Source organism: Sphingomonas sp. 3-13AW (assembly GCF_049311085.1).
Taxonomy (GTDB): Bacteria; Pseudomonadota; Alphaproteobacteria; order Sphingomonadales; family Sphingomonadaceae; genus Sphingomonas.
Window position 1 is genome coordinate 1 of record NZ_JASNVZ010000006.1, and the last position, 57,671, is coordinate 57,671.

The following is a 57,671-nucleotide window of genomic DNA, read 5'->3' on the forward strand; positions in this document are numbered from 1 at the left end:
CCTTCTGCCGCCTCAAGGACTTCCGCCGCGTCGCTACCCGCTACGACAAGCTCGCGGCCAACTTCCTCTCAGGCGTCGCGCTCGCAACAGCTATCGCGTTCTGGCTCTGAATGAGTCTCAACCCTAGGGGCCTTTACGTATTCAGGCTACCGCCGGCTGAGAGGAAATTTGTCCAATCAGCCGCAATACTCTTCCATCCATCAACGACGCCATCGGAGTATTTCCGTGCCGTGCCTCGAAGAGAAAACTTTCACTCTTGGGGCCGCGTCTTTGCGGGTCCAGCAACCTTCCGCCTACCTGTTTGCACATAGGGTCGCGAAAGCAGTCCTGATCGAGGTTAAGAACCGAGGTCCGCAGCCAGCGCCCGTCGCGGGCCACCCTCAGCAGGTCCGGCCAGTTCCGTGCTGAACTTCGCATTCGCCACCGGCATCGAGAACAGCGCCCCGCGTATAGCCGGGGGCAAGCGCGTCGACGAGCTGGAGAGCTGCGGCTTCTATCGCCACTGGAGAACCGACTTCGCGATCGTGAAGGAACTGGGAATCCAGTTCCTGCGATACGGACCGCCCTTGCATCGAACCTGGCTGGGGGACGGCCGGTACGACTGGGAATTCGCCGACATGACGATGGCGGAGCTGCACCGGCTCAGGATCTTCCCGATCGTCGACCTGTGCCACTTCGGCATCCCCGACTGGCTGGGTGATTTCCAGAACCCGGACTTCCCGGAATTGTTCGGCCGCTACGCGCAGGACTTCGCCCTCCGCTATCCCTGGGTGCAACTCTACACGCCTGTGAACGAGATCTTCGTCTGCGCGCGATTTTCAGCGGCGCTCGGCTGGTGGAACGAGCAGCTGAAAGCCGAGCGGCCGTTCTTCATCGCCCTCAAGCACCTCACCAAAGCCAATGTTCTGGCGATCCACAAGATCCTGGAAGTCACGCCCGACGCCATCTTTATCCAGAGCGAGTCCACCGAGCAGTTTCATCCCGACTGCCCGGAAGCCGAGCCCTTCGCTGAGGCCTATAACTCTGCCCGGTTTCTGTCGCTCGATCTCAGCTACGGCCGCCAGGTGAACACCGTCAGCTATGTGCGGCTGCGCGAGAACGGCATGTCGGCCGAGGAATATGACTGGTTCATGCAGCATGGCGTGCGCCGTCGCTGCGTGATGGGAAATGATTACTATCACACCAATGAGCATTGGGTGGATCGGCACGGTGTTCCCACGTCCGCGGGCGAGATCGTCGGCTATGCCGAGATCACGCGCCAGTATTTCGGCCGGTACCGGCTGCCGATCATGCACACGGAAACCAACCTCGACGAAGGCCCCACCGGGTATGAGGCGGAGGAATGGCTGAGCAAGCAGTGGGCGAACGTCATGCAACTGCGCCGGGCCGGCCTGCCTGTGATCGGCTTCACCTGGTATTCCCTCACCGACCAGGTCGACTGGGATTGCTCGTTGCGCTTCGATCGCGGGACCGTGAATCCGCGCGGCCTGTACGACCTGGACCGCAATCCCCGGGCGGTCGGCCGCGCGTTCAAGCGGTTGGTGGAAAGCTGGAGCGACACCCTCGCCGCACGCAGCATTGCACTGACGCTGCCGCTGCGGCCCTTTTCAGATGACGCGTAGCAATGGTGGAGAACGGGACCCGATGGAACGCAGCCATTCCGCCTATCATCGCCTGATCGAGGCAGCCCGGTCGGATCAGGACCCGCCCCCCACCGCGGTGGTCCATCCCTGCAGTCCCGGCGCGGTCGAGGCCGTTGCGGAGGCCGCAAGAGAGGGGCTGATGAACCCGATCCTGATCGGCCCCCCGGCGCGCATCGAAGCGGCTGCGGCCGAAGCCGGCATCGACCTCAGCAGCTTTAGGGTCGTCGCGGCGGCGCATAGCCATGCGGCAGCTGCGCAAGCCGTGGCGATGGTGAACAGCGGCGAGGCCAAGCTGCTGATGAAGGGCTCGCTGCATACCGACGAACTGATGAGCGCGGTGCTGGTCCGCGACCGCGGCCTGCGAACCGAGCGCAGGATCAGCCATTGCTACCTCATGGACGTGGAGGGTTACCCCGCCCCGCTCATCATCACCGACGCGGCGATCAACATTGCCCCGACGCTGCTGGAAAAGGCGGATATCATCCGCAACGCGATCGACCTGGCACATGTGCTGCGCATCGAGGAGCCGCGCGTGGCGATCCTGTCGGCTGTGGAGACGGTCAATCCGGCGCTGCAATCCACCCTCGACGCGGCAGCGCTGTGCAAGATGGCCGATCGCGGGCAGATCACGGGCGGTTTGCTCGACGGCCCCCTCGCCTTCGACAATGCCGTCAGCATTGCCGCCGCACGGGACAAGGGCATCGTCTCGCCAGTCGCTGGCCAGGCGCAGATCCTGGTCGTCCCGAATATCGAGGCCGGCAACATGCTCGCCAAGCAGTTGACCTTCCTGGGCGGTGCGGACGCCGCAGGCATCGTGCTGGGAGCGCGAGTTCCGATCGTGCTGACCAGCCGCGCGGATGCGGTCCGCACCCGCCTCGCCTCCTGCGCGGTCGGCGTGTTGCTGGCGCGCGCGATCACGAAGGCGGCGCCGGGCTTCCCATCGGACGCCGAAGCATGAGCGGCGCCATCCTGAGCCTCAACTCGGGTTCCTCGAGCATCAAGTTCGGCTTGTTCACCATCGAGCCGGAGGGCGTTCGCCGCTTCACCCACGGCAAGGTGGAAGGCATCGGGATCGATCCGCACCTTGTGGTGCTCGACAGCGCGGACTCGGTGGTGATCGACCGTGGGTGGGAGAACGGCGAGCGCCTGGACCACAATGCCCTGCTCGGCCAGCTCATCGACTATGTGATCAAGCTGTTGCCGCACCACGCGCTATCGGCCGTTGGGCACCGGGTGGTTCATGGCGGCCCCGAACTGCGCCGGCCGCAGCTGGTCGATGACTCGCTCCTGGAAATCCTGGAGGGACTGATCCGGATGGCGCCGCTGCATCAGCCGCATAACGTCGCCGCAATTCGCGCCATTCGCGCGCTGAAGCCGGACGTGCCGCAAGTCGCCTGCTTCGACACCGAATTCCACGCCGACCGCCCACCAGTTGCCAAGCGCTACGCCGTTCCCAGGGAATGGGAGGAGCGCGGCATCATGAGCTACGGCTTTCACGGCATTTCCTACGAGCATGTGGCGCTGACACTCGGCGCAACGGAGCCGGAACTGGCGCGCGGCAGGGTGTTGGCTGCACATCTGGGCAACGGCGCAAGCCTGTGCGCGATGGTCGAGGGTCGCAGCATCGACACCACCATGGGGTTCAGCGTGCTCGACGGGCTGGTCATGGGGACGCGGCCCGGGTCTCTCGACCCCGCCATCATCCTCCATATGCTGCGGGAGGAAGGACTGAGCCTTCAGGAGGTACAGTCGGCCCTCTATCGAAAGTCGGGCCTTCTGGGCGTGTCCGGCATATCCAGCGACATGCGCGTGCTTCAGGCCAGCAGCGCCCCGCGAGCAGCGGACGCGATCGAGTTGTTCGTCTGGCGCATCGTGCGTGAGATCGGCGCGCTGATCGCCACCATGGGCGGGATCGACGCGCTCGTGTTCACGGGCGGCATCGGCGAGAACGATCGCCTGATCCGCAGCACCGTCTGCCAGAGGTTTCAGTGGGCAGGCGTCCGTATCGACGAGGAAGCGAACGCAGAGAACGAGCGGATCATTGATGCCGCCGGAAGCGCCATCGCCGTCCGCATCATCCCAGCGGACGAGGAGCGGATGATCGCGCTCCACTGCCAGGCGCTGCTGTCGTTGTAGCGACATGATGCGGCGGCCGTCCGGTCGTTGATCGCCGGCGCCGTTTCCTGCGCTTCATCCACAAAGGATTTGGGGAGGAGACCATCCGGCTCCTCCCCTTCCTCCGTTTCGTGCTGCGCCGGGTTTATTGTTTCGGCAGCTGGATCGAGGGCCCGAGGTTTGCCACCACCTGACGGGCATCGAACGAGGCCTTGTCGTTGGGATTGGTACCGCGGCTCATCTGGATCTCTGCGGTCGCCTCATATTTGCTGACCGTGCTGACGTCGATGTTGTCAGCCCAGAACGGGCCACCATACCATGGATCCCAGGTGCGCCAGCCGAAGCCGCCGAAGTAGCTCCACGACGGGCGCCACCAACCATAGGGGCCAGCGAAGGCCGGATCGCGGCTGATGCGGGTCTCCACATCGCGATCCGTGGCACGATTCACGATCGTGAAGCTGTCGTAACCCTGCTGAAGGGTCAGTTCGGCCGCCCGATAGAGCAGATAGGTCTCCACCGTCTTGCGCGACGTCAGCGTGTTCCCGACGAAGCTCACGCGCCAGATATTGTCGGTGATCTTCTGGTCGGAATATCCGCCTTTCGCCCTGCTGTCATGGGCACCAAGCGGCTGGTAGGGCGTCGGCGTGGCACAGCCGGAAACGATTGCCGTAGTGGCGGCCAAGGCGACCGCGATCTTTGCATTTTGTAACCTCTTCATGGGGCACCTATCCTTGAGAGTTGCAGGGACGCCTGACTGGCTTGACCGCCGAAACTCAGGGCGGCTGGTCACACCGGATCGCGAAGCCGGGCATCGCGACGCGCGCGCTTGCGCGGCTCATGGAGCCATCGGCTGGGAAGGCGGCAGGCTGCACAGCGCGCCCCTTCAATGCGACAGGAACAGGGTGCACGGACTGTTCCTCGAAAAGTCCTTGGTCACGCCGCCAAAGACCCTTTCGTGCAGCCGGGAGTGCCCATAGCTGCCCATCACGATGTACGAAGCTCCGATTTCCAGCGCGGCCCTGCGCAGTGCATCGGATGTCGAATCCTCCGCCTTCGGGTGCTCGCGGACTTCGGCCTTGATGTCGTGGTAGCCAAGATATTGGGCGGCTTCCAACGCCGGAAACCCGCTGTGATCCTCGGTAACCTCCACGATCGTCACCCGCGACGCGAGGGCAAGCATGGGCACGGCGTTGCACAGCGCACGCGAGGCCTCTGGCGATCCGTTCCAAGCAACCACCGCGTTTCCACCAACATCCAGGCGGGGACCCTCGGAGGAGATCCCCAGGATAGGCGTGTTGGTCCGGATAGCGAGGCGGGCAGCAGCCGGGGCGCGGGCGGACTCATCGGCCTCACCCCCAATGCTCACGATGGCAATGTCGACCAGGTTCATCCGGTCGAGTGCAGCACCCTCCGGATCACTGGTTTCGTTGATCCATGTCCAGGACGCGCCGGCCCGACGAAGGCGTCCCTCGACCTCGGCCTGGTTCTTGGCTTCCTCGGCCCGCAGTTGCTCCAGGATCCGCGACATCGCATAGACGCCGCCGAACGGGTCCATGACAACATAGTTGTTAAACGGCGTGACCTGTAAACAATGGATATGGCTGTTGAAGGCCCCCGCAATCGTGAGCGCTGCCTCTACCCGGTCTATCGTGCCGGAGTCGTGGTTCGCGTAGAGCAGAATCGATCTCATCTTGCGCGGGCCTTCAATTGACTGCACCGCAGAAGAATGACGCCTATCCGCCTACAACATATACGTAAGGTCCCTATTGAGGGGTCGGAACGGGGTCGGAATGGTAGCGCCGGATCAATAGATCAGACGTTTGTGCCTCTCGCACCGTCCGATTCCGCATCGTAGACAATCCGCAGCAGTTCCGAGAGGCTGTGGACGTCCAGTTTTGCCATAAGATGTGCCCGGTGAATTTCTACGGTGCGTGAGCTGATCCCAAGGTCATATCCGATCGTCTTGTTCGGGAGACCCTTGGCCAGTCCGGACAGCACATCACGCTCGCGCGGGGTGAGACACTGCAGCCTGCGTTCCGCTTGTTCTGCGACGTCATGCCGGCGGGCGTTCCGCTTCAACATGACCGAACTCTGCTGGATCGCAGAAGCGAGGGCATCCGTTTGCAGCGGCTTGATGAGAACGTCGAGCGCACCGAGCTTCATCGCGCGCACCACTGCTCCAATGTCGCTCAGGCCGGTGATGATGACCACTGGGAGCGGGCAATGTCGATCATACAGGGCTTCCAGTACATCATTGCCGCTCGCATCCGGCATGCACAGATCAAGCAGGATGCAGCCGGGCTCAAGATATTCTTCTTCGATGAGACTTAAGCCGGACGAGAAATACTTCACGCTATATCCCAAGCGTTGAACCGTCATCCCGATGGCTCTTCTGCTGACACTGTCATCATCTACGACATACACAAGCATGCGTATCACCCCCGATGCACACAGGGTCGCCACAGGCGCAGCTGGACCCGTCACTACCAAAGTCGGCATTTTCCTCGGGCATTGGGGACGCGCTATCTCTCGGGACAGCCCCCGTTACAGAGTCGCTTCGCTCCTTGAAGGAACTTGACCCGCCGACAATGTCGCGAGCCTACTCCAAGTTCCACTGATGTGCATTAAATTACGCAAAAAAAATGGCGTTAGACCATATACTTCGTACGCATCTGCGAGATTGTAGGCCACTTCAGTAGGGGAAATTGCCGACGCAAGATGAGCGCGCGAGGGCGAGCGAATTACCGCGTCGATCCCTGTCCATGTGTTGCTTCGCAGCGAAAAGCGATCCGACGTCGGATGCTGTCGCTGTACGCCGTTGACAGAGGGGCGCCGCGCAGGCCCGAAAGGCGCGCAGATCTTGCGCCGCTGAGGAGTACGAGCAGGCGGAGGCCGAAGCCTAGTGCTTTAGCGGCAGGCGGCTCAGCGCGAGATACCGGCGGGCGAGTTCCAGATGGATGAAGCGTGCCTCAGTGCACCGTGCTCTCGCCGCCATCCGGGCTTCCACACGTGCACGCTCTTGGGCATATTCCACGTCCATCGTCACTCAGCCCTTGTTGGAGGGAAGGTGAGACTAAGCCCGGGCCGCCCTAAGGGATTTACGTAGAATCGCTTAATCTCGGCGTAGGTTCCGCCCGGTGCCGTCCGGAGCCCGACCACCCGCGAACGACCAGCTTTGCGGCTTCCGTTGCGATCAGCGTGATCCCCGCGCCACCCAGGCAGACGAGGCAGCTCGCGAGATCGGGAAAGCCGATGCCGAGCAAATCCTGCAGCGGAGGCCAAGCCATCGCACCGAGTTGCAGGCCCAGGGCGGATGCGACCCCCACCAGAAGCCACCGGTTGTTCCACAGCGGCTCGCGCCACGCGGGCCTGTGATCGTTCACGATCGCCAGGACGAACATGTTTTCGAACAGCACCAACGCCAGAAGCACGCTGTTCCTGGCCTCCACCAGGTCGTTGCCGCGCGCGAGTTCCCAGCTGAGCAGCGCAACCGCGAACAAGGCCATGGCGACAGTCGGGATCAGCATCAGGATCAGTGCCGATCCGTCGATCAGCCGTCCGTCCGGCGCCCGCGGCGGCGTGTGAAGCTCATCGCCCGTCCCCCGACCCAGCGCCAGCGTCACCGCTTGCGGCGTCTCGGTAATCAGGTTGCCCCACAGCAACTGAACCGCGGTCAAGGGCGGCGGCAGCCCGACCGCCGTCGCCGCCAGGAACATGCCGATCTCCGCCATGCCGGTAGCGACCAGGAAGATGGCAATCTTGCGCAAATTCCCGAAGGTGATCCGCCCTTCCTCCACCCCCGCCACGATCGAGGCGAAGTTGTCGTCGACCAGGATGAGGTCGGCCGCACCGCGAGCGACGTCGGTGCCGCCGGCGCCCATCGCCACGCCGATGTTGGCGGCATGCAATGCGGGCCCATCGTTCACGCCATCCCCGGTTACGGCCACGATGTGCCCCATCTTACGCAGCGTCTCTACGATCAGCAGCTTTTGTGCGGGATCGGTTCGCGCAAAGACCGTGGCCCGCCCGATCGCCCGCGCCCGCTCCTCGGCACGACCCGCAAGTTTCGCCAGTTCGGAACCGGTCAGCACATCCTCCCGGTGCTGCGCCAGGCCGAGTTGCCGACCGATGGTGAGCGCGGTTGCCGCATGGTCGCCCGTGATCATGCGCACCTGGATCCCCGCCCCGCGGCAGGCATCAACCGCTCCCCGGGTTTCCGGGCGCAGCGGGTCCAGCAGACCGACGCATCCGAGACATTCGAGCCCGGTCGGGTGCGCAAGCTCCCCCCCGTCGAGATCGGCCACCCGCTTGTGCGCAAACGCCAGGACCCGATATCCATCGGCAGCCAGCGCCTCGGCAGCGCGCGCGAGCGCCGGGTCGGGCTGCGGGCACATCGCAAGGATGGTTTCCACTGCACCTTTCGCGACAACCTCGACGCCGCCAGGAGAAGGGCCAGGAGAAGGGATTGCGACACTCGAGAAGCGGTTGACGGGCTCATAGGCAAACAGGCCCAGCCGGGTGGGTTCATCGATGCCGCCGATGTCGTCGGCGAACCGGAGGAGCGCCACGTCGACGCTATCTCCGACCGGCTCCCCGGCCGGCGTCCAGTTTGCTTCGTTGCACGCGGTGGCGGCTTCTGCGAGCTTGCGCACGGTCCCTTGAGCGCTCTGCCAAGCTGATGCATCCAGACGTTCGCCACAGGGCGTAAGCACCGCGCCGACCGAAAGACGATTGACGGTGAGCGTGCCCGTCTTGTCGGTTGCGATGATCGTACAGGCCCCCAGCCCCTCGACGGCGGGAAGGCTGCGCACGATCACGTTGCGCGCCGCCATTCGCTTTGTAGCGACAGCAAGCCCCACGGTCACCGCGACCGGCAATCCTTCCGGGATCGCGGAGACTGCCAGCGCCACTGCCACCAGCAGGATCTGATCCGGCGCAGTGCCGCGAAACAGCAACACGATGGCAAGTGCCAGGATGAGGACCGCCATGGCGATCGCGATCTGCTGCGACAGGCGCTTGAGATAGAGGATCAGGGGCGGCGGTGCCGGAGGCGTCTGGCGCAGGGAGGCGCCGATCTTTCCCAGTTCGGTGCGTTCCCCGGTTGCGACCACGACCCCGCGAGCACGGCCGGAAAGCAGCGTCGTCCCGGCATGGGCGATGGTGACACGATCGCCGAGTGGCGCCTCCGCCGGGAGCGCGGCGTCGGCCTCCTTGGCGACCGGCAGCGCTTCGCCCGTCAGTAGGGACTCGTCGGCCTGGACGTCGGACGCGAAGATCAGGCGAATGTCTGCCGGAACCCCTGCCCCTGGTTCCAGCAGCACGAGGTCGCCGGGCACCAGTTCGGCCGCATCGAGTTCCCGGACCTGGCCGTCGCGTTCGACGCGGGCCATCCGCTTTACCATGTCCTGCAGTGCCTCTGCGCTCGCGCCTGCCCGGCCCTCCTGCACGGCGCCGATGAGTGCATTGAGAAGCAGGACGATCACGATGAACAGCGCGTCCGTCCGTTCGCCCATCCACAGCGACACGCCGGCCGCGCCGACCAACAGGTAAATCAGCGGGCTTTGAAACTGCCGCAGGATGATTTCGGCCCAAGAGGCGCGCTTGTGCCGAGGTAGTTGATTGCTTCCCCATTGCGCGCGCAGCCCGGTAACCTTTTCCTCCGTAAGCCCACGCTCGGAGGCGCCAAGTCGGGCCACGCACTCGGCAGCGGAAAGGGCAAACCACGGCACCGTATCCGCCGCCTGCGGGGCGGGCACAGAGGTCATGGGGCGCATTCTTCGATGGTCGTCAGGAGTCGGTTCTGCTGACCACCAGCGCCGTGCCGTTGGGATCGATGGTTACCAGATGATAATTGCCATTCTCGCACTGCGCCCGCCATTCGGGCTTGGCTGCGTCCGGGTCGATCAATGTTGCACTGGTGACGCCCTGGCACGGAAGTCCGGCGTCCCGAATAGCCCGGAGAAGCGCCACCATCCGCAAATTCTCCGGCAGATCGAGCATCTCCTGCGCATAGTCCGTACGGTCGACCACCGTGACGTTGTTGGTACCGCTGGGTTTATCGCAGCCTGCCACCAGCATCAGCGCAACAAGGGGTAGGTATTTCATCCGCGTGCTCCCGCAATGACGTAGATGCCGTCCGCCACCACGCTAATTATGAGCCGCCACGTCCGTTATCCGTGATGATACGGATAGACGGCAACGGACCTGCTGCGGGTCTTGAAGATTGTACGCGCCGGCCATGACGACTTGGCGCGACGACGGTCACGACAGTGCCGGGGCTCCATAGCCTCCTGCCGCCCGCCCTCTTCGGCAGCAGGACTTTGCGGACAAAGCCAACGCTCCGGGGGAGTGGCCGGCATTCGACCACCCCCTCCTCTGCAGACTTTCCCGTTCAGGGCTTCAGGACGATGCGGCCTTCGACGCGACCCTGGCGCAAGCGGTCAAGAACATCGTTCACTGCCGAGAGCGGTTCTACCGCGACGGTTGTCCGCACCTTGCCCTCGGCCGCGAACTGCAGGGCCTCTGCCAGATCCTTCCGGGTCCCGACGATCGAGCCCCGTACCGTGATCCGCTTGAGCACCACGTCGAAGATAGGCGTCGGAAACTCGCCCGGCGGCAAGCCCACGAGCGACACGGTCCCGCGGCGGCGAACGCACCCGATCGCCTGTGAAAATGCCGCCGGTGAGACCGCCGTCACCAGCACGCCATGGGCGCCGCCCCCGGTTTCGGCGATCACCTTCTCAACCACGCCGTTCTCGGAGCAGTCGACGGCAAGATCCGCACCCAGCGCCAGCGCGAGCTCGAGCTTTTCCGGGGCGACGTCGAGCGCGACCACGTGGAGTCCCATGGCCTTGGCGTATTGGACGGCTAGGTGGCCGAGGCCGCCGATGCCCGAAATCGCGACCCATTCGCCGGGTCTCGCTTCGGTCTCCTTGAGACCCTTGTAGGTGGTGACACCGGCGCAGAGGATCGGCGCAAGCGCGGCGAAGTCCGGATTTTGCGGGAGATGGCCGACATAGGGCGCGCTCGCGATCGCGTATTCCGCGTAGGTGCCGTTCACGCTGTACCCGCTATTGTGCTGCAACTCGCACAGGGTTTCCCAGCCGGTCTGGCAATATTCACAGCGCCCGCAGGCATCGTGAAGCCAGGGGATCCCCACCACGTCCCCTTCCTTCAAGTCCGGCACCCCCGCACCGACTGCGGCAACATAGCCCACGCCTTCGTGGCCGGGGATCAGCGGCATCATCGGCTTGACCGGCCAGTCGCCATCCACCGCGTGAAGGTCCGTGTGGCAGACACCCGTGGCTTCGATCTTGACCAGCACTTCGCCCGGGCCGGGCGTGGGCACGGGCAGTTCTTCGATCTGCAGCGGAGCACCAAAGCTCCGTGCAACTGCTGCCTTCATCGTCGCCATACGCCTTCTCCTCGATCCGTGTCTTGTGCCCGAGCGCCGCGGCGGAAGATTCGGTTCGCGGCGCAGGTATAGTAGCTCCGTCGCATTCGGGCCCCAGCGTCCAGAGCCCGACGGTTTCGGTCTTAGGATGAAACGGCGCGCTTTGACGTTGCTGCACCGCAAGCTCAGTCTGCACTGGCACCGTCAACAATGACGCCGGCGTGTGAAAGGCCGCTGGATTGATCTCGCGCACCGAATAGAGACCTCGACGCCCAAGCGAAGTCCAAGCATCAGCTAGTCCAACCTTGTTTGAAGATATCATCAATTAAATAGAATGAGTATGTCTACTTATACGATTGAATCGGAAACGTGCGCCATTATCGCGCCGAAGACGCGATTATACCCATGCACAGACCGGATATCCTCAGATGCTGCTGCGAATCTTCATTTCTGCAGCTTTTGCTTACGCCGCCGTAGCAGAGTGCCAGGCGCAGGAGGCGTCTGTCCGCACCGAACAGGATGACCTTGCCAGCCTGAAAGCACAGGTTCGCGAGTTGAAACAGGCGGTCTCGGATCTGCGGGAACAACTGCGGATCATGAACACCACTCCGTCGGTACCAGCCTCGAACAGCGCACAAGCACCCACGGTGGCGACGCAGACATCCCCGCCGCCGGGTTCCGCTCCAACCACTGGGTCCCAGATCGCGCAAGCGGGCCGACCGCCGCCCGGGAACACGAACGCGGAGCGCGAGACGATCGGCGATGAACAGACTGGCGTCGCACGGGCAGATACGGAGCCCCCGCCCAATGACCCGAACCTGCGCGGCTTCATCACCATCCCGGGTACCGAGACACGGGTGAAGATCGGCGGCTTCGCGAAGGTCAACGCGATCTATGACACCGGCCCCGCGGGGAACCGCGACAAGTTCGTCACCGCCTCGATTCCAGTAGGATCGCGCGCCGGAAAGAATGCCACCATCGATGCCTCTGCGACGCGCCTGAGCATTGACGTCCGCCGGCCCAGCAGCCTGGGGCCGCTCCGCTTCTACCTGGAGAATGACTTCTACGGCGGCTCCGGCTCGGTGGGGTATCGCCTGCGCCAGGCCCATGGACAGGTAGGAAACACCTATGCCGGCTACGGCTTCAGCGCCTTTGCGAATGCCGACGCCCTCCCAGAGACGCTGGATGACCAGGGCCCCGGATCCGTGGCGTTCCTCCGCGTCGCCTCGCTGCGGCAGATCTTCAAGATAGGGCGCGGCTTGAGCGCGACCCTGTCACTCGAGAACCCATCCTCCGACATCACGCTGCCCGTTGGCGCGTCGGACGAGGAGCCGATGCCGGACGTAGTTGGCGCCCTGCGGGCACAGGGCCGGTGGGGCAATATCCAGACCGCGGTCGTCGCCCGAAAGATCGGCTATACGCTCGATGGAACCGAAGAAAGCCGCTTTGCCTATGGCATGACCCTGTCAGGGCTGCTGCAGGTGCGCGGCGATTTCCTCATGGCGGGGTTCACCTTTGGCAACGGGATCGCGCGCTACATCAATGACCTGGGCGGGCGGGGATACGACGCCGTTGTAGCACCCGACGGCACGATCCACCGCCTCAAGGCCTATGGCGGCTATCTTGGATACACCCACCACTGGAGCGAGCGCTGGCGCTCGAACCTTGTCGGTAGCGTGCTTGTGCTGGGCCGTGACGAATATCTGTCTCCCCTCGCCTTCCGCTCCGGCCAATATGCGGCCGCCAACCTGATCCTGCAGGCAAGCCCGAACTTTAGCGCCGGCGTGGAGAGCCTCTACGGCCGACACGAATTGCAGAACGGCCAAAGCGCGGACGTGGTCCGCCTCCAGCTCAGCTTCAAATACGACCTCGTCCGGTGAGGTGCTCGTCCACCAGTCCAGGCACTCGGGTCCCTGGCGGCGCTGATCATCCATCGAGCTACGCGAAGAGGGATACCCGATGACCTGGTTGGAGCATCTGTTCACCCGATCCCCCGAGATCGCACTCTTCCTCGCGCTGGCGATCGGCTATGCGATCGGCAAGATCCGCTTTGGGCGGTTCCAGCTGGGCGGCGTCGGCGGATCGCTGCTCGCCGCCGTCTTCATCAGCCAGATCGGTGTTCACATCGACGACGGCGTGAAGTCGGTGATGTTCGCGCTGTTCATCTATGCGGTCGGCTACAACAGCGGCCCGCAGTTCTTCAGCTCGCTGAACAGGTCGAGCCTGCGGGAAATCGCCCTCGCGATCTTCCTGGCGGTGGTGTCCCTCGCGACGGTGGTGTTCCTCGCCAGGGCGTTCGGGCTGGACAAGGGCCTCGCAGCAGGCCTGGCGAGCGGCGCGCTGACGCAGTCCGCGATCATCGGCACCGCGGGAGACGCGATCTCCCGGCTTCCGCTTCCCCCGGCAGAGATCCAAGCGCTCCAGAGCAACGTCGCCATCGCCTATGCCGTCACCTATGTGTTCGGCTCGCTCGGCGCGATCATCGTGTGCGCGAACGTGCTGCCGCGCTTCATGGGACAGGATCTGAAGGCGGCCGCGGCGGAGGAGGAACGCAAGCTTCGCGGGGGCGCCCCACCATCGGGCCCCGGCGTGGTACCAGCGATGCCCGCGTTGATCGGCCGCGCCTTCCATGTGACCACCGGGGCGGGTCGCACGATCGGGGACATCGAGCAGGAAGCGCAGGAGGCGCTGACGATCGAGCGCGTCGTTCGCAACGGCCAGCTCATCGAACTCACCGGCAATCCTGCGCTTCAGGAAGGCGACACCGTCGTCGTGATCGGGCGGCGCGAGCAGATCGTCGAAACGGCCAAGTCGATCGGACCCGAAGCGCCGAACGCCGGCGGCCCTCCCCTCATCCTCCAGTCGCGCCAGGCGGTGTTCACCCGCAAGGAGCTGGATCACACGTCGATCGACGACATCAAGCAGCACCTTGATCCTTCGATGCGGCACGGGGTCTATATCCAGAGCATCACCCGCATGGGTCGCCCGCTGCCCATCCTCCCCGAGACGGTCGTGATGAACGGCGACGTCGTCACCTTCTACGGCGCGGAATCCGACACCGCGCGGGCAGCGAACGCCGCCGGCTACCCGCTGGACACAAGCAACAAAACCGACTTTGTCTACATGGGGCTGGGGATCGCCTTTGGCCTGCTGATCGGCACGTTCGTGGCCAATGTCGGCGGCATTCCCGTGACGCTGGGGTCAGGCGGCGGCGCTTTGCTCTCCGGCCTCATCTTTGGCTGGGCACGTGCAAGACGCCCGATGTTCGGGGCGCTTCCACCCGCCGCGTCGCAACTGCTGCAGGATTTCGGTCTCGCCGCCTTCGTCTCCGTGGTCGGCCTGAATTCGGGCAGGCAGGCGCTCACGACGATAGAGCAGCACGGGTTGACGATCTTCATGCTGGGGCTGGTCGTTACCCTACTACCGCTGCTGCTCACGATGGTCTTCGGCCGCTATGTGCTCGGCTATCGGAATGCCGCCATCTTTGCCGGCGCGCTGTCGGGCTCGCGGAGCGCCAACCCGGCCTTCGGCGCGGTTCTCGACAAGGCGGGAAGCTCCGTCCCTACGGTAGCCTTCGCCATCACCTACGCGCTCGCGAATGTCCTCCTCACCCTGCTGGGGCCGCTCGTGGTCGGCCTTGTTTGATCCATTCTCTCGGAGAAGTCCCATGGTGACGCCTATCGAAAAGCTCTCCCAGCTAAGCCCCTTCGAGTTGAAGGACGAACTGATCGAGCTCGCATCCCATTCGGAAAACCGCGTGATGCTCAATGCCGGCCGGGGCAATCCGAACTTCCTGGCCACCATTCCCCGTCACGGCTTCTGGCGCCTCGGGCTGTTTGCAATGCGCGAGGCGGAGCGCAGCTTCGCCTATCTGCCCGAGGGGGTGGGCGGCTTCCCACGGCTCAGCGGCATCGAGGATCGCTTCGAAAGCTACGCGCGCGAACATCGCGATGCAGACGGCATCCAGTTTCTCGCGGGAGCGGTTTCCTACGTTCGCGACCAATTGGGAATGGATGCGGCAACGTTCCTCTACGACATGTGCGAGGCGGTCCTGGGGTGCAATTACCCCGTGCCCGACCGCATGCTGCGCAGCGCAGAGCCCATCGTCGCCCATTATCTCCGACAGGAGATGGTCGGCTCCCAGTCCTTCACCGGCGGCTTTGACATTTTCGCGACCGAAGGCGGCACGGCGGCGATGACCTATATCTTCAGCACGCTGCGCGCCAACCACCTGCTCTCTCCCGGAGACAGCATCGCGATCGGCATGCCGATCTTCACGCCCTATATCGAGATACCCCGCCTCCACGACTACAACCTCACCGAAGTGCTGATCGAAGCGGATCCCAAACAGGGCTGGCAATATCCCGCATCCGAGATCGACAAGCTCAAGGACCCGGCGGTCAAAGCCTTCTTCCTGGTCAACCCGAGCAATCCTCCATCGGTACGGGTCAACCGGGAAACACTGGACCGGATCGCAGCGATTGCCAGGGACCGCCCCGACCTCATCCTATTGACCGACGACGTCTACGGAACCTTCGCCGACGACTTCACGTCACTGTTTGCAGTGGCGCCGCAGAACACGATCCTCGTCTACTCCTTCTCCAAATACTTCGGCGCGACCGGCTGGCGCCTCGGCGCGATCGGCGTGCATCAGGACAACGTCTTCGACCGCGCCATCGCCGCACTTCCGGAGGAGGTGCAGTCCGAACTGGACCACCGCTACCAGTCGATCGCCGTAAACCCGCGCGAGTTGAAGTTCATCGACCGCATGGTGGCGGATAGCCGGACGGTCGCCCTGAACCACACGGCTGGCCTCTCCACCCCCCAGCAGGTGCAAATGGTGCTCTTCTCGCTGTTCGCGCTGATGGATACGCCCAACGCCTACAAGGCAGCGATGAAGCGGCTGATCCGCGCCCGCGAGCACGCGCTCTACCGGGAAATCGGCGAGAGCCCGGACCCGAACCCGGACGACGTCGGCTATTACACTCTGCTCGATCTTTCCGACCTCAGCGAAAAGGCGTTCGGCAAGCCGTTCGTGGACTGGCTGCTCAAGACGGTAGAGCCCCGTGCGCTGCTCTTTGAGCTGGCAAACAAGGAAGGCGTGGTGCTCCTGCCCGGAGGCGGCTTTGGTGCGACCTCCCCTGCTGGCCGGGTATCGCTCGCGAACCTCAACGAGGTCGACTATATGAAGATCGGCCGAGCCGCCCGGGCCCTCATCGAGGAATATCACGCGAAGTTCCTGAACGAGACTGGGGAGGCGAAGAAGTCCTGACGCTCATCGCCGGTGGCGCGGTTGGAAGGCTAAAAACCGGTGCCGCCCGCGTCACGGCGACAAAGAGGATGGATGCGATGGGCAGATACCTCTTCATCGGAGCCGCGTTGCTGGCAGGCTTCAGCGCGGCGCCGGCGCATGCCCAGGAGGAAATCCTCGGCACCTGGCGAGATGCGAAGGACAGTGTCCATGTTCGGACTGCTCGCTGCGGAGACCGGGTGTGCGGCGTGGTCGTCTGGGCGACGGAGCGTGCCAAGGCGAGTGCGAGGCGCGGCGGCACGCCGAACCTCATCGGCACCACCGTCTTTCGGGATTTCAAGCAGGAAAAGCCAAATCAGTGGCGTGGGCGGGTTTTCGTCCCCGACCGCGGAGTCACCTTTTCGGGAACGATCAGCCTGGTCGGGCGCAACGAGTTGCGCGGCACCGGATGCCTGATCGGCCGGATCGGCTGCAAGTCGCGGACGTGGACCCGCGTCGAATAGCCGGTGCTAGGCCACCCCCCCTGAACCGGCAGCCGTGCGCCGGTTGAGCCGATCGACGCGGAACAGAAAACCAGCAGTATAGATCAGCGCCAGCGCGGCCATCATCAGCAGCGGACCGCGCGCCTCCGACAGGATGGCGCCCATCTGGTTGAAGCGGATGAACAGGTGCGTCGCGACCGTCGCGGGAGAGAGCCACGCGATCGCCGCCAGCCAATCGGGCATCTGGTAGAGCGGCCATGCGAACCCGCCCAGGAACAACAGCGGCAGCGAGGTCGACAGGAGGACCTTGAGCGCGTCGTCGCCGTTCCGGAACAGGCTTCCCGCGAACATTCCAAGCCCGACCACGGCGAATGCGAAAAGCGGGATCGAGATCAGCAACCCGGGCATGTTGCCGCCGTGGGGAACGTCCTGGATCCAATAGATGAGGCCGAAATAGAAGCCGGTAGACAGCATGCCGATCGTCGCGCAGGCGACGAGCATTCCCAGCGCCTCCGCCGGCTTCATCACCTGCCACCCCCGCCGACGCCGATCCGCCACCAGCCGGGCGGAAGCCGCCATCAGCGTTTGCTGCAGAATGATGTTGGCTACTGCTGGAAAGACATAATCGCGATAGCCGCCGGTCGTGAAGATCGGCTGCTCCAGGATCAGCTGCCGATCCTGGCGGGAGAGCGCCGGCACGGCCTGTTCGAGCTCGGCCACAGCGTCCAGCGCGACCTCTGCCAGCGTGCTGCCGATCGCCTCAGCGCGCACGAAATAGCTTCCGTTCAACCATAGGGCGATGCCCGACCCGCCGCGCCCCTCCAGGACTTGCTGGCCGGCGTTCGGTGCGAAGTACAGGACGCCATCGGCCTTGCGTGTATGGATAAGCTCCCGCGCATCCGCCAGATTGGCGAGCTCCCCCAGGACATGGACCGTCCGTGTATCGCTGAGGTGGCGCACCAGCGCACGCGACAGCGGCGAACGGTCGGCATCGACCACCACGAGGTTGATGTCGTTGGCCGTCTGCTGCTCGTAAGGGGCCGGATAGTAGAATGCGTAGAAAAGGACGGACAGGATCGCGAGCGCGAAGAGCTCCCGTGACCGCAGGATCGTGAAGAAGGTCTGCTCGATCGCGCGCACGAAGGTCATGCCCGCTTCCCCGACCGCAGGATCAGCGCCATCCCGATCGTGCCGGCGATGAGCGGATACAGGAGGAGCGCGGTGATCGGCCGCACGGCTGCGGCAGGCGTGACCCCGATCAGCTGGTCCATCTGCAGCATAATGAAGTGCGTCAATGGCAGCACCTCGCTCCAGTGCTGCGCAATCCAGAGCCCGCCCATAAGCGGGAGGGTCGCGCCCGAATAGGCAAGCGCCGATCCGGCGACGATGACGGCGGCGGACAGCGACGTTCCCACCTCCCGCGTTACCCCCATGAACAGCAGCGCGATGCCGGCCGTAGCCACGAAGAGCAGCAGCATGCCCAGAACGATGACGACGATGCTCCCCTCCGCGCGATATCCGCGCACGGCCGTCATCCAGATCAGCCATGCTACGCACCAAAGCACCCCGGCAAGCACATGAAGGGTAAGGCGACCCACCAGGAAGGATGCCGGCGACGGGGTCTCGCGGACAAAGGCGCCAAAGGATTTGTCGCGCATCAGCGGTCCCAGCGAACCGATGCAGGAAATCGCGATCAGCAGATGCAGCACGCTCGGGCCGATCAGCATGCCCAGATACCATTCAAGGCTCAGGGTCGGGTTGCCCAGCAGCGTGACCTGCAGGCCCGGCAGCGAACGCTGGGCAACGGCCGCCCCGCCGACGCCGAGGGTACGCGGAAGCTGCTCCGCAAGCGTCACGGCCGTGACTACCCGCAGATAGGTCGAGGCGAGCGAGCCCGTCGACAGGAACACGGCCTCGTAAAAGACTTCGACTGGCGCCCCGTTAGCGGGACGCGCACCGACCCCCTTGGGAATGACGAGAAAGGCCACGGCGCGTTCGCTGCGCACCATCGACAGCGCCTCTTCCCGGTTGGGCGTGCGGGCGACCAGTTCGAGGGACGGAGTTGCCGCGATGTTGCGCGCGATTTCCCGCGCGACCGGTCCACCATCATGATCCACGACGACGACCGGAAGGTCTTCCAGCGTACCGCCCCACATCATGGCAGCCATCGAGGCGAGCAGGACCAGCGGGAGCAGGGTCAGAACGAACAGGTCGACCGGGGTTCTTGCGATCCGCGCCGCCTCTTGTCGAAAAGCCGTGCCAAACACGCTCATTGTGGCCAGTCGAACAATACGCTCATACCTGGCCGCAGGCCCTTGATCGGCTGCACAGGTTCCAGCTTCACGGCAAAAGCACGGACGTCATAGCCGCGGGACTGTCGCGTGGCGCGGAAGGTGGCGAAGCTGCCCTGCGGGCTCACATGAGTCACCCGGAAATCATAATGTCCGCCGAGTGCAGGCACACTCCCGCGGAATACGCGGCCCTCCGCCATGCCCTTGAAGTCGTCTTCGCGGATATTCAGCGTCACCCAGGGGTGGTCGATCGCGACAAGCTGGATCGCCGGCAGAATGGGGCTGACGATCTCGCCCGGCTCCACCAATCGCCGGGATACTTCGGCGTCGAGGGGAGCAACGAGCAGCGTCTCCCGCTGGAGAGCCTTGGAAGCGGACACCAGTGCGCGTGCGGACTGAACCTGCGCTGCGGCGATTTCGCGGTTCTCCTTCCGCGTGCCGGCAGCGACCTTTTCATACTGGAGCCGAGCCGCCTCGGCGATGCGCGCGCTCGACACGCGTGCGGCACGCGCCTCGTCGCGGCGCTGTGCGGAAACCACGCCCTGCGCGTACAGGCTATTCGTGCGTTCGGCGGTCACCCGCGCAAGTTCGGCGGTCGCCTGGGCCGCTTGCCAATTCGCCCGAAGCGCCGCCACGTCCTCCTCACGCGCGCCCTTGTCCGCGATCTCCTGAAGCGCACGCGCGCTTTCCAGCGCGGCATCCGCCTCCTGCACGCCACTTTCGACTTCGGGGGCACTCAGGACGGCCAGCACCTGGCCGCGTTTGACCCGGCTGCCCTCTTCCACGAGCATGCGCTCGACGCGTGAGAGCGCCTTGGTCGCGACGTTGACCTCCTCGGCTTCGACCTCCCCCTGGAGCGGCGGGATGGCGGGTCGGCTCGCGAGCCACAGCCCGATCGCGACGATCACCGCGGCCAGTGCCAGGCCGCCCCAGAGCAGCCACCTTGCCCGCCGGCTCGGAGGCCGATCTTCGGGCGCGGCGGCGATTGTGGATTGCGAGACCTCGCTCATTGCGGGACTGCCACCCGGATATCGGCCTTGGCCAGATATTCGGAGAAGGTGGGCAAGCGTCCGGAGGCCGTGAGCAGTGCCGCAAGCGCCACATCATATTCATAGGCGGTCGCTACCCGCTGCGTTCGGGCGGCCGCCAGCGCAGCCTGCGCACCCGTGACTTCGGTGACGGTCCCCTCCCCTTCACGAAAGCTGATGCGCTGAACACGCAGGTTCTCGGTGGCTGCCGCGATGCTGCTGTCCAGCGACAGGAAGGACCGGCGCGCACTCTCGACGAGGTTCCACGTTCGCAAGGTGGCGGACCTCCCCGCCTGCCGGGCGCCACGTGCGGCTTCCTGCGCCGCCGCTTCCTGTTCGCGAGCGGCAGCGACCGCCTGGGACCGACCGATGTTGGAGAACAAGGTATAGCGGACGCCCACGCCCACGATCCAGTCGGGCTCGGTCGGCAACGCACTCGAACGGTTGAGATTATACTCGCCAAAGGCAAAGGCCTGCGGCCGCAGCCGCGCCTTGGCGAGATCCACGGCGGCGCCTGCCACCGAGCCCGCGGCATTCGCCTCGCGCGTCTGCGGCAAGTCGTCTTCCCCGCCCAGGAACTGCGTCGCAGGAGGCAAGGGGGCGCTGACAACGAACAATGGTGAAGTCGGGCGCACGCCATCTACCTCCAGCAGGCTGGCCAGGTCCGTACGCGCACTGTCCTGCGCCAGCACGGCGCGCTGATACTCCCGCTCGGCCACGTCCCGGGCGACTTGCGCCTCCAGCCGGCGCGCTCGCGGGATGAAGCCCTCGTTCTCCAGCTTGATCGCGTCCGACAGGAGGCTGTCCAGGGCATCCAAGGATTCGCGCGTCGAACGCACCAGCGCCTCGGCTGCAAGCTGCCCGAAATAGGCGCGGATCAGATTGACCTGCGTGAGATCGCGCGCGGATTGCGCCCGTGCCGCGCCCAGCGCCGTACCCGCCTCTGCCCCGCGCCGGATCGCGGAGATCGCCCCGCCGGTATAGAGCGGCAGGATTCCCTGGACCGTGGGGCGGAAAGAGTCCTGCCGGAACCGGTAGGACAGTTCGCTCGGCAATGCCGCGAACAGCCCGGGAAGCGCCTCGGAAATACGCCCGACGATATCCGCGGCAATTTCCTGGAACTGCGGAGAAACCGACCCTGGAATACCGTCCAGAAAGGCCCTGGTTTGATCCAGCGTCTCCTGCCGGGGGCCGGAAAGGTCGACAGAGAGAGTCTTCTCATACTCCAAATATTGGGCGGACACCGTGACGATGGGCCGGTTCAGGCTCGACAAAGACTTTTCTGTCAGCCGGGCGGCGTTCTCGGAATGTCGGGCAGCCACTACGGCTGGCGCGACCTTGTTGGACCGCTCGACGGCAGCATCGAAGCTCATCGCGACAGTCTGCGCAGATGCCGCGTGGCTGCCGCAAACACACGCCACGGCCACGACCCCTGCCCAATCACCTCCCCACCGGCGCCCGCATTGAAGCGGAACAGCAAGTCCGGGCCGAGTCTTGCTCGACAAACGAGGAGAGCATCTCCACATGAGCGATATACTACGCCCGTTTAGAATGGATTGCGAGTTTTAAGAGGAGACTTCAGATATAGTCTTAGCTTACTTAACCATAATATTGACACCAACTAGGCCCCTGCCGCGGCCATCCGCAACAGGAGCCCAGAGTTCTTAGAATGCGCAGCCCCACAACTTGATCCGAGGACCAGGCCGGGTCGCGGGGCCGGGAGCAAATCTCAGCTCGCAGTGTCGTTCGCTGCCGTGCTCGCCTGGGGCTTGGGGTCCTTGGCGGCTTCCGACAGGGCTGCCTGCAGCCGTGCCTCCTGCTCCGCCGACAGCGAGGTGCGAATGATCCGCCCATGCACACCCGACAGTTCGGCAAGCACCTTCTCCGGCTGCGCGCGGCGGACCAGGATGAAGAGCGCCGACGTGTTCGGCTGCAGCGAGTTGGAGAGTTCTTCGATGAAGGAGTCATTGATCCCATAATCGACAAGGGACCCGGACAGGGCACCGGTTCCCAGACCGATCACGCCGCCGATCGCCATTCCCGCAACCGGGTTCAGGAACAGCAGCCCGACCAGCGTGCCCCAGAGCACGCCGGAGATTCCTCCGGAGGCCGCGCCCGCTCCCACCAGGTTGACGCTCTGCTTCAGGTTCACCTTGCCATTGGGGTGGCGGATAGCGACAACTGAATCCTCGAGATCGATCAGATATTCACGCTGCAGCTGGTTCAACTTGCTCAGGACGCGGTCTGCTTCCTGAGGATCGTCGAAACCAATCACGATCAATTCTGCCATCGTATCTCTCCTTCATCATCTTTTCGGAAGATCGAAATCAGGAGCCGGGCAACTCCGAGCAGAGCAGCTGTCGGCCTACTTGTGTCTCACGCATCAAAAGAAAGCGCCCCGCCCCGCCGGGGGCGGCGTGGCGGGGCGCAGTTCCCCGTCTTTCCTCCTTGGGGGGAGGGGAGAGGTGCGGCGGGGATGCGGGAGATACTGAAACTCGGATCGCGACTAGTTCCTCCACCTCGACTTGACCGCGACGTACAATTGGAAATGGGACAACTTGCACTAGTGCCGTTTGCCTTCCACTCCGCGACAAAGCTGTCTTAGCGTGGGCAAGCGCATGTATTGGATACGCAAATGTCCGTACGACCACACATGATGAGCTTTTCTGCTGCTCCGCGACGCTCGGCAATTCGCGCGAGTCCACAAAGCCGCGTCGCAAGAACCCCGGTAAGTCATGGTCTCCCTTGGCGAAGCGATGCGGGGCCTGCCCGTCAATTGACTCCCAGGGCGTAGCGAGTTGGCGCGAGACGCTGTTCTTTCAGGCTCGACACGGTCCCACGGCTGGATTCCGGAACCGCTAATGCGGCGCGGGCACGCGGCCAGCTCCGTGCCGCAAAGCGATTTCCGGAATAGCAGTTCGCCTAACGAGGCAAGATAACCGCGGGGCGCATCGGGTCAGGCCATGGTGACGATCACTTTCCGGAAGCGGGCAAGCGCGATCAGGAAAAAGGCAGAGCCGATCACGATCAGTGCGAGGAACTGCGGCCACACCACATCGATGCCCGCACCCCGAAACAGGATCGCCTGTCCCAGTTCCACGAAATGGGTGGTCGGCGCTGCAAGCATGATGTCCTGAACAAGCTTCGGCATGCTCTCGCGCGGCGTGATCCCGCCCGAAAGCATCTCCAGCGGGATGAGGACGAGAACCGTCAGCATCCCGAACTGCGGCATGTTGCGCGCGATCGTCGCCATGAAGATGCCGATCGACGTCGTCGCGAACATCGACAGCGTGGCGCCGGTGAAGAACAGGGGCAGCGAGCCCGCGATCGGCACTTGCAGGAACCCGCGCACGACCAAGTGGATCGAAAGCAGCGACGCCAGCAGGACGACAAGGCTCATCGACCAGACCTTGCTCGCCATGATCTCGAATGGGGTGACGGGCATGACGAGCAGATGCTCAATGGTGCCATGTTCGCGTTCACGGATCAGCGCCGCACCGGTCAGGATGATCGACAGAAGCGTGATCTGGTTGATGATCTGGGTCAGCGCGCCGAACCAAGTCTTGTTCAACGTCGGATTGAACCGCGCCCGCAACTCCAGCTCCACGGGCAGCGCGTTCTGGCCCTGACGCCTTGCGATAAAGGCATTCACCTCCCCCAGCGCGATCTGCTGGATGTAGGTGCTTCCAGAGAAGGCCTGCGTCATCCGGGTAGCGTCGGTGTTGAGCTGGATCTCTGCTGGACGCCTCGCCAGGACGTCGCGCTGGAAGCCCTGCGGGATCTGCAGGACGAAGGTGTAGCGGCCGGCATCCATGCCTGGATCGATCTGCGTGCTGTTGATCATCACCGGCGGCGCGAACAGCGGCGGGTAAAAGGCGTCGATGATCCGGCGCGACAGGGGTGAGTGATCCTCGTCCACCACGGCGATCGAGGCCATGTGGAGCGTTTCCGGCATCGCCTTTGCAGAGGTGTAGATAACGCCGGTGAAGGTGAAGAGGATCAGCACGAGCATGATCGGGTCGCGCCACAGGCTCCACAGCTCTTTGACGCCGAGCCTGTAGATGCTGGAGAGCGCGCGCATGGCTTAGCGCTCCTGCTTGTGAAGCAGCAGGATGGCGGCAACCGTGATCACCGGCCAGGCGATGAGGAGCGGCCACAGGGAGGGCCACAACTCGCGAAAGCCCAGCGCCTTGTTGAAGACGCCCCGGGTGATCGTGATCATGTACGAAGAGGGATAGATCTCCCCGAACAGCCGCGCCCCGCCCTGCAGCGAGGTGACCGGGTCGATCATTCCGCCATAGGTAAGGGTCGGGATCAGCGTCCCGATCATGGCTAGGAACAGGGCGGCAATCTGGCTGCGCGTAACGGCCGAAGCCAGCAGGCCCATGCCCGTCGCGATGAAGGAGAACAGAAGCGCACCCACCGTCAGGGCGGCGAAGTTGCCGGTGATTGGAACCCGGAAGACCCAGATGCCCATCAAGACCATCACCAGGAAATTGATCATGGCGATGCCGACATAGGGCAGTTGCTTGCCGAGTAGGAACTCGGTGCGGGTGACCGGGGTCACATAGAAGTTGATGATCGACCCGGTTTCCTTCTCCCGCACCACGGCCATGGCAGCGAGCATCGCCGGCAACACGAGCAACAACAACGGAATGACGCTCGGCACCATTGCCGGAAGGCTGCGGACATCGGGATTGTAGCGGTAGCGGTTCTCGATCGAGACGGCGGACCCCGCCCCGGTCCTCGCCCCGCCGGTCAGCCCCGCATCGCGCATCTCCTGGCTTAGCCACCGCTGGTGCATCCCCTGGACATAACCGCGCACCGTCTCTGCGCGCATCGGCATGGCGCCGTTGAACCAGGCGGCGACAGGTTGCGGCTGCCCCTGCAGCAGGTCACGGCCGAAACCCGGGGGAATCTCGATCGCGACCGTCAGTTCGCCGCTGCGCATCCGCCGGTCCATGTCGTCGTAATCCAGGATCGGCGGCTCCTGGACGAAGTAGCGGGAGCCGGCGAGTTCGAGCTCGTAGCGCTGGCTGATGCTGCTCTGGTCGCGATCCAGGACCGCGAAGCGGATGTCATTCACATCGAAGCTGATGCCAAAGCCGATCACCAACAACAGGATGACCGATCCCGCCAGCGCAAGCGCCCCCCGGACCGGATCACGTTCCAGTTCGAGCACCTCCCGCCACAGGTAACTGTACATCCGCCGCGGGCTGAACGCGCGGCGCCGCATCGTGCTGTCCGATACCGAGGCGGCACCCTCCACGGCCAGCTCGACGGGGGCTCCCTCTCCCTCATCACCACCCGCCTCCACGAGGTAGGAGATGAAGGCCTCTTCTAACGTCGCGGTGCCGCGCTTTTCCACAAGGCGATCGGGCGCGTCGCTGTCGAGGACCTTGCCCGCATGCATCATCGAGATTCGGTCGCACCGCTCCGCCTCGTTCATGAAATGGGTCGAGATGAAGATGGTGACGCGGTCACTGCGCGACAGCTCGATGAGGAGGCGCCAGAAGATGTCGCGTGCGACCGGATCCACGCCGGAGGTCGGCTCATCCAGGATCAGCAGCTCGGGCTTGTGAACCAGCGCCACCGCGAGCGACAGCCGCTGGCGCGCTCCTAGCGGAAGTCCCGTGGGTAGGCTGTCTGCCACGTCTTCCAGTCCGAACCGTTCGAGCATCTCGGCGATGCGGCCTGGGATCTGATCGCCCGGCACCTCGAACAGCCGGGCATGGAGGTCCAGGTTCTGGCGAACCGTCAGTTCGCTATACAGCGAGAACGCCTGGCTCATGTAGCCCACGCGGCGGCGGACCCCGATGTCATGCGGGTCGGTCAGCTTGCCGAACAGCAGGGCCTCGCCCTCGGTCGGGGGAAGCAACCCGGTCAGCATCTTCATCGTCGTGGTCTTGCCGCAGCCGTTGGAGCCGAGGAAACCGAAGATCTCGCCGCGGCGGATGCGGAAGCTGACGTGATCGACGGCAACGAAGTCGCCGAAGCGCATCGTCAGGTCCCGCGCCTCGATGGCGATGTCGGTGTCGTCCGCCGCAAGGGGCGGCTTGGTGACCGGGGTATGGTCGCGCCGTCGCTCCTCCGGCAGCAACGCGATGAATGCGTCGTCCAGCGAGGTCGTGCCCGTCCGCTCCAGAAGGTCGGCCGGGGTGCCCGTCGCCAGCACCGCGCCACCGTCCATTGCCACGAGCCAATCGAAGCGCTGCGCCTCGTCCATGTACGCGGTAGCGACGATCACGCTCATTGCCGCGTTCTCTTCCCGGATGCGTGCGATCAGCTCCCAGAACTTAGCGCGGGCGAGCGGATCGACACCGGTGGTGGGTTCATCGAGGATCAGCAGTCGCGGCTCGTGGATCAGCGCGCAGCACAGGCCTAGCTTCTGCTTCATGCCCCCCGACAGCTTTCCGGCGGGGCGGCCGACGAAGGGATGGAGGCCGGTGCTGCGCGTAAGATCGTCGATCCGCTGCCGGCGCTCGGCCGGGCCTTGCCCAAACAACCGCGCGAAGAACTGGAGGTTCTCCTCCACCGACAGAGTCGGATAGAGGTTCTTGCCCAGGCCCTGCGGCATGTAGGCGATGCGGGGGCATACAGCCTCGCGATGCGCGCGATCCGCCATGCTGCCCCCCAGGACGAAGACGCTCCCCTCCTGCACCGCACGCGAGCCGGCAACGAGCGAGAAGAGGCTCGATTTCCCCACCCCGTCCGGCCCGATGATGCCGACCATCCGCCCGGCCGGTATCGCCAGATCGAGGCTGCGGAGTGCCTGGGTCCGGCCGTAATGGAGAGAGACGTCCGACAGCCGTACAACCGGATCCCCGGCGGAAAAGATGGGGGCATCGGGCTCCACCGGACTATTCCCTGACGACGCGGGACAGCTTCTCGGGCCATGGGACGTTGGGATCGAGGCGGATGTACGCCGTTCCGGGAAGGCCCGTCTTCACCAGCGTCAGGTGCCGCTGGAGCAACGCCGGATCTATCCGTGCCTTGACCCTGAACATCAGCTTCTGGCGCTCGCTCTCAGTTTCGACCGTCTTGGGCGTGAACTGGGCAACATCGGCAACGAAGCTGACCCGGGCGGGAATGGCGCGATCCGGCAACGCATCCAGCAGGATCCGGACCTCGCTTCCCAGCCCTACGCGGCCCGCGACCGTCTCTGGCAGGAAGAACACCATCGAGACGTCCGACAGATCCGCCATCGTCAGCACACGCCCGCCGGCACCGACTACTTCACCGGGTTGGGCGACCCGGTACTGGATCCTGCCGGAACGCGGTGCTCGCAGGTCGCTGTCGCGGATGTCGGCCATGATCCGGTCGATCGTGGCGCGCGCCGCCTCGACATTCGTGCCGGCGCCCACGACCTGACTGCGCGTTGCCGAGATTGCAGCATCGACCGCGGCAACCTGCGCCTTCGCGGCCTGCACCGCAGCCGACGCCCCTTCCACCGCCGCCTCGTCATTGTCGCGCTCCTGGACCGGCGTGGCACCTTCCCGTGCCAGGGTGGTGGACCGTGCGAGACGCTTGCGGGCAGCGTTGAGCTCTGCGGCACGCTGGAGGACGGTCGCTTCCGCAAACGCCCTGTCGCTTTCGCGCTGGACGACCTGCGTCTCGGTGATCCGCACTGCATTGGCTGCCTGGGCGAGTTGCGCCCGGGCCTCCGCAAGCTGTGCGTTCAGACCGTCGGTGTCCATGATGGCAACCGTCTGGCCCGCCTTCACGAACTGTCCTTCGTTCACCAGGATATCGCGGATGCGGCCCGGCATCTTCGCGGAAATGTCCACCTCCACAGCCTCGATTCGGCCGTTCCCGCTCACGATCCCACTGGGGGTTCCGGACGGACGCAGAACGAGCCACAGCAGCAGCGCGCCCGTCAGGATTACGGCTGCGACCAGGATGCGGTTCCGCCACGTCCGGCTGTGGATCTCCTTCATGGCGTTTGCGCCCTTCCTCGCTCGCGGGTGTCGGAATCGAACAGCGTCGCAGGTGCGAAACCACCGCCGAGTGCGGCGTAGAGCGCGACGGCACTCGCCAGGTCGGCGCGACGGAGCTGCACGAGCAGCTGTTCGGTGTCGAAGAGATCGCGTTGCGCCTCGAGCACCTCGAGGTACGCCGATCGCCCGTTGTCGAACCGCAGCCACGCAAGGCGGGACCGTTCGGTGAGCGCGTCCACGACCTGCCGCGTTGTTTCGATCTGGAGCGCGAGCTGCCGGCGGCGGACCAAGGCGTCCGCAACGTCTCGAAAGGCGCTTTGGATCGTCCGCTCGTACTGTGCGACGGACTCGACCTGCCGGGCACGCGACAAATCCAGGTTGGCGCGCAGCCGACCGCTATTGAAGATCGGGACGCTCAGGCTCGGAGCAAAGCTCCAGATGGTGGTGGGGTCGCTGAACAGGTCGCCGAGCTCCGTGCTGGCGAGGCCCAGCCCGCCCGTCAGCCGGATGTTCGGAAAGAACGCGGCGCGAGCGGCACCGATGTTCGCATTTGCCGCGCGCAACTGGTGTTCGGCAGCAATGATGTCGGGCCGATTGACCAGCAGTTCCGAGGGGAGGCCCGGCGGAAGCTGGGCGTACGGGGAAAGCGTCACAAGCCGCAGATCGGAAGGCGCAATATCCACCGGCTCGCCGACCAGCAGTGCGAGGGCATTGCGGTTTATGTCGCGATCCTGCTCCAACGCGTACAGCGTCGTCTGCGCCTGCCCCAGCAAGGTCTGCGCCTGGGTGACCTCCAGCTTAGAGCCCGAGCCGACTTCGTACCGCCGGCGGAGGATGCGCAGCGCCTCTTCCCGCGTGCGGATCGAGGATCGGGCAAGTGCGGCCCTCTCGTCATACTCGCGCTCCAGCAGATAGCCGTTGGCGACCTGCGCAACCAATTGCGTCGCGACGCCACGGCGCGCCTCCTCCGAGGCGAGATACTGCCAGCGGGCGGCATCCCGCAGGTTGCGCAGCCGCCCCCAGAAGTCGATTTCCCAGCCAGCCGCCAGCTGGACGCTGATGTCGCGCACGTCGACAGGCGTGGCGGAGCCACCCGGAACGTTGAAGAGCGTCCGCCCCCGCTGTCCGGTAATTGCGCCGTCGAGCTGCGGGTAAAGGGATGCGCCCTCGATCCGCCACGCGGCGCGCGCCTGCTCCACGCGCGCGGCAGCGATCCGGATGTCGCGGTTGTTCTCAAGCGCGCGAGAGATCAGCCGCCGGAGTTCCGGGTCCTGGAAGAAGTCCTGCCATCCGATGCGGGCGACGGACGGGCCGGGTGCTACGGTGGCCGGATATTGTGGCGGTACCGGTGCTGGTGGACGGACATGCGCCGGTGCAAAGGAGCAAGCCGCGACAAGAAGCGATGCCGACGCAGCGAATAGAGCCGCGAGGCGCCTGCCCGCCCTGGAAACTGTGCGGGGCCGGGTCATCCCCGCCCCACCCTGACCAGATACCCGCGCCATCGCATTACCGACGGCCGCGGAACGGGTCGCCGTCAGCCTGGACGGAAATCATGGTCCGGGAGCTGCGCGCGCCTACCCCGGAGCACTCCGGTCGGGGGTGGCTGTGCAGGTGGTCCATAACGCGCTCCCTCGACCTCGATAGATGCAGCAGGGTCCCAAAGGGGGACTCCGTGCGCGAATTAGGCCCCCGGCTCCTGCTGTCGGTCGTCGGGCGACCGAAGCATCAGCGCAGGATGATGCCGATGCGTCCGACGAACCCGTCATATCGACGCGTCGGCACGTTGGAGTTGTTGCGGGCGTATCCAGCCTCTCCAAACAGGCTAAAGCGTTCGTTCAGCCGCTTTTCGAGGCCGCCGGTCAGGCGCAGCTGCGTGTCCTTGCGCTTGTAGGGATAGAGGGACGAAAACGGCGCCTTATAGTCCCGATGCACGAGGTAGAGGCGCCCATAGGCTTGCAGATCCTCGCGAATGTCTGTCCGCGCGGTCAGCAGGGTACCATAGCCATTGTAGCTGAACCGGTTGGCCTCGGCATTGGCGTGCAGGCCCAGGAGCGAGGCGTTGATCCGGGTGGGGCCGTTGTTCGGACGCCAGAAGTGGCGGATTTCGCCCAACCACTCGCTCTGGTCGTAGCCGCTGAAGCGCCGTTCGGTCTGGTTGCGGTGCCCATAGCGCAACCGCACCGTCGTGGTGTGTTCCGCATTGTGGCGGTGGATGAGTTGCGCATCCAGCCGCGGGCGGTCGAACACTCGCCCATGGTTTCCGAACACATATTCGTAGCTCGGCAGAAGTCGCAGTTTGGTCCTGCCGTCGGAACTGAGCGGCAGATCGAAGCGGGCGCCGATTGCAAGCGGGTAGCGGTTGTAATCGGAGTTCGATGGGAAGATGCGGAATCCCCCCGATGCGCGTACGATCGCCGGCCCGATATCGTAGTTCACACCGATCTCGCCATCGAAGACGGAGCGGATGCGGTCCTGGTCGGGCGAGGTGTCCACCACGTCCGGCGGAACCACGTCGAGGCCGTAGGAAAGCTCCCCGTCCAGGGAGACGCGGCCATCCTGAGCCCAGGCACATTGCGGCGCGAGAGCACATGCGACGGTCGCCGCGAGCGCAATCCTTTTCATACGGCCTCCGAGACGCGCGGATTGGGGGGTGGGCTTTGCGGCCAGGGATCACGGCCGATCTGGATCCGCGTCGAGGTCGACATGATCGGGATGCTGAGCGCCGATTCCAGCGTGTACCAGGACCGAAGCGCGCGAAAGAGGATGTAAGCCGGCAGCGAAAGCAGCGCCCGCGGACGGTTGTTCGCCAGGATCGCGAGGGCCGCCGCCAGCATCGGAGAGCCGATCAGCACGGCGACGATCGCCTGCCAGTGCGGGAGCGCCACCGATCCGGATGTGATTAGCAACTCCAGAACGCCAAATACGGCGAGCGGGAGCATCATCGCTCGACGCGCGGTATTCAGCAGCATGTACGGCAGGACCAGCTTGCCGCGAACGCTGAAGTTGGGGGAACTGATCAGCGAATGCGCCCGGGCGCTGACATGATACACCGACCGGAACCAGCGCAGCCGCTGCTCGCGCAGATGGGCGAAGCTGGTCGGCACTTCCGAGACATAGCCGACGCGCTGATCGACCAGCGTTCGATATCCGAGTTCGGCGATCCGCAGGGAGACGTCGGTGTCCTCCCCGTTCATGCCCGAGGCGAACTTCCCGACCGACCGCAGCGCTTCCGCGCGGTAGATGACGAACATGCCGGGAATGCCGACCAGGCCGGACGCGGCGCTGAGCGCGGGTGAATAATAGCCGTGCTTGACGATCACCTCGACCAGACGACCCGGATCGAAGATCGCACCGCCCGGCGGCAACGGAACGCCGCCGACCGCGCCCACGCTCGGATCCGCGAAATTCTGCATCGCCAGCGCAAGATTGTCTTCGCGAACATGGGTGTCCGCGTCGATCCGGATGATAAAGTCGTGGCTGGCTCGCGCGACCCCTTCGTTGAGGGCATGTGCCTTTCCGGGGGTGGGGACATGCAGGACCACGCCGCGGATCGCTCGACAAGTGTCGATCGTCGCCCGCGCGATTTCCGCCGTCGCGTCTTCCGATCCATTGTCGATGACAATCACTTCGACCGGCTGTCCGTAATACGCAGCGGCGCGGTCGATGTTCTGGATCGCCTGTCCGATCGCATACTCCTCGTTATATGCCGGCACGATGACGGAGACGGGGGGCCTGAAGTCACGGCGCGAGAGGCGTTTCCGCTCGAAAATCGCGACCACGTACAGCTGGGCAAACAGGACCAACAGGAACAGGATGACCCCGGGGCCGATACCACCGAGCAGGGTGATCCGGCGCAGTTCGTCAAAGAGCGGGATGGAGGTCGAGGCCGCCCAGATCGACGCGATCGCCGCCACCGCGCCGGTCAAGCCCAAGCGCCAGAACGTCCGGGTGTTGGGTTGGTGTCCGCGTTCGACCGGCACGGGCGACGGCATGGTCCCACGCCGGATGATGACAAAGGCAAAAACCGCCATGCCGGCAAACCCGCCCATGACCTGGATCGCGAGCAGGGGGAACGGAGACCCCGTGTAGACAAACAGGGCGATGCTTCCCAGGTCGAGGATGATGCACAAGGCGATGTAGCGCACGCAAACGTCGAGACAGAACAGGATCCGCGCCCGTCCCGTCCCTGACGCATAGATCGAAAATGCGATGAAGAAGGACAGCATGAAGGTGCGGATCGAGATCGCACTGAACCCGACATAGGGCCCAAGGACGTAATCATGGGCGTAAAAGATGCGCTCGAGGTGGCCGAGTTCAAAGACCCACAGTTGAAGCAGCGCCAGTATGGCGAAGGTCAGCAAGAGGGCCGGTGCGCGCGACAGCGCCACGGGGGACGCCAGGCCGCCGGCGAAGCTGTCGGCCGACCCGAAACTGGCTCGCCGGCGGTCAAACTCCGGAGGAGGAGACATTATTGCGCGGCATCGGCAGTGGCACGGGGCGTGCCAGCCGCCCCGGCCGCAGGCGCCGGCGCGGCCGCCTCGGCCGGCCGATTGACGGTAACCAGCAGCGCCACCGCCGCCTTGGCTGCGCCGCCCTGCGGCGAGAAGGGCTCCACCATAGCTCCCGCGCGCTGATCGCCCGGGAAATAGACCAGCCACTGTTGGCCCACCGGGCGAACCCGCCGCAGTGCCGCCGACACATCTCCAGTCAGAACCTCGATCGTCGAACCGGGTTGTGAGGAGGAGAAGGAGATCGACGACGGCTTCATCTGCGCCAGCAGCAGCGCTGCGTTCTGGGCCTGCGGCGCGCTTAGCGTCCCGCTCTTGAACGCGGCCGGCATGTTGGCGCGAACCTGTGCTGCCACCTGTGCAAGCGGCGGAATCAGGCGCTCACCGCCGCCCCGCAGCACCGTGTCCGGAAGCATCTCCGCCGCGATCAGGCGGCGGGAGCCGCAGCGTTGCTCGTCGCGCTCATGCGCCGTCAGCGTGACGGCCAGTTCGTTGCGGTCGGACTGATCGCCCGCCGGCAGCGCAACGGAATTGTTGAACCGCTGGTCGGTGTCGCTCAACGTGCGGGTGAGCAACAGATGGTCGTTCAACGTGACGAACAAGGCGGTACGCGTGTCGCCGATCGGCCCGACCAACATGCGCAGGTCGAGGGCAGAAGGCAGCTCGCCGTTCGGCAGCTGTGACACGTCATAGCGGTAGCGCCAGGTGGTCTCGCGATCGAAGCGGCGGGCACCGGCATTCTCGCTCACCGAGACGAGGCTGATCGGATAGCGCAGTTGCGGAATCCGCGAGGGACGACCGGCGGCGACCTTTTCTACATCGGCCAGTTGCTGGCCAGCATAGCCCTTGTCACCGAAATAGATACCATAGCCTCTTTGAGCGAGGCGCGCCGCCGTGATCAGCGTGACAGCGTCCACAGCCTTGCCGTCGGCACGCCATTTCACGGGGATCAGATCACCCCAGAGCGCGAGCCGGTCGGCAATCGTCGAGGGTGCCTTGTCGAGGGCCATTCTCAGGCCGCTCTCCGGAAGGATGGCGACGACCGCAGCAATCGCCTCGTTAGGCGTGCATTCCGCCATCGGCCCATGGCCGACCAGCGCAAGGCGAACGTCCAGTTCGCCAGCCGCCAGTTCGGTCGGAGTGAGTTCGACCTGGACGCGTTGGCGGACCCGCCCGGGCTGGAGCACCGTGTCCGCGCGCTTGACGCCGTTGATGGTGACCCGCAGCGCGCCTTCGCTCCCCGGAACCGTGTCCGAGCTGAAAACGAGGTTGTACGTCCCGCTGAGCGGCCGAGCGTCCGTCGGCAAACGGAACTGCTTGCTGGTGTACGACGGGAAGCCGGAAAGAATTAGAGGCGTGTCGGGATAGACTTGCGCGACGAAGACGTCCTTCCCGTCCTCGTCAAGGAAGGAAGTGGAGCCACGCTGATAGTCACCGAACATCGGATCGTTCACACGAACGTTCCGTCCCATGACTCGATCAAACACGCCGCTTTGCTCGACTGCGATCAGCAGGCCGACGAAGAGAAGTGCCAACAGGCACAGGACCCACAACCTCATCTGCGTTCTCCCTCAACGCTGGGCCTGGGCTCGACCTCGAGGGTCGCCCGATCAGGCTCGTCCATGGCCGCGCGCCGCGACCGGTTCCAAGCGGAGCGGGCGCGGATTTGGCTCCGATCCACCCGGTCCGCGTAACGGTTCGAAATCTCGAGTGTTTCGGCAAACAGGGCGTCTGTCAGCAGGATCGGGTGCAAGCCGAGACCGCGGAAGGTGGCGTTGCTCACCTTGAGGTCGTTCTCATCGGCCTCTTTCCGCGGATTGGGCACGAAGTTGACCGTCGCACCCGTGACTTCCGAGACCAATTCGGCAAGATCCCGCACGCGAAGCGTCTCCGCCGCCTGGTTCAGGATCTTTACGCGGTCTCCGCGCGACGGCGGGTTTGCGATCGCGAGCTCAACGCACCGGACCGTGTCCTCGATGTGGATGAACGCGCGGGTCTGACCGCCCGTACCATGGATCGTCAGCGGGTGTCCGATTGCCGCCTCGACGAGGAAGCGGTTCAGTACCGTTCCATATTCCCCCTCATAATCGAAGCGGTTCATCAAGGCCGGGTGCAGGCGTGTTTCCTGCGTCTGCGTTCCCCAGACGATCCCCTGGTGAAGATCGGTCACCCGCACGCCATCATTGTGCGCATAATATTGGAACAGGAGCTGGTCGAGAGATTTGGTCATGTGGTAGACACTTCCCGGCTGCGTCGGGAAAAGTATCTCCTGGTCCCTCAAGATATCATCATCATCCGGAATCTTTACCTTCAGGTACCCTTCCGGAATCTCGAACCCGGCGCCATAATATCCATAGACGCCCATCGTCCCTAGGTGGACAACATGACAGTCTAGGTCTGCCTCTACAAGCGCAACCATTAGGTTGTGTGTGCCGCCTACGTTGTTGTCGACAGTATAGCGCTTCTCCACTTGTCCGCGCATCGAAAAGGGCGCCGACCTCTGCTCGGCGAAGTGCACGACGGCGTCCGGGCGCTCCCTGTCGATAAGAGCCGCGAAACGCGGATAGTCGGCAGCGATGTCGAGATATTGGTAGCGAATGACGTTCCCACTGGCCTCTTTCCAGGAACTCAGCCGGACATCGATCGTGGAAATGGGGGTCAGGCTCTGCGCGCCCATCTCTGCATCAATGCGTCGCCGGGAGACGTTATCGACAATCATGACGTCGTTGCCGAGCTGAGACAGATGCAATGCCGTCGGCCAACCGCAGAAACCGTCGCCGCCAAGCACCAAGATCTTCTTAGACATGCACGCAGCCTCCGTCGCGATCGACCCGCCCTGCGGGCAGTTAAGTGGCGCCGTCGTGACCTATGAAATGTGCTGGCGGGGGGTTGCCCTGACTATAGGGGAATGTACGGACGGCCGGCTGCGGCCGGTGCGGAGGAAGTGCGCAAGAAGTACTTCTACTGCACTGCTAAATGGCTCGTAGATGACGGGTGCACGCGCCATACAATTGCTTGGATGAGGCAACGGGTCCATCCAATTACACGCGTCACGTTTGTGGATTTCATAGCATGGATAGATCGCGCCCGCTCACGAACCACGCAGACGCACCGAGCTACCGGCTCGAGGGCTTATTGATCCTCCCGAAGGTCCGCTGATGACGAGGCAAGTCTTCCCTGTACGTCGTTGACGAAAAGGAATTTAATGTAACAAATGGATGTGGCGATGATTGTGGCCCAACAAACGCCGTATCGCCGTGGGGGAGATCTGAATGCGTGCGCTGTCCCTTACCGTCGCGCTGTTGCTCACGAGCACGGCGCCCATTTCTGCACAGGCTCCTGGCAATGTGGGGCCCTACAACGCGGCGTTCCTGAAGGGCGGCATCGGCATCGAGCGTCCGCTGCAGCGGGCAGAGACGATCGTGGCGGCAGGTGCGCCCTGGTCCATCTCCACCTGGGTGCGCCCGGACGAGGCGCGGAGCGATGGAATTCTGGTTTCGGTAGGCGACCCGCAGGGCACAACCCGCCGGCTCGATCTGCGGGATGGCAGGCCGCAGGCCGGGGATGGCGTGCGGACGGTAATCGGCGGCCTCGCGCTGGCAGCAGGCAAATGGACGCACCTGGCGGCTACCTCGGACGGAGAGACCCTCACCCTCTATGTCGATGGTCGGCGCGCGGGCCGCACCCCCGCTTCCGCAAGTCCTGTCGCGCCGATGCTCGGGATCGCGCCCGCAGTTCAGGGTCGCCATTTTGGCGGCACGCTGGTGCATGCGGCGCTGGCGGGAACCGAACTCACGCCGCGAGCCGTCATAGCGGCCGCTCGCAACCGGCCCGACTTCGACCTGGTGCAGATCTGGCAGGTGGGGGTCGGCTGGGAATGGCAGAAGCAGGCGAACACCGGACTTTGGCGGCAGCAGGACCCGTGGACCCTGCCCCAGGCACGCGGCACGGCGACCTCCGCTCCCCGAGCGCGACCGGTGGAAGCAGCCCCGGCTCTTACTCGCAGCGCCGACGAACGCTGGACCATCCACGGCTGGCAGCTCGCCGCCGTCCCGGAGGTGAAGGAGGACGGCGCGGCCTTGTCCCGCGCCCCCCGTGCGAGCGGCACCTGGCATGCCGCGACGGTGCCGGGCACGGTGTTGACCACACTCGTCGACCGCGGGGTCTATCCCCACCCCTATTATGGCCTCAACAACCTCGCGATCCCCGAGAAGCTGGCGCGCCAGGATTATTGGTACCGCACCAGCTTCACCGTGCCTGCGGAGGCCGCGGGGAAGCGGCTGACCCTGATGTTCGGCGGCATCAACTATGCGTCCGAGATCTGGGCGAACGGGCAGCGGCTGGGCACCACCAAGGGCGCGTTTATCCGGGGCCAGTTTGATTTCGTGCCGGTTACGGGCGAGAACCGGCTCGCGATCCGCGTCTCCCCGCCGCCGCACCCCGGCATCCCGCACGAACAGTCGATCGCGGGCGGTGTCGGCGAAAACGGCGGCCAGCTGGCGATCGACGGCCCCACCTTCATCGCGACCGAGGGCTGGGACTGGATACCGGGGATCCGCGACCGCAACACCGGCCTGTGGCGTCCGGTCGAACTGCTCGCGCATGGCGAGGTGCGTATCCTCGATCCCCAGATCATCACCGACCTGCCGCTACCGCGCACCGACAGCGCCGACGTGCATGTGACCGTGCCCATCGAGAATGCCGGCACCGCCGCGCGGCAGGTGACGGTCCGCGCCGCCTTTGGTGACGTGCGCGTGGAAAAGACGGTGTCGGCGCCGCCGGGAGAGTCGCGCATCGTCTTTACCCCGGCCGAATTCCCCGCGCTGCGGGTTCGGAACCCGCGCCTGTGGTGGCCGAACGGATATGGGGAAGCCGCGCTCTACCAGCTCTCGCTGGAGGCGCTGGCGGACGGGCAGTTGTCCGATAGCAAGACCCAGCGCTTCGGCATCCGCGAGGTGAGCTACGACCTGTCGCTGTTCGACAGCGCGGGAGCGCTGCGGCGCGTGAACGTGCAGACCACGGACGGGAAACTCGCCGGCACCAAGCTGATCGATGTCACGCATGAGGCAATCAAGCAGAGCCCGCGCGGCTGGGCGGAGTCGCTCACGCCAGCGGGTGAGCGCTCGCCTGCCGTCACCCCGCTCGCACAGCAGATGCCCGAGCCCCACCTCACCCTCCGCGTGAACGGCGTGCCGATCGCCGCGCGCGGCGGCAACTGGGGCATGGACGATGCGATGAAGCAGGTCAGCCGTGATCGGCTGGCGCCCTATTTCCGCCTCCAGAAAGAGGCGCACATGAACGTCATCCGCAACTGGATGGGCAACAACAACGAGGAAGAGTTCTTCGAGCTTGCCGACGAGAACGGCATGATGATCCTCAACGACTTCTGGCAATCGACCCAGAATTTTCAGGTCGAGCCGCAGGACCCGCAGCTGTTCCTCGCCAACGCCGTGGACACGGTGAAGCGCTATCGCAACCATCCATCAATCGTGCTGTGGTTCGGCCGCAACGAAGGCGTCCCCTACCCTGCACTGAACGAAGGGCTCGACGAGGTGATCGCCGAGCACGACGGCACCCGTTGGTTCACCGGCAGCTCGAACGTCGTGAACCTGCAGGGGTCGGGCCCGTACAACTATCGCCCGCCCGTCGGCTATTTCACCGACCTGGCAACCGGCTTCTCGGTGGAAACCGGGACGCCGTCGCTCTCGACGCTGGAATCCGTCCGGGCGTCTGTCCCCGACAGCGAGTTGTGGCCGCTCAGCGATACGCTTGCCTATCACGACTGGCATTTCGCCGGGAACGGCGACACCAAGAGCTTCATGGAGGCGCTGGCGACGATGTTCGGCGAAGCGAACAGCTTCGCGGACTTCGAGCGCAAGGCGCAGATGATGAACCTCGAAACGCACAAGGCGATGTACGAGGGGTTCCTGGGGCATCTGTGGACGAAGAACTCCGGCCGCCTGCTCTGGATGACGCACCCGGCATGGCCGTCGAACGCGTGGCAGATCTACAGCTGGGACTATGACACCCACGCCGCCTATTACGGGGCAAAGAAGGCGGTCGAGCCGCTGCACGTCCAGCTCAATCTGCCCGGGAACGAGCTGGTGGTCCTCAATACCACGCAGCGGGCAGCACCCGGCCTGACCGCGCGCACGCGGGTCATCAGCCTCGACAATCGCGAGCTGTTCACGCGCAGCGACCGCCTCGACGCGCCCGCGAACCAGGCCACCCCGCTCGCGCCCGTGCCACTGGGCCACATCTTCGCCCAGACGCCGATGGTGTTGGTGAGCCTCCAATTGCTCGATGGCGAGAACCGGCTTGTGTCCGAGAACTTCTATTGGCGCGGCCGGGACACGACTTCCTATCGTGCCCTGAACAGCCTCGCCCCGGTGCAGTTGCAGGCGCGCGCCGCAGCGCCGGTTGCAGAGGGTGAAGACCGGATGATCGCGGTGATCCTCAGAAATCCCAGCCGGACGCCGGTACTCAACGCCAAGCTGACACTGGTCGACGCGCGCGGCGAGCGCATCCTCCCGGCCTATTACAGCGACAATTACGTCGCGCTGCTGCCGGGCGAGCAAAAGCGGATCGAGGTACGCTATCCCGCCAGCACGGCCGGGGCACCGTCGCTGACGCTGCGAGGGTGGAATGTCCCGCAGCAGGTGGTGACGGTCGCGCCATGACCCTGCGCGCTCGCGAGTAGCTGCGCGACGCGACCTAGCTGACGGTAGCGCGTCTGGCTGCTTCCCCCTCGCCGGCCACGCGGGCGAGGAAGGCGGCGTGGGGCTCCGCCTGCGCAACCGTGCCCGCGATCGCGGCCCGCATCCGTGTGAACGTGTCGGTCAGTTCGGCGTTGCTGAACCGGTCGGCCAGCGGGGACGGACGATCCGGCAGGTCATCGAAGCCCGCATACAGGCTCAGCCAGCTCGGGTCCTGGAACGTCTCCCACTCGCGGCGCACGAACTCGCCGCTCGCCCGCCAGGTGTCCAGCTTCAACTGGAGCCCTTCGGGCGGCACGATCGCACGCATATGGTCCCAGAACGGCTCACCGGAGCGGCCATTTTCCCAGTAGTGCAACAGCAGGAAGTCGCGCAGCCGCTCGAACTCGAGCACCGATTGATAGTTGTAGGCGGTCGCCAGGCGCGGATCAAAGCCGGCGTCGGGGAAAAACCGCACCAGCCGCTCCAGCCCCGTCTGGATCAGCGAGATGCTGGTCGACTCCAGCGGCTCGAGAAACCCCGAAGCCAGACCGAGGCCGATCACGTTGCGGTCCCAGAACCGCGCGCGGTGTCCGGTGGTGAACCGCAGCCGGTTGGGCTGCCCCAGCGGCTCGCCCTCCAGCCCCTCCATCAGCATCGCCTCTGCCGACGTGTCATCGAGGAAATCCGAGCAATAGACATGGCCATTACCGATCCGATGGCGCAACGGGATGCGCCATTGCCAGCCAGCGGACCGCGCGATGGCAATCGTGAAAGGCTCGGGCGCGGCATCCCGCGGGCAGCAGGGAATAGCGATCCCGCGATCGACCGGCAGCCAGTGCCGCCAGTCGACGTATGGCACCTGCAGCGCCTCGCCCAGCAACAGGCTGCGAAAGCCCGAGCAGTCGATCCACAGTTCGCCTTCGATCCGGCGGCCATCCTCCAGCAAGACCGCAGCGACGTGCCCGCTTTCCGGGTCGCGCTCGACCCGGTCGATCCTGGCATCGACATGGCGGACGCCTGCGGCGACGGCACGGCGGCGCAGCAACGCCGCGAACCGGCTCGCGTCAAAATGCACCGCAAAGTCGAAGACGCCGAGATCATTCGTGGGGTTCTGCGCGGGCTGCAGAAAGCGCCCGTGCTCGGCGAGTTGGGTCGCAAGCGAATAAGCGGCGAGCGGCGTCGCATCGCCGGCCTGCCGCAGCTTGAGCCAATACTGATGGAACGCGACGCCCCGCGCCGGCACGCCGTAGAGGCCGAACGGATGGAAGAAGCGGTGGCCAGGCTCCTTCCACCCGTCGAAACGGATGCCGTATTTGATCGTGCCTTCGGTCTCGCGCAGCACCTCCGCATCGCTGAGGCCGACCGCCGCGAAGAAGTCGCGGATCGCTGGAACCGTCGCTTCGCCGACGCCGACCGTACCGATCGTCGAGCTTTCCACGACCGTTATAGAGGGTCGAAGGTGGGCGAGTTGCCGCTCTAGATAGCTCGCGGCCATCCAGCCGGCCGTGCCGCCGCCCACGATCACGATGTTGCGGACCGGGTTCATCCCGTGGGCTCCTCCGTTACGCGAGCATATCGGCAAAGCAACGCCGCCGCACCCGGTTGTGCAGGTGCGGCGGCAGCGAGGATCGGCACCACGCGCGTCAGAACCGGGCGCGCACCCCGGCAATGAAGCGCCGTTCGTAGATATTCTCGAACAGCACCTGGTCGGAGAAGGTAAGGTAATAGCGCTCCGTCTCGCCGGTCAGGTTGGATGCCTGGCCATAAAGGGTGAGGTACGGCAGCACGTCGTAGGAAACCGACGCATCCAGATAATTTGTCGGGCGCTGATACTGCGCGAGCCCGGCGATCCCGCCGTAGTCGGACGAGACCAGGCGCTTGGAGCGGTAGTTGTACGCGACCCGCGCCTGGAAGCCGTACTTCTCGTACCAGATCGCGGCGTTGACCTGGTGTTTGGAATTGTCCTGGAACGGCTGGTCATGGCCCGCCAGATCGACGCGTCCCGTGTCGCCCAAGGACAACGTATAGTTCGCGTCGAGACCAAAGCCGCCGAGGAAGCCGTCGACGCCATAATCCGCAAGCGCCTGACGTGCCGAAGCCTCGATGCCCTTCAGCGTGCCGCCCTTCCCCTGCTGGGTCGTGCTGACGGGGACAGGCCGGCGGATGACGCCGTCGTTGTCGGGTATGTCGTTGCGGATGACGGTCGCGTTCTCGATGAAGCTGTCGACATCGATGTAGAAGGCACCGATCCCGACCACGCTCGACACGCCGGTGTAATATTCGAGGCTGAACTCGGCATTGTCGGCCCGCCAGGGATCAAGCTGCGGATTGCCGCGCGCATTGGCGCCGCGCGCCTCGAACAGCCCGGTCGCAGTGTTGATGGCGTAGTTGACGTTGAGACCGCCGCCCCACTGCAGGAAGTCCAACAGCGTCATCGTCTTCGCATAGGCGCCCCGCAGCTGCAGGCCCTTCGCCAGCGTGAAGTCGAGGTTGAAGGCGGGCAGGAAGTCGGTGAACTCGCGCTTGGTGCTGAGGTCGCCTGCATCGACACCCGACACGCCATAGGGCTGCGGCACCCCGACGATGTTCTGCCGCACCGTGAAGCGGGTGTTGACGATACGGACACCGCCATTCGCCCTGAACGGCAGGCCGAACACTTCGCCCTCGCCATCCACCTCGGCATAGCCTGAGATCTGGCGCAGGTTGATCCCGAACGAATCCGCCGGGTTCACGTTGTTCACGCTGCCCGGATAGAAGCTGTTCTGGAACGCTTCGGAATTGTCCATCGCCTTGGGATCGAGGACCCACAGCGTCGGCGCTCCGGCAGCGGGGAGATTATACTGCTTCATCATGCCCGCGAAGACGGGGTCGTTGCCCTGCCTCGTGTAGCCCGCAGTGTACGGATTGCCCGCTGCATCGCGGACCGCGCACGCATTGTCGCCCAGATTGACGTCAAACGCCTTCCACTTGACGTAGCAGCCGGCCGCCGGGTTCACCGGGTTGTCGGTGTTGCCTGCGTAGAAGGGCGAGATGCGCTCGAAGGTGAACTGGTCGACGCTGCGCTTGCCGTATCGGGCGCCAACCTTCAGCGCGAAGGTTTCGCTCGCCTTCCACTCGCCGTCTGCGCGCAGCGCCCACAGATCGCCATCCTGATAGACGTTGTTCTCCGAAGATATGGTCTTGAGGCCATAGCGCGAGACGTCACCCGTCTGGTCCAGGAACGCCTGGGAGAAGGAGAAGACGGGGCGGCCGCTGGTATAGTCGACCGTCGCATCCTGGCTGTAGACCGGGTAGCCGGTGGGGTTAAAGCGGACGTCGCCGCCCAGCGACGCGGGATAATGGCCCACGCCCTGATAGGCCCATTGGACGCCGTTGGTCAGGTTGAACTGGGCATAGGATTGGTCGAGCTTGCGGCTGGCCTTGCCATAGATGCCGCGAACCGTCGCCTTGAAGCCGTTACCGGCATCCCAATCGAGCTGAAGATTGTAGTTCTGGGACTTCGACCGGATGCGGAATGTCTCCGCATAGCTGTCGAAGTTCGGCAGATCATAGGCATAGGTCTGCACGGTATTGAGGTTGTAGTCGCCGACCACGGCTCCCGTATCGCGCGATCCGGTGGGCAAATAGGGAGACGATTGCCAGTCCACCATCTGGAACTGGAACCCGGCAGTTCGGTCGTACTGCGTCTGCTTGGTGTAGAAGCCGTCGGCCGTCAGCCGCAACGTGTCGGTGAAGTCGAACTGGACCGAAGCGTTGGCACCAAATCTCTCGCGGCTGGTGATACGGTTCCAGGCAGTATGCGACTGCGGTGTGATGAAGGCATCGTTGGCATCACCGTCGCCGTTCACGTCGAAGCCGATGATCTCGCCCGCACTGTTGCGCACCGGTGCGCCGCGGCTGACGCCGTTGTTGCCGACGGCAAAGTCGCCAGGGTTCGTCGCACTGCCGCCCTCGTTGCGCAGGGTGACGCCATAATCCTGGATGCCGCGGAAACTGTTGCCAAGGTCGAGGTCACTATAGGCGGCCGACACCAGGATGCCGAAGCGTCCGGAGTTGTACGAAACCAGGCCGTTCGCGGCCGGATTCCACTTCTTGGTCTTGTCCCCATATTGCGCCTCGGCGGCCGCGGCCACGGTAAGCCCGCTCTTGAGGTCGAAGGGACGCCGGGTGAGCAGATCCACCGTGCCGGAGAGCCCCGCCTGCTGCAGGGACGCGGTCGGCGACTTGAAGATGATCGCGCCCGAGAAAAGCTGGGATGGGATGTCGGTAAAATTCGGCTGCACCGTGGTTACCGAATTGGCACCGAGGAACTGTTCGCCGTTCAACAGGGTCGTGACCTGCGGCAACCCGCGGATGTTGATGGCGCCGCCTTCCCCTGCCTCGCGCCGGATCTGGACGCCCGGGATGCGCTGGAGTGAATCGGCGATGGTGATGTCGGGTAGCTTGCCGATGTCCTGCGCACTGATTGCGTCGACGATGCTGTTGGCGTCGCGCTTGATCTCAATGGCGCGCGCCTGTGCTGCGCGGATGCCGGTGACGACGATTTCAGAGCCGTCGTCGTCCGATTGGCTGGGAGCCGCAACTGGGTCCTGAGCTTGAGGGGCCGTACCGGGATCGGCCGCGCCGACGTCCTGGGCATGGGCTGCTCCGCTATAGAACGTGCCTATCGCGATAGCGGACAAAGGCAACAAGGCGAGACGACGTGCGCAAGCTCTTCTCATAACCATGCGACTCTCCCATACGACCGGTTTTTACTCGGATTCGAATAGTAATTTATTTGTTCTTTGAGGCTGAAGCAGTGTCAAGGACTTGCTCGGCACGATGAAGATTGCGCCCGGACTGCGGCTGCGCGGCAACACTGTCGCGCGCGTTAGTTCTTCAAGTCTTCCGCCCCGAGGCTTTTCAACGCCCTAGAGAGAGTTGCCGCTGAGAGAGATAGCCGCCGAGCCCCTTGGGGCTCGGCGCCAGATGGTCAGATCCTGTACGACCTTGAGACATGAAGCCATGCCGCCCGCCCTTCGCGCGCCGGCATCTCTGCGCCCTGGCTCTGAAGACGGACCGGAACGCCGCCGCGTTTCCATACCATCTACAATTGCATAGCGCCTGCCAGTCAAAGACACGCCGCATGCTTGCACCAATTGTGCAGGTGAAGATGCCAGGGGTTGGGCGGTGCCACTTGGCAGCCCAGTCCTTCTGGCGACCTACATACGGGGTATTACTAGCATCCCCCCAAAGTAAATCAGTCGATGGTGCGCCTCCTGGACTGGCCTTAGACTGCTTGGGGACGGCGACGCCGATGTCGGACGATTTTGCACAAGCGAAAGACGGCGCGGGTCGCGCGCTCTGGTCGAGCACGATCGCCTTCACCGTCTGTTTCGCCGTCTGGACAATCTTCTCCATCGTTGGGCTCGGCGTGAAGGAGGAACTGGGGCTTTCCGACACCCAATTCGGCCTGCTGACCGGCACGCCGATCCTCACCGGGTCGCTGGTGCGCGTGTTTCTGGGCGTCTGGTCCGACCAGATCGGCGGGCGACGTGTGTTCGCAGCCGTGATGGTCCTTTCCGGCATCGCGACCTTCCTGATGTCGTATGCGCACACCTATCCCCAGCTGCTGCTCGCAGCGCTGGGCGTCGGGCTGGCGGGCGGCTCCTTTTCGGTCGGCGTGGCCTATGTCTCCAAATTCTACCCCGCCGAGCGCCAGGGCACCGCGCTCGGCATTTTCGGCGCAGGCAACATTGGCGCCGCAGTGACCAAGTTCTTCGCGCCTTTCGTGATGGTCGCGATGGGTTGGGAGATGGTGGCGAAGATGTGGGCAGCGGCGATCATCCTGATGGGGGTGATCTTCCTGTTCGTGACGCCCGAGGATCCTGATCAGCACGCCCGCCAGCGCGGCGGCCAGAAGGCCGAGAGCATGGCGAGCCAGCTGAAGGTGCTGCGCAACGTTCAGGTATGGCGTTTCTCGCTTTATTACTTCTTCGTGTTTGGCGGCTTCGTGGCGTTGGCGATGTGGCTGCCGCGCTATCTGATCGGGGTGTATAGCCTCGACATCCGCACCGCGGGGATGCTCGCCGCCTTTTACTCGGTCCCGGCGAGCTTGTTTCGCATCTATGGCGGCACGCTGTCGGATCGCTACGGCGCGCGCAAGGTGATGTACGCCACCTTCATCGTATCGGTACTGTGCACGTTTCTGCTGTCCTACCCGCCGACCACTTACGTCATCGACGGCGTCAACGGCCCGATCACTTTCAGCACCTCGATGGGGCTGGTGCCGTTCCTGATCGTCATCTTCCTGCTCGGCTTCTTCATGAGCCTGGGCAAGGCGGCGGTCTACAAGCACATCCCGGTCTATTACCCGAACCATGTCGGCGCCGTCGGCGGGCTCGTCGGGATGATCGGCGGGCTGGGCGGCTTCATCCTGCCGCTCGCCTTCGGGGCGCTGCTCGACCTGACCGGGATCTGGACGAGCAGCTTTGCGCTGCTGTTCCTGATCGTGCTGGTCTCGCTGCTGTGGATGCACGGCGCGATCCAGCACATGGAGCGTGAGACGTCGGTGGCAGCCAACGTGCCGCAAAGCCCGGAGCTGCCCGAGTTTCGCGGCATGGGCGATCCCGGGATGAAGCGCCCCGTGGTGCGCGCCGGCCCGCTCACCGACTGGCGCCCGGACGATCCGACCTTCTGGGAGACGACCGGTCGCCCGATTGCCAAGCGCAACCTGTGGATCTCGACCTACTGCCTGCTCCTGTCCTTCTCCGTATGGATGGTGTGGAGCGTCGTCGTCGCGCGACTGCCCAGCATCGGTTACAACTTCACCACCGACCAGTTGTTCTGGCTTGCGGCGGTACCGGGCATATCCGGCGCGACGTTGCGGATCTTCTACGCCTTCCTGGTGCCGATCTTCGGCGGGCGGCTGTGGACCACCTTGTCGACCGCATCGCTGCTGATCCCCGCCTTCGGCATCGGCTATGCCGTGCAGAACCCGGGAACGCCGTTCTTCATCTTCCTGGTGCTGGCGCTGCTGTGCGGCTTTGGCGGAGGCAATTTCGCCTCGTCAGTCGCGAACATCAGTTTCTTCTATCCGGCGTCCGAAAAGGGCCGCGCGCTGGCGATCAATTCCGGCATCGGCAACCTGGGCGTCAGCGTCATGCAACTGGTGGTCCCGGTAGCGATCACCATGGGGCTGTTCGGCGCACTTGGGGGACAGGCACAGGTGGCGGAGGACGGCACCCGCCTGTGGCTGCAGAATGCGGGGTTCATCTGGGTGCCGCCGGTGCTGCTGGGTACCGTGCTCGCCTGGTTCGGGATGAACGACATCCTGAGCGCCAAGTCGTCCTTCGCCGACCAGGCCACGATCTTCGGGCGGCGCGACAATTGGATCATGTGCTGGCTCTACACCGGCACGTTCGGGACGTTCATCGGCATGTCGGCGGGCTTCCCGCTCCTCTCCAAGCTGGTCTTTCCAGAAGTGGACGCGCTCCACTACGCCTTCCTGGGGCCACTCGTCGGCGCGCTGGCGCGGGCGGGGAGCGGCGGGCTGTCTGACCGGATCGGCGGCGCCAAGGTCAGCTTCTGGGTGTTCGTCGTCCAGGCAATCGCGATCATCGGCATGATCTGGTCGCTCGACGCACGCAGCTTCGCCGGCTTCTTCGGGATGGTGCTGCTGCTCTTCTTCGTCAGCGGCGTCGGCAATGCCTCTACCTTCCAGATGGTGCCCGGCATCATGCGGCACGTGATCAACACCACCGAAGCGGATCGCCCGGAAGCCGAGCGGCACCTCCATGCCGAACGCGAGTCCGCCGCTGTAGTCGGGTTCATCTCGGCGATCGCAGCCTACGGCGCCTTCTACATCCCCAAGGCCTATGGCTGGTCGATCAGCAGCAGCGGATCGGCGGACGGCGCCTTGTGGGCGTTCTTCATCTTCTACCTCTCCTGCGCCGCCCTCACCTGGGTCGCGTACAGCGGTCCGCGCGGCATCTTCGGATCACGCTCGCGCCTCGGCGCCTCCCCTCAAGGCGCTGGCAAGCGCGACCTGACCAGCGGAGCCTTTTCATGAGCCATTTCCTCGATCGTCTGACCTATTTCCGCAGGGCGCAAGATACGTTCTCGGACGGGCTCGGCATCACCACCAACGAGTCCCGGGCATGGGAGGACGCCTATCGGAAGCGCTGGGCGGCGGACAAGATCGTGCGTTCCACCCACGGCGTGAACTGCACCGGATCCTGTTCGTGGAAGATCTATGTGAAGGGCGGGATCGTCACCTGGGAAACCCAGCAGACGGATTATCCGCGCACCCGCCCGGAACTGCCCAATCACGAGCCCCGCGGCTGCCCCCGCGGCGCCAGCTACAGCTGGTATCTCTATTCCGGGACGCGGATCAAATATCCGCTCGTGCGCGCCCGGATGATCCGTCACTGGCGCGAAGCACGCAAGACGATGACGCCGGTCGCGGCTTGGAAATCGATCGTCCAGGATCCCGAAAAGCGCCGGGACTGGGTCTCGAAGCGCGGACGCGGTGGTTTCGTGCGGGTCGGCTGGGACGAGGTGACGGAACTGATCGCCGCCGCCAACGCCTATACCATCAAGGAATACGGCCCCGATCGCGTCACCGGCTTCTCTCCGATCCCGGCAATGTCGATGATCTCCTACGCTGCCGGCAGCCGCTATCTGTCACTGATCGGCGGCACGTTGCTCAGTTTCTACGACTGGTATTGCGACCTTCCGCCGTCGTCGCCGCAGACCTGGGGCGAGCAGACGGACGTGCCGGAAAGCGCCGACTGGTATAATGCCGGCTTCCTGCTGGTCTGGGGATCCAACATCCCCATGACCCGCGCGCCCGACGCGCATTTCTATTCCGAGGTACGCTACCGCGGCGCCAAGAGCGTCGTCATCGCTCCCGACTTCAACGAGGCGGCCAAATTCTCCGACATGTGGCTCCACCCCAAACAGGGGACTGATGCCGCCCTGGCGCTGGCGCTCGGCCATGTCGTGCTCAGGGAATTCCACATCGACCGTCAGGCGGAGTATTTCGCCGACTATACCCGCAAATATTCGGACTTTCCGTTCCTGCTGCGCCTCACTGAAAAGGACGGGAAGCTCGTCCCCGACCGGCTGCTGCGCGCTGCAGACCTCGGCGGCGCGCTGGGCGAGGAAAACAACCCCGACTGGAAGCCGGTGGCGATCGACGACGCGACCGGCGAACTGGTGGCGCCGCGCGGCACCGCCGGCTTCCGCTGGGGCGAGAAGGGGAAGTGGAACCTTGAGGAGAAGGACGGCAAGGGCTCGGAGGTTCGGCTGCGCGCGACGCTGGCCGGAGATCACGACGCGATAGAGCCGGTCGCCTTCCCCTATTTCGGTTCCACCGCCCCGCACGACTTTGTCGCGACGAACCACGACGAGATCCTGCTGCGCAACCTGCCGGTGAAGCGGATTACGCTGGCCGACGGAAGCACTGCGGCGGTCACGACGGTCTTCGACCTGTTCTGCGCAAATTACGGCGTGGATCGCGGCTTTGGCGGGGAAAATGTCGCCACAAGCTACGATGACGACGTGCCGTTCACGCCCGCATGGGCGGAAAAGGTCACGGGCGTGCCGCGCGAATCCATCATCCAGGTAGCGCGCGAGTTCGCAGCCAACGCCGAGATCACCAAGGGCCGCTCGATGGTGATCCTGGGGGCCGGTCTGAACCACTGGTACCACATGGACATGAGCTATCGCGGGATCATCGCGCTGCTCGTGATGTGCGGGTGCGTGGGACAATCCGGTGGCGGCTGGTCGCACTATGTCGGACAGGAGAAGCTGAGGCCGGCGACAGGCTGGCTGCCGCTCGCCTTCGCGCTCGACTGGTCTCGGCCGCCGCGGCAGATGAACGGGACCAGCTTCTTCTACGCGCATACCGACCAATGGCGGTACGAGACGCTACGGATGTCTGAGATCCTCTCGCCGATCGCACCGGAGGGCGACTGGTCCGGCAGCATGCTGGACTATAATGCCAAGGCCGAACGGATGGGCTGGCTGCCCTCCTCCCCCCAGCTCCAGCTCAATCCGCTCGAGCTCGGGCGCCAGCTTCACGAAAGCCAAAGCGACCCGGCCACGGTAGTCGCCGACGGGTGGAAGTCCGGTGAGATCAGGCCGGCGAGCCTAGATCCGGACAACCCCGCGAACTGGCCGCGCAACATGTTCTTCTGGCGATCGAACGTGCTGGGCGCGAGCGGCAAGGGGCATGAGTATTTCCTAAAGCACCTGGTGGGTTCGATGCACGGCGTCGTCGGCACGGACACCGATGCCGAACAGATCGATCGTCCCAAAGACGTGGTGTGGCGGGACGAGGCGCCGGTCGGCAAGCTGGACCTGATGGTCAACATCGACTTCCGCATGTCGACGACCAGCATCTATTCCGACATCGTGCTGCCGACCGCGACCTGGTACGAAAAGCACGACCTCAACACGTCGGACATGCACCCCTTCATCCACCCGCTCACCGCGGCCGTGGACCCGGCGTGGGAGAGCCGCAGCGACTGGAACATCTTTCGATCGATCGCTCAGAAGTTCTCGGACATCGCGCCGGAGGTCCTGGGGGTAGAGCATGATGTCGTCCTCTCCCCCATCCTGCACGACAGCCCCGGCGAGCTGGCCCAGCCCTATGAACCCAAGGACTGGCTAAAAGGGGAATGCGATCCCATCCCCGGCAAGACGATGCCCTCGGTCCAGTTGGTCGAGCGCAACTATCCCGAGACCTTCGCGCGCTTCACATCGATGGGGCCGGCGCTCGAGAAGCTCGGAAACGGCGCCAAGGGGATCAGCTGGGACACGAAGCACGAGATCGAGCTGCTCGGAAACCTGAACGGCCGCGTTGCCTCGGGCACGACCGAGGGACGGCCCAGGATCGATACCGATATCGATGCCTGCGAGACGATCCTGATGCTCGCGCCCGAGACCAACGGGGAAGTCGCCCTGAAGGCATGGGAGGCGTTGGGCCAGACGACCGGGCGGGACCACCGGCACCTTGCCGAGGGGAAGGAGGAGGAGAAGATCCGCTTCCGCGACGTGGCTGCACAGCCGCGCAAGATCATTTCCTCGCCGATCTGGTCCGGGCTTGAGAGCGAGAAGGTCTGCTACAACGCGGGCTATACCAACGTCCACGAGCTGATCCCGTGGCGCACGCTGACCGGCCGTCAGTCGCTCTACCAGGACCATCTGTGGATGCGGGCGTTCGGGGAGAGCCTGGTCACCTGGCGTCCGCCCATCGACACCAAAACTGTCCATGAGGTCGTCGGCAGGCTGCCCAACGGCAACAAGGAAATCCTGCTCAACATCCTCACCCCGCACCAGAAATGGGGTATCCATTCCACCTACACCGAAAACCTGATCCTCCTGAGCCTCAGCCGTGGCGGGCCGACCGTGTGGATCAGCGAGGATGATGCCGCCGCCGCTGGAATCCAGGACAATGACTGGATCGAGGTGTTCAACATCAACGGTGCGGTGACGGCCCGTGCGATCGTGTCGCAACGGATCATGCCGGGATCGGCGATCATGTACCACGCCCAGGAAAAGCTGGTGAACACCGTGGGCTCGGAGATTACCGGCCAGCGCGGCGGCGTCCACAATTCCGTGACACGGATCAACATGAAGCCGACCCACATGATCGGCGGCTATGTCCAGCTCGCCTATGGCTTCAATTACTACGGAACGGTCGGCGCCAACCGCGACGAGTTCGTGATCGTCCGGAAGATGAGCCAGGTGAACTGGTTCGACAAACGTGCTGACGACGACGCCAATGTTGCTGGCGGAACAGCGGACTGGGGAACCGGCCCGAAAGTGGAGGCCGCAGAATGAAGGTCCGCGCACAAATCGCCATGGTTCTCAATCTCGACAAGTGCATCGGCTGTCACACTTGCTCGATCACCTGCAAGAACGTGTGGACGAACCGCGAAGGCGTCGAATACGTCTGGTTCAACAACGTCGAAACCAAGCCGGGCATCGGCTACCCAAAGGATTGGGAAAACCAGAAGCGCTGGAAAGGCGGCTGGATCCGCAAGAAGAACGGCAAGATCCAGCCGAGACAAGGTGCCAAATGGCGTATACTCTCCAAGATCTTTGCGAATCCGCATCTGCCGGAGATCGACGACTTCTACGAGCCCTACACATTCGAATATGAATGGCTGCAGGCCGCGCCCGAACTCCAGGCACAGCCAACCGCCAGGCCGCGCTCGCTCCTGACCGGCGAGCTGCTCAACAAGATCGAGTGGAGCGGCAACTGGGAGGACATGCTGGGCGGCGAGTTTTCCAAGCGCAGCCACGACTATAACTTTGAAGGCGTAGAGAAGGAGATCTACGGCCAGTTCGAAAACACCTTCATGATGTATCTCCCCAGGCTCTGCGAGCATTGCCTGAACCCCGCCTGCCTGGCCTCCTGCCCCTCGGGCGCGATCTACAAGCGGGCGGAAGACGGCATCGTCCTGATCGACCAGGAAAAGTGCCGCGGCTGGCGGATGTGCGTTTCGGGCTGCCCGTACAAGAAGATCTACTACAACTGGTCGACCGGTAAGTCCGAGAAGTGCATCTTCTGCTATCCCCGGATCGAGACCGGGCAGCCGACGGTCTGCTCCGAAACCTGCGTGGGCCGGATCCGCTATCTCGGCGTCGTCCTCTACGACGCCGATCGCATCGAAGCGGCCGCGTCCGTCGAGGATCCCAAGGATCTGTACGAGGCGCAACTCGGCGTCTTCCTCGACCCTTCCGATCTCGAGGTGCAGGAAGCCGCCAGGCGGGATGGCGTGCCCGAGCAATGGCTGGAGGCGGCGACCCGTTCCCCGGTCTACAAGATGGCCGTGGAGTGGAAGGTCGCCTTCCCGCTTCACCCCGAATACCGCACCCTGCCGATGGTCTGGTACGTGCCGCCGCTCTCCCCGATCCAGTCGGCGGCAGAGGCAGGCAAAATGTCGGCGATCGACGGCATGCCCGACGTCCGCAGCCTGCGCATCCCGCTGCGCTATCTCGCCAACCTGCTGACTGCGGGTGCGGAGGAGCCGATCGCCGCGGCGCTTGAACGCATGCTGGCCATGCGGTCCTACATGCGCGCCAAGTCAGTCGAGGGGCGTATCGACGAGGCCATCCCGGCGCGGGTCGGCCTCAACCGAGCCAAGATCGAGGAGATGTACAAGATCATGGCGCTGGCGGCGTATGAGGATCGCTACGTCATCCCGACGACGCACCGTGAGCTGGAAGAGGACGCCTATGTGCTCCGCGGCGCCACCGGCTTCGGCTTCCGGGAGGACTCGAACGGCTCGACCAAGGTCAACCTGTTCGGGGGTGCCAAGCGAACCCCGCGCAAGCCCTACATGGACATTCCGACATGAAACGCACGCTCAGGGCGCTGGCGGTGCTGCTCGGCTACCCGTCGGCCGAGCTGCAGGAGCATGTCGGCGACGTCCGGCAGTCGCTGCATGAGGATCGAGCGCTGCGAAAGCCTGTGCTCGAAAAGCTGGAACCGCTTCTGACGGATCTGGAGCGCGAAGACCTGCTCGACCTTCAGGTGGCGTATAGCGACCTGTTCGATCGCTCCCGCAAGCTTTCGCTCCACCTGTTCGAGCATGTCCACGGCGACAATCGCGAACGGGGCCAGGCGATGATCGATCTCGGCCAACAATATGCCGAGAGCGGCTTTCTGCTCGATACCCGCGAACTCCCGGACTTCTTGCCCGTGTTCCTGGAATATGCCTCCCACCTGCCGACCGACGCCGCGGCCGCGATGCTGGGGCAGCCGGCGCACGTCTTTGCGGCGATGGCCGAGCGGCTCGACGAACGGAAAGCGCCGCATGCCGGCATCTTCCACGCGCTCCTCGCGCTTGCGGCGGTGCGACCGGACGCGGACGCGCTCGCCGAACTTCAGGAACGCAACACCGACGAGGACCCGTCGAAGGTGGACGAGGAATGGGAGGAGGCACCCGTCACCTTCCTGGCATCGGCAGCCCATGAGATGGGCGGCCCCACCGGCGTCGTCGCCAAGATCCGCGCTTCGAACCGCCCGGTCGAAAGGAAAACGGGACAATGAACGCGTTCATCAACCAACTCGCTTTCGGCTGGTACCCGTATCTGGCGGTCACCGTCCTCATCGTCGGCAGCATCCTGCGGTTCGATGCGAGCCAGTTCAGCTGGCGATCACAGTCGAGCCAGTTCCTGCGTCGTCGTCAGATGGTGCTGGGATCGAACCTCTTCCACATGGGCGTACTGATCCTGCTCGTGGGACACTTCGTGGGCCTGCTTACGCCCGTGACCGTGATCGACCGGCTCGGCATCGGTCATGAGTTCAAGCAGTGGACTGCGTTGATCGTAGGCGGGATCGCGGGTGTCCTGGCGTATATCGGCTGCACGCTCCTCCTCCACCGCCGCCTCGTCGACCCGCGCATTCGGCGCAGCTCATCCTGGGGCGACATACTGGTGCTCGTGCTGATCTGGGCACAGCTGACGCTCGGGATCCTGACCACCTTCTGGACGATCCGCCATGTCGACGGCACCGAGATGCTCCGGTTCATGAACTGGGCAAACGGCATCCTGACGCTCAACCCCGGCGCACCGGAAGAAATCGCCGACGTTGCGCTTGTCTACAAGCTGCACATCATCCTGGGGCTGACGCTGTTCCTGATCACGCCCTTCACGCGGCTCGTTCACGTCTGGAGCGCGCCGATCTGGTTCCTGTTCCGTCCGGGTTATCAGATCGTCCGCTCGCGCCTGCCGCTCGGCAAGCGCTTCCTCTCGCCAACCCATGGCCCCGCCGGCGGACCAGGCGGCCATCGCGCCGACGTGGCGATGCGCCAATATGCCGAGGAAGGACAAGCGACATGAACCGGCAGCCGGATACGCTGAAGCTGGAGCGGCCACCCGCCGCGGTTCCTTCCGCCTGCGCAAGCGGCGGCTGCGGCGGCGGCGAGCCGCTACTCCCACCCCCGCCCAGCTTCGGCGAGGTGCGCGTCAACGGCGTCGAGATCGACCCAGAGGCGATCGCACGGGAAATCCAGCACCACCCCGCCCCCGACATGGAGACGGCCTGGACCGAAGCGGCGCGTGCGCTGGCAGTACGTGAGCTGCTCCTGCAGGAGGCACGACGGCTCGAACTGGAAGCCGATCTGGAGGAAGACGAGGCGGGCCGCGTCGAGTCCCAGGACGACGCCCTGGTTCGGGCGGTGCTCGAGACGCAGGTCGAGCCGGAACGGCCCGGTGAGGCCGAGTGCCAGCGCTATTATGAAGCGAACCGCGATCGGCTGCGCACGCCGGATCTGTTCGACGCCGCCCATATCCTGATCGAACCCGAAAACACCGAAGCCGATGGCTGGAGCACCGCCGAGCAGCGCGCTCGCGCGATTGCTGAGGCGGTGGGCGATGACCCGGCTGCGTTCGCTGCGGCCGCGCGGGCCCATTCGAGCTGCGCCTCGGCCCAGCAGGACGGCTCGCTGGGCCAGGTTCGACGCGGGGAGCTTGTGACGGAGATCCAGTCGGCACTGGAACAGCTGACCGACAGCGAAACGGGGCGGCAGCCGGTCCGTTCCCGCTTCGGCTGGCACGTGCTGCGCCTGCAGCGCCGGATCGCGGGCCAGACGCTTCCCTATGATGTCGTGCGGGCTAAGATCGCGGAGATGCTGGAGGCACGCAGCTGGACGATGGCGTCAGCGCGCTATGTTGCCGCCCTGGCCGACCACGGCCGCGTCGAGGGCATTCGCATCGGCAGCGACGGCTGATGGCGACGCTAGGCGACATTCTCGCCGGCGCGCGCAGATCGGCAGGGGAACTGGAACGCTGGCTCGACAGCACCGACCCGGAGCTTGCGCGCGATACCGCCCTGGCGGCACGCAGCATCGGCCTGGGCGTCGCCGGCTATGCGCGCATGGCGGTGGCGGACTTTTCCCGGCTGGCGGGCGAGGAAGACTGGACCACGTTGATCTCCAGCCTGCGCGACAGTGAGGATCCCGGCAGCACATGCCTGGCGGCTATGGTACACTGGCGGCTTACCGCACCCGCCTGTCGTTCCCATTCAACCTTCGTTGAAACCGGAGCCCACCATGACTGAGCCCCACGAGACGCAGCTCAACCCCTCGCTCAAGCGCAGCAAGGAGACCGACTATGACACCGGGTCGGTCACGCCCACCCCGTTCGACTCCGCCTCTGCCAAGGAGGGGGAAGGAGAAGGCTGGCCGTGGATCTGGGTGGTGATCCTGGCGATCTGTGTCGCAGTCACCGTCTACCTGATCGTCTGAAAGCCCAAGCGGCCTCTTCTTCCTTGAGGACTCGATCTAGAAGCCGAGCGTGACGACGATGAAGTCACTGTATTGGCCCGTCGGCGGCAAGTCCCCGATCTCGACGCGCCCATAGACGGGAACCGTGTCGACCCCGCCCGTTCCCGTCCCTGACAGGGCACCGTCGATCTCGATCGGGCTGCTGCGGGAGGAATCACGGTAAAGGCCATAGGCGATCAGGTCCCCCTCTGCGCGTTGCATCCGCCGTTCCCCCCCGGAGGCGTGGCGGCCGCCGTCGAAGCTCAACGTCCAGCCGCGGCCCAGCGGACAGACCAGTTGCACCGAACCCGCAGCGTCGATCCTCTCCTGAAGACCGGCCAGTTCGCCAAAGTCGATGTCGCCGATGGTGCCGAGCGTGCATCCCTCAACCACGTTCGCAGTCACGCTGATCGTCACGTCGACCCCGAAAAGGTCGGCCGCGTTGCGCTGGCACGATGTCGTGCCACTGGCCAGGAAACCGACCACGGTATTGTAGAAAAACGCCGAGTAGCTTCCAGCTGTAACGGCCTGTCCCGGCGCTATCCTTCCATAAAAGGTGAATGTGCCCGACGTGCGGCCATTGCCCGCGATCGCCACCGTCATCGTAAGCGGATTGTTGCTGTTCCAAAGCTGGGAACCGCCACTGTCGGTATAGACGTTGAAGTCGACGGGCGTCGGGGCCGGGCCGATCAATTTTGGCTGATCCACGGTGCCCGGAAAGCTGGGCGTACCCACAGCCGCGCACAAGGTGAAGCTGACCGGGGTCGCATCGAAGTTGGTGCAATTCCAGCTGATGGTACCGCGCCCGGTAAGCGCCGTGCCGAACTCCAGTGCGGGTTGATCCGCCTGGCAGTTCACATTCGCCTTTGCCTCATGCGGCACCAAAAGGAAGATTACCGCCGCCGCGACGAGGAGGGACAACCACAGCCATCGCCAGAACGCGGTGCTGCCGGGATGCTCCGCGGGCGCTATTCGCATCGGACCGGTCCGATCTGTACCTGCCGGCCTTCCGCACGCTGATAATCGAAGCGCGCGGAACAGGTTCCGCCGCCGTCAAGCAGCACCTCGACCTGGTTCGTTCTGCCGAGGCCGGTCAGGTAGACACGCCCGTCATAGCCGACCACCGCGGTCTCTTGCGTTCCCCGTAAGCGGACGGTGGAGCCGACAGGCAGGACGTTACCCGTCGCGTCGACGAGGGTCACGACGGCGCTGTTTTCCGGCCTTACGCCGAAGTCTATCACCACGCCGCCGAGTTGTGCCGGGACAACCACGGCCTCCGTCCGCGCCGGCCGGACGTCGACCGGCAAGTTGGTCGGGTCGATCGACACCGTGTTGGATTGCAAGGACGTGAGATCCGTCACGAGCGCCTTGCCTCGCTTGTTTGTCCGGGTGACCGGCCGGGTGTTGGAAAGCACCGGCGTATCGGGACCGGCACCGTTGACCACGGCAAAGCTCGTATCGATGCGCGGCGCCGCATAGAGGCCATTCATCGCGACGATGGAGCCCTCGGCGTACGCCGTCGCATGGACTTCGTTGCCATATTGCTCGATCCCGCCCTCCAGCGACGCGAAGCGGGCGAGATAGCTGACATTGGCCGCGCGATATGCGTCGCCGGATCCTGACAGCGGCTGGTTGCTCACGACAGTCCAGCCGACCGAACCGCGTTCGAGCCCCGGCGTGCGCCAGGCCCTCGTCTGCAGAGTCGCCCCGCGCTGCGTGCGCGAGACGCTGGCAGATGCCGATACGTTGCGCCCGAAACTGATCGTGATCCCGCCGAAGATCCCCCAGTCACCGCGCTTGCCAAAATCCTTATAGCTGTTGAGCCATGCCGAGGACCGGTCGAACAGCGGGCGGAACAGCGAGACGCTGGCGACGCGAAACGCGTCCTCGCCCAGGCGAGCATGGGCGTAGTTGAGGTTGACCCCGGTTCGCCGGATTGAAAAGTTGGCGCCGATCCGCTCGACCCGGCGCGAAAAGGATATCAGCGGGGGCAGCGTCGGGTCCGAGATCGGGACAAGATCTGGCGAGCGATCGCCGAGGATGTCGCGCGTGAGCGTGGCGCT

Annotated in this window: 38 protein-coding genes and 2 pseudogenes (1 of these 40 running past the window's edge); 17 read left to right on the top strand and 23 right to left on the bottom strand. The window is 64.5% G+C overall.

Features of this window, described 5'->3' with window-relative positions:
* From QP045_RS08905 to QP045_RS08920, 4 genes and pseudogenes are all read left to right on the top strand, one after another.
* Positions 1-110, top strand: a pseudogene (locus tag QP045_RS08905) (IS5/IS1182 family transposase); the annotation flags it as partial.
* 291 nt (positions 111-401) lie between these two features.
* Complete coding sequence (locus QP045_RS08910; protein WP_422514631.1) at positions 402-1,622, top strand: family 1 glycosylhydrolase; 1,221 nt, start codon at positions 402-404, stop codon at positions 1,620-1,622.
* A gap of 34 nt (positions 1,623-1,656) precedes the next feature.
* Positions 1,657-2,601: pseudogene (locus QP045_RS08915) on the top strand (bifunctional enoyl-CoA hydratase/phosphate acetyltransferase); the annotation flags it as partial.
* On the top strand, positions 2,598-3,779 hold the full coding sequence (locus QP045_RS08920; protein ID WP_422514632.1) for an acetate/propionate family kinase: 1,182 nt from the start codon (positions 2,598-2,600) through the stop codon (positions 3,777-3,779). The pseudogene QP045_RS08915 and the gene QP045_RS08920, both read left to right, overlap by 4 nt.
* 124 nt (positions 3,780-3,903) lie before the next feature.
* Here the strand turns inward: QP045_RS08920 and QP045_RS08925 are convergent, their stop codons facing one another.
* The 6 genes from QP045_RS08925 to adhP form a co-directional block, all read right to left on the bottom strand.
* Complete coding sequence (locus QP045_RS08925) at positions 3,904-4,476, bottom strand: CC0125/CC1285 family lipoprotein (protein ID WP_422514633.1); 573 nt, start codon at positions 4,474-4,476, stop codon at positions 3,904-3,906.
* 165 nt (positions 4,477-4,641) lie between these two features.
* Positions 4,642-5,448, bottom strand: coding sequence for a universal stress protein (locus QP045_RS08930; protein WP_422514634.1), 807 nt, complete (start codon positions 5,446-5,448; stop codon positions 4,642-4,644).
* A gap of 122 nt (positions 5,449-5,570) precedes the next feature.
* Positions 5,571-6,188 carry a response regulator transcription factor gene (locus QP045_RS08935; protein WP_422514635.1) on the bottom strand — a complete coding sequence of 206 codons (618 nt, stop codon included), beginning with the start codon at positions 6,186-6,188 and terminating at the stop codon, positions 5,571-5,573.
* Positions 6,189-6,856: 668 nt separating this feature from the next.
* Positions 6,857-9,523: a cation-translocating P-type ATPase gene (locus QP045_RS08940; protein WP_422514636.1), complete on the bottom strand. Its 2,667-nt coding sequence runs from the start codon at positions 9,521-9,523 to the stop codon at positions 6,857-6,859.
* A gap of 22 nt (positions 9,524-9,545) precedes the next feature.
* Entirely contained in the window at positions 9,546-9,863 is a 318-nt protein-coding gene (locus QP045_RS08945) for a hypothetical protein (RefSeq protein WP_422514637.1), read from the bottom strand.
* A 286-nt stretch (positions 9,864-10,149) separates the two neighbouring features.
* Entirely contained in the window at positions 10,150-11,172 is a 1,023-nt protein-coding gene (gene adhP / locus QP045_RS08950; RefSeq protein ID WP_422514638.1) for an alcohol dehydrogenase AdhP, read from the bottom strand.
* Between the two features lie 407 nt (positions 11,173-11,579).
* Between adhP and QP045_RS08955 the strand changes: the two genes are divergently transcribed.
* The 4 genes from QP045_RS08955 (at position 11,580) to QP045_RS08970 (ending at position 16,905) form a co-directional block, all read left to right on the top strand.
* Positions 11,580-13,031, top strand: coding sequence for a DcaP family trimeric outer membrane transporter (locus QP045_RS08955; protein ID WP_422514639.1), 1,452 nt, complete (start codon positions 11,580-11,582; stop codon positions 13,029-13,031).
* Positions 13,032-13,110: 79 nt separating this feature from the next.
* Positions 13,111-14,796, top strand: a complete 1,686-nt coding sequence (aspT, locus tag QP045_RS08960; protein WP_422514640.1) for an aspartate-alanine antiporter — start codon at positions 13,111-13,113, stop codon at positions 14,794-14,796.
* A gap of 22 nt (positions 14,797-14,818) precedes the next feature.
* Positions 14,819-16,423 (top strand): bifunctional aspartate transaminase/aspartate 4-decarboxylase, encoded by a 1,605-nt coding sequence (locus tag QP045_RS08965; RefSeq protein ID WP_422514641.1) that lies wholly within the window; start codon positions 14,819-14,821, stop codon positions 16,421-16,423.
* Between the two features lie 77 nt (positions 16,424-16,500).
* Positions 16,501-16,905: a DUF2147 domain-containing protein gene (locus tag QP045_RS08970; protein WP_422514642.1), complete on the top strand. Its 405-nt coding sequence runs from the start codon at positions 16,501-16,503 to the stop codon at positions 16,903-16,905.
* Positions 16,906-16,911: 6 nt separating this feature from the next.
* On the opposite strand, the gene QP045_RS08975 is transcribed toward QP045_RS08970, so the two are convergent.
* The 13 genes from QP045_RS08975 to QP045_RS09035 all read right to left on the bottom strand — a co-directional run bounded on the left by QP045_RS08975 (position 16,912) and on the right by QP045_RS09035 (position 35,454).
* A complete protein-coding gene (locus QP045_RS08975; protein ID WP_422514643.1) occupies positions 16,912-18,033 on the bottom strand; it encodes an ABC transporter permease in 1,122 nt (373 codons plus the stop codon).
* Positions 18,030-19,157: an ABC transporter permease gene (locus QP045_RS08980; RefSeq protein ID WP_422514644.1), complete on the bottom strand. Its 1,128-nt coding sequence runs from the start codon at positions 19,155-19,157 to the stop codon at positions 18,030-18,032. The genes QP045_RS08975 and QP045_RS08980 overlap by 4 nt, the downstream gene beginning before the upstream one ends.
* The gene (locus QP045_RS08985) at positions 19,154-20,185 is read right to left on the bottom strand and encodes an HlyD family secretion protein (protein ID WP_422514645.1); all 1,032 of its coding nucleotides are present in this window, start codon (positions 20,183-20,185) and stop codon (positions 19,154-19,156) included. The genes QP045_RS08980 and QP045_RS08985 overlap by 4 nt, the downstream gene beginning before the upstream one ends.
* Positions 20,182-21,576, bottom strand: a complete 1,395-nt coding sequence (locus QP045_RS08990; RefSeq protein ID WP_422514646.1) for a TolC family protein — start codon at positions 21,574-21,576, stop codon at positions 20,182-20,184. The genes QP045_RS08985 and QP045_RS08990 overlap by 4 nt, the downstream gene beginning before the upstream one ends.
* 356 nt (positions 21,577-21,932) lie before the next feature.
* On the bottom strand, positions 21,933-22,493 hold the full coding sequence (locus QP045_RS08995; protein ID WP_422514647.1) for a DUF1269 domain-containing protein: 561 nt from the start codon (positions 22,491-22,493) through the stop codon (positions 21,933-21,935).
* Positions 22,494-23,159: 666 nt separating this feature from the next.
* On the bottom strand, positions 23,160-24,284 hold the full coding sequence (locus QP045_RS09000) for an ABC transporter permease (RefSeq protein WP_422514648.1): 1,125 nt from the start codon (positions 24,282-24,284) through the stop codon (positions 23,160-23,162).
* 3 nt (positions 24,285-24,287) lie between these two features.
* Positions 24,288-27,059, bottom strand: coding sequence for a ribosome-associated ATPase/putative transporter RbbA (gene rbbA, locus QP045_RS09005; RefSeq protein ID WP_422514649.1), 2,772 nt, complete (start codon positions 27,057-27,059; stop codon positions 24,288-24,290).
* A gap of 4 nt (positions 27,060-27,063) precedes the next feature.
* Positions 27,064-28,140, bottom strand: a complete 1,077-nt coding sequence (locus tag QP045_RS09010) for an HlyD family secretion protein (RefSeq protein WP_422514650.1) — start codon at positions 28,138-28,140, stop codon at positions 27,064-27,066.
* Entirely contained in the window at positions 28,137-29,609 is a 1,473-nt protein-coding gene (locus tag QP045_RS09015; protein ID WP_422514651.1) for an efflux transporter outer membrane subunit, read from the bottom strand. Before QP045_RS09015 ends, QP045_RS09010 begins: the two co-directional genes overlap by 4 nt.
* Positions 29,610-29,865: 256 nt before the next feature.
* On the bottom strand, positions 29,866-30,762 hold the full coding sequence (locus QP045_RS09020) for a hypothetical protein (RefSeq protein WP_422514652.1): 897 nt from the start codon (positions 30,760-30,762) through the stop codon (positions 29,866-29,868).
* Positions 30,759-32,609 (bottom strand): glycosyltransferase, encoded by a 1,851-nt coding sequence (locus tag QP045_RS09025; protein ID WP_422514653.1) that lies wholly within the window; start codon positions 32,607-32,609, stop codon positions 30,759-30,761. Before QP045_RS09025 ends, QP045_RS09020 begins: the two co-directional genes overlap by 4 nt.
* Positions 32,609-34,207 carry a cellulose biosynthesis cyclic di-GMP-binding regulatory protein BcsB gene (locus QP045_RS09030; protein WP_422514654.1) on the bottom strand — a complete coding sequence of 533 codons (1,599 nt, stop codon included), beginning with the start codon at positions 34,205-34,207 and terminating at the stop codon, positions 32,609-32,611. The genes QP045_RS09025 and QP045_RS09030 overlap by 1 nt, the downstream gene beginning before the upstream one ends.
* On the bottom strand, positions 34,204-35,454 hold the full coding sequence (locus QP045_RS09035) for an NAD-dependent epimerase/dehydratase family protein (RefSeq protein ID WP_422514655.1): 1,251 nt from the start codon (positions 35,452-35,454) through the stop codon (positions 34,204-34,206). The genes QP045_RS09030 and QP045_RS09035 overlap by 4 nt, the downstream gene beginning before the upstream one ends.
* Before the next feature lie 466 nt (positions 35,455-35,920).
* On the opposite strand from QP045_RS09035, the gene QP045_RS09040 reads away from it, so the two are divergent.
* Complete coding sequence (locus tag QP045_RS09040; protein WP_422514656.1) at positions 35,921-39,328, top strand: glycosyl hydrolase 2 galactose-binding domain-containing protein; 3,408 nt, start codon at positions 35,921-35,923, stop codon at positions 39,326-39,328.
* A gap of 34 nt (positions 39,329-39,362) precedes the next feature.
* On the opposite strand, the gene QP045_RS09045 is transcribed toward QP045_RS09040, so the two are convergent.
* Positions 39,363-40,892, bottom strand: a complete 1,530-nt coding sequence (locus QP045_RS09045) for a tryptophan halogenase family protein (RefSeq protein WP_422514657.1) — start codon at positions 40,890-40,892, stop codon at positions 39,363-39,365.
* Positions 40,893-40,989: 97 nt separating this feature from the next.
* Complete coding sequence (locus QP045_RS09050) at positions 40,990-44,034, bottom strand: TonB-dependent receptor (protein ID WP_422514658.1); 3,045 nt, start codon at positions 44,032-44,034, stop codon at positions 40,990-40,992.
* A 608-nt stretch (positions 44,035-44,642) separates the two neighbouring features.
* Here QP045_RS09050 and QP045_RS09055 point away from each other — a divergent pair.
* The 8 genes from QP045_RS09055 to QP045_RS09090 are packed head-to-tail and all read left to right on the top strand — an operon-like array spanning position 44,643 to position 55,590.
* Positions 44,643-47,396 carry a nitrate/nitrite transporter gene (locus tag QP045_RS09055; protein WP_422514659.1) on the top strand — a complete coding sequence of 918 codons (2,754 nt, stop codon included), beginning with the start codon at positions 44,643-44,645 and terminating at the stop codon, positions 47,394-47,396.
* Positions 47,393-51,175: a nitrate reductase subunit alpha gene (locus QP045_RS09060; protein WP_422514660.1), complete on the top strand. Its 3,783-nt coding sequence runs from the start codon at positions 47,393-47,395 to the stop codon at positions 51,173-51,175. Before QP045_RS09055 ends, QP045_RS09060 begins: the two co-directional genes overlap by 4 nt.
* Complete coding sequence (gene narH, locus QP045_RS09065) at positions 51,172-52,698, top strand: nitrate reductase subunit beta (protein WP_422514661.1); 1,527 nt, start codon at positions 51,172-51,174, stop codon at positions 52,696-52,698. Before QP045_RS09060 ends, narH begins: the two co-directional genes overlap by 4 nt.
* Positions 52,695-53,393 carry a nitrate reductase molybdenum cofactor assembly chaperone gene (gene narJ / locus QP045_RS09070; protein ID WP_422514662.1) on the top strand — a complete coding sequence of 233 codons (699 nt, stop codon included), beginning with the start codon at positions 52,695-52,697 and terminating at the stop codon, positions 53,391-53,393. The genes narH and narJ overlap by 4 nt, the downstream gene beginning before the upstream one ends.
* Positions 53,390-54,184, top strand: a complete 795-nt coding sequence (gene narI, locus QP045_RS09075; RefSeq protein ID WP_422514663.1) for a respiratory nitrate reductase subunit gamma — start codon at positions 53,390-53,392, stop codon at positions 54,182-54,184. The genes narJ and narI overlap by 4 nt, the downstream gene beginning before the upstream one ends.
* Complete coding sequence (locus QP045_RS09080; protein ID WP_422514664.1) at positions 54,181-55,074, top strand: peptidylprolyl isomerase; 894 nt, start codon at positions 54,181-54,183, stop codon at positions 55,072-55,074. The genes narI and QP045_RS09080 overlap by 4 nt, the downstream gene beginning before the upstream one ends.
* Positions 55,074-55,403, top strand: coding sequence for a hypothetical protein (locus QP045_RS09085; protein ID WP_422514665.1), 330 nt, complete (start codon positions 55,074-55,076; stop codon positions 55,401-55,403). Before QP045_RS09080 ends, QP045_RS09085 begins: the two co-directional genes overlap by 1 nt.
* Positions 55,396-55,590: a hypothetical protein gene (locus QP045_RS09090; RefSeq protein ID WP_422514666.1), complete on the top strand. Its 195-nt coding sequence runs from the start codon at positions 55,396-55,398 to the stop codon at positions 55,588-55,590. Before QP045_RS09085 ends, QP045_RS09090 begins: the two co-directional genes overlap by 8 nt.
* A 36-nt stretch (positions 55,591-55,626) precedes the next feature.
* On the opposite strand, the gene QP045_RS09095 is transcribed toward QP045_RS09090, so the two are convergent.
* Together QP045_RS09095 and QP045_RS09100 are read right to left on the bottom strand one after the other, a co-directional pair.
* The gene (locus QP045_RS09095) at positions 55,627-56,586 is read right to left on the bottom strand and encodes a spore coat U domain-containing protein (protein WP_422514667.1); all 960 of its coding nucleotides are present in this window, start codon (positions 56,584-56,586) and stop codon (positions 55,627-55,629) included.
* Positions 56,577-57,671: the 3' end of a fimbria/pilus outer membrane usher protein gene (locus QP045_RS09100; RefSeq protein ID WP_422514668.1), read on the bottom strand. It continues 1,338 nt past the right edge of the window; only the last 1,095 of its 2,433 coding nucleotides appear in the window; its start codon lies off the right edge, out of view; it ends in the stop codon at positions 56,577-56,579. The genes QP045_RS09095 and QP045_RS09100 overlap by 10 nt, the downstream gene beginning before the upstream one ends.

What these genes read in the sequence shown, in the direction of transcription:
- QP045_RS08920 (WP_422514632.1), top strand. Translation starts at nt 2,598, where the DNA reads ATGAGCGGCGCCATCCTGAGCCTCAACTCGGGTTCCTCGAGCATCAAG.
- narH (WP_422514661.1), top strand. Translation starts at nt 51,172, where the DNA reads ATGAAGGTCCGCGCACAAATCGCCATGGTTCTCAATCTCGACAAGTGC.
- QP045_RS09010 (WP_422514650.1), bottom strand. Translation starts at nt 28,140, where the DNA reads ATGAAGGAGATCCACAGCCGGACGTGGCGGAACCGCATCCTGGTCGCA.
- QP045_RS09000 (WP_422514648.1), bottom strand. Translation starts at nt 24,284, where the DNA reads ATGCGCGCGCTCTCCAGCATCTACAGGCTCGGCGTCAAAGAGCTGTGG.
- QP045_RS08990 (WP_422514646.1), bottom strand. Translation starts at nt 21,576, where the DNA reads ATGAGCTTCGATGCTGCCGTCGAGCGGTCCAACAAGGTCGCGCCAGCC.
- QP045_RS08965 (WP_422514641.1), top strand. Translation starts at nt 14,819, where the DNA reads ATGGTGACGCCTATCGAAAAGCTCTCCCAGCTAAGCCCCTTCGAGTTG.
- narI (WP_422514663.1), top strand. Translation starts at nt 53,390, where the DNA reads ATGAACGCGTTCATCAACCAACTCGCTTTCGGCTGGTACCCGTATCTG.
- QP045_RS09085 (WP_422514665.1), top strand. Translation starts at nt 55,074, where the DNA reads ATGGCGACGCTAGGCGACATTCTCGCCGGCGCGCGCAGATCGGCAGGG.
- QP045_RS08945 (WP_422514637.1), bottom strand. Translation starts at nt 9,863, where the DNA reads ATGAAATACCTACCCCTTGTTGCGCTGATGCTGGTGGCAGGCTGCGAT.
- QP045_RS09080 (WP_422514664.1), top strand. Translation starts at nt 54,181, where the DNA reads ATGAACCGGCAGCCGGATACGCTGAAGCTGGAGCGGCCACCCGCCGCG.
- QP045_RS08980 (WP_422514644.1), bottom strand. Translation starts at nt 19,157, where the DNA reads ATGAGCGTGTTTGGCACGGCTTTTCGACAAGAGGCGGCGCGGATCGCA.
- aspT (WP_422514640.1), top strand. Translation starts at nt 13,111, where the DNA reads ATGACCTGGTTGGAGCATCTGTTCACCCGATCCCCCGAGATCGCACTC.
- QP045_RS08975 (WP_422514643.1), bottom strand. Translation starts at nt 18,033, where the DNA reads ATGACCTTCGTGCGCGCGATCGAGCAGACCTTCTTCACGATCCTGCGG.
- QP045_RS09040 (WP_422514656.1), top strand. Translation starts at nt 35,921, where the DNA reads ATGCGTGCGCTGTCCCTTACCGTCGCGCTGTTGCTCACGAGCACGGCG.
- QP045_RS08925 (WP_422514633.1), bottom strand. Translation starts at nt 4,476, where the DNA reads ATGAAGAGGTTACAAAATGCAAAGATCGCGGTCGCCTTGGCCGCCACT.
- QP045_RS09095 (WP_422514667.1), bottom strand. Translation starts at nt 56,586, where the DNA reads ATGCGAATAGCGCCCGCGGAGCATCCCGGCAGCACCGCGTTCTGGCGA.
- QP045_RS09060 (WP_422514660.1), top strand. Translation starts at nt 47,393, where the DNA reads ATGAGCCATTTCCTCGATCGTCTGACCTATTTCCGCAGGGCGCAAGAT.
- adhP (WP_422514638.1), bottom strand. Translation starts at nt 11,172, where the DNA reads ATGGCGACGATGAAGGCAGCAGTTGCACGGAGCTTTGGTGCTCCGCTG.
- QP045_RS09035 (WP_422514655.1), bottom strand. Translation starts at nt 35,454, where the DNA reads ATGTCTAAGAAGATCTTGGTGCTTGGCGGCGACGGTTTCTGCGGTTGG.
- QP045_RS09045 (WP_422514657.1), bottom strand. Translation starts at nt 40,892, where the DNA reads ATGAACCCGGTCCGCAACATCGTGATCGTGGGCGGCGGCACGGCCGGC.
- QP045_RS08970 (WP_422514642.1), top strand. Translation starts at nt 16,501, where the DNA reads ATGGGCAGATACCTCTTCATCGGAGCCGCGTTGCTGGCAGGCTTCAGC.
- QP045_RS08985 (WP_422514645.1), bottom strand. Translation starts at nt 20,185, where the DNA reads ATGAGCGAGGTCTCGCAATCCACAATCGCCGCCGCGCCCGAAGATCGG.
- QP045_RS09055 (WP_422514659.1), top strand. Translation starts at nt 44,643, where the DNA reads ATGTCGGACGATTTTGCACAAGCGAAAGACGGCGCGGGTCGCGCGCTC.
- QP045_RS08955 (WP_422514639.1), top strand. Translation starts at nt 11,580, where the DNA reads ATGCTGCTGCGAATCTTCATTTCTGCAGCTTTTGCTTACGCCGCCGTA.
- QP045_RS08940 (WP_422514636.1), bottom strand. Translation starts at nt 9,523, where the DNA reads ATGACCTCTGTGCCCGCCCCGCAGGCGGCGGATACGGTGCCGTGGTTT.
- narJ (WP_422514662.1), top strand. Translation starts at nt 52,695, where the DNA reads ATGAAACGCACGCTCAGGGCGCTGGCGGTGCTGCTCGGCTACCCGTCG.
- QP045_RS09025 (WP_422514653.1), bottom strand. Translation starts at nt 32,609, where the DNA reads ATGTCTCCTCCTCCGGAGTTTGACCGCCGGCGAGCCAGTTTCGGGTCG.
- QP045_RS09030 (WP_422514654.1), bottom strand. Translation starts at nt 34,207, where the DNA reads ATGAGGTTGTGGGTCCTGTGCCTGTTGGCACTTCTCTTCGTCGGCCTG.
- QP045_RS09015 (WP_422514651.1), bottom strand. Translation starts at nt 29,609, where the DNA reads ATGACCCGGCCCCGCACAGTTTCCAGGGCGGGCAGGCGCCTCGCGGCT.
- QP045_RS09090 (WP_422514666.1), top strand. Translation starts at nt 55,396, where the DNA reads ATGACTGAGCCCCACGAGACGCAGCTCAACCCCTCGCTCAAGCGCAGC.
- QP045_RS08935 (WP_422514635.1), bottom strand. Translation starts at nt 6,188, where the DNA reads ATGCTTGTGTATGTCGTAGATGATGACAGTGTCAGCAGAAGAGCCATC.
- QP045_RS08930 (WP_422514634.1), bottom strand. Translation starts at nt 5,448, where the DNA reads ATGAGATCGATTCTGCTCTACGCGAACCACGACTCCGGCACGATAGAC.
- QP045_RS09020 (WP_422514652.1), bottom strand. Translation starts at nt 30,762, where the DNA reads ATGAAAAGGATTGCGCTCGCGGCGACCGTCGCATGTGCTCTCGCGCCG.
- QP045_RS08995 (WP_422514647.1), bottom strand. Translation starts at nt 22,493, where the DNA reads ATGGCAGAATTGATCGTGATTGGTTTCGACGATCCTCAGGAAGCAGAC.